General features: G+C 39.2%; 55 protein-coding genes, 4 tRNA genes and 2 riboswitches (1 of these 61 running past the window's edge). Of the genes, 48 read left to right on the top strand and 11 right to left on the bottom strand.

The features are described 5' to 3' along the window. The 4 genes from recF to dnaA all read right to left on the bottom strand — a co-directional run. Positions 1 to 971 carry the 5' portion of a DNA replication/repair protein RecF gene (recF, locus tag ACFQ4X_RS16520; RefSeq protein WP_379836968.1) on the bottom strand. 151 nt of this gene lie to the left of the window's left edge, so the window shows 971 of its 1,122 coding nt (coding positions 1–971); it begins with the start codon at positions 969 to 971; the stop codon falls past the left edge of the window. A gap of 11 nt (positions 972 to 982) precedes the next feature. Continuing rightward, on the bottom strand, positions 983 to 1,198 hold the full coding sequence (gene yaaA / locus ACFQ4X_RS16515; protein WP_077361026.1) for a S4 domain-containing protein YaaA: 216 nt from the start codon (positions 1,196 to 1,198) through the stop codon (positions 983 to 985). Between the two features lie 319 nt (positions 1,199 to 1,517). Beyond that, positions 1,518 to 2,660: a DNA polymerase III subunit beta gene (dnaN, locus tag ACFQ4X_RS16510; protein WP_379836966.1), complete on the bottom strand. Its 1,143-nt coding sequence runs from the start codon at positions 2,658 to 2,660 to the stop codon at positions 1,518 to 1,520. 171 nt (positions 2,661 to 2,831) lie between these two features. Continuing rightward, positions 2,832 to 4,187, bottom strand: coding sequence for a chromosomal replication initiator protein DnaA (gene dnaA / locus ACFQ4X_RS16505; protein ID WP_379836964.1), 1,356 nt, complete (start codon positions 4,185 to 4,187; stop codon positions 2,832 to 2,834). 614 nt (positions 4,188 to 4,801) lie between these two features. Between dnaA and rpmH the strand changes: the two genes are divergently transcribed. From rpmH to ACFQ4X_RS16440, 13 genes are all read left to right on the top strand, one after another. Further along, entirely contained in the window at positions 4,802 to 4,936 is a 135-nt protein-coding gene (rpmH, locus tag ACFQ4X_RS16500; protein ID WP_007201576.1) for a 50S ribosomal protein L34, read from the top strand. A gap of 187 nt (positions 4,937 to 5,123) precedes the next feature. Then, positions 5,124 to 5,471 carry a ribonuclease P protein component gene (gene rnpA / locus ACFQ4X_RS16495; RefSeq protein WP_379836962.1) on the top strand — a complete coding sequence of 116 codons (348 nt, stop codon included), beginning with the start codon at positions 5,124 to 5,126 and terminating at the stop codon, positions 5,469 to 5,471. A 3-nt stretch (positions 5,472 to 5,474) separates the two neighbouring features. Continuing rightward, a complete protein-coding gene (yidD, locus tag ACFQ4X_RS16490) occupies positions 5,475 to 5,702 on the top strand; it encodes a membrane protein insertion efficiency factor YidD (protein WP_379836960.1) in 228 nt (75 codons plus the stop codon). Between the two features lie 37 nt (positions 5,703 to 5,739). Continuing rightward, on the top strand, positions 5,740 to 6,510 hold the full coding sequence (spoIIIJ, locus tag ACFQ4X_RS16485; RefSeq protein WP_066294438.1) for a YidC family membrane integrase SpoIIIJ: 771 nt from the start codon (positions 5,740 to 5,742) through the stop codon (positions 6,508 to 6,510). Beyond that, positions 6,507 to 7,139, top strand: a complete 633-nt coding sequence (gene jag / locus ACFQ4X_RS16480; RefSeq protein WP_379836958.1) for an RNA-binding cell elongation regulator Jag/EloR — start codon at positions 6,507 to 6,509, stop codon at positions 7,137 to 7,139. The genes spoIIIJ and jag overlap by 4 nt, the downstream gene beginning before the upstream one ends. A gap of 182 nt (positions 7,140 to 7,321) precedes the next feature. Continuing rightward, on the top strand, positions 7,322 to 8,698 hold the full coding sequence (mnmE, locus tag ACFQ4X_RS16475) for a tRNA uridine-5-carboxymethylaminomethyl(34) synthesis GTPase MnmE (protein ID WP_379836956.1): 1,377 nt from the start codon (positions 7,322 to 7,324) through the stop codon (positions 8,696 to 8,698). Positions 8,699 to 8,719: 21 nt separating this feature from the next. Further along, positions 8,720 to 10,606, top strand: coding sequence for a tRNA uridine-5-carboxymethylaminomethyl(34) synthesis enzyme MnmG (gene mnmG / locus ACFQ4X_RS16470; protein WP_379836954.1), 1,887 nt, complete (start codon positions 8,720 to 8,722; stop codon positions 10,604 to 10,606). 236 nt (positions 10,607 to 10,842) lie between these two features. Then, a complete protein-coding gene (rsmG, locus tag ACFQ4X_RS16465; RefSeq protein WP_379836952.1) occupies positions 10,843 to 11,559 on the top strand; it encodes a 16S rRNA (guanine(527)-N(7))-methyltransferase RsmG in 717 nt (238 codons plus the stop codon). 128 nt (positions 11,560 to 11,687) lie between these two features. Next, positions 11,688 to 12,551, top strand: coding sequence for a nucleoid occlusion protein (gene noc / locus ACFQ4X_RS16460; protein WP_379836950.1), 864 nt, complete (start codon positions 11,688 to 11,690; stop codon positions 12,549 to 12,551). 428 nt (positions 12,552 to 12,979) lie between these two features. After that, positions 12,980 to 13,753 carry a ParA family protein gene (locus tag ACFQ4X_RS16455; protein WP_130292699.1) on the top strand — a complete coding sequence of 258 codons (774 nt, stop codon included), beginning with the start codon at positions 12,980 to 12,982 and terminating at the stop codon, positions 13,751 to 13,753. Then, on the top strand, positions 13,734 to 14,564 hold the full coding sequence (locus ACFQ4X_RS16450; RefSeq protein WP_379836948.1) for a ParB/RepB/Spo0J family partition protein: 831 nt from the start codon (positions 13,734 to 13,736) through the stop codon (positions 14,562 to 14,564). Before ACFQ4X_RS16455 ends, ACFQ4X_RS16450 begins: the two co-directional genes overlap by 20 nt. A gap of 86 nt (positions 14,565 to 14,650) precedes the next feature. After that, positions 14,651 to 15,802 carry an aminotransferase class V-fold PLP-dependent enzyme gene (locus ACFQ4X_RS16445; protein WP_379836946.1) on the top strand — a complete coding sequence of 384 codons (1,152 nt, stop codon included), beginning with the start codon at positions 14,651 to 14,653 and terminating at the stop codon, positions 15,800 to 15,802. A gap of 12 nt (positions 15,803 to 15,814) precedes the next feature. Continuing rightward, on the top strand, positions 15,815 to 16,549 hold the full coding sequence (locus ACFQ4X_RS16440; RefSeq protein ID WP_379836944.1) for a DUF554 domain-containing protein: 735 nt from the start codon (positions 15,815 to 15,817) through the stop codon (positions 16,547 to 16,549). A gap of 41 nt (positions 16,550 to 16,590) precedes the next feature. Here the strand turns inward: ACFQ4X_RS16440 and yyaC are convergent, their stop codons facing one another. Then, positions 16,591 to 17,223 (bottom strand): spore protease YyaC, encoded by a 633-nt coding sequence (gene yyaC, locus ACFQ4X_RS16435; RefSeq protein WP_379836942.1) that lies wholly within the window; start codon positions 17,221 to 17,223, stop codon positions 16,591 to 16,593. A 221-nt stretch (positions 17,224 to 17,444) separates the two neighbouring features. On the opposite strand from yyaC, the gene ACFQ4X_RS16430 reads away from it, so the two are divergent. From ACFQ4X_RS16430 to dnaB, 10 genes are all read left to right on the top strand, one after another. Continuing rightward, positions 17,445 to 18,341 (top strand): mechanosensitive ion channel family protein, encoded by an 897-nt coding sequence (locus ACFQ4X_RS16430; protein WP_379836940.1) that lies wholly within the window; start codon positions 17,445 to 17,447, stop codon positions 18,339 to 18,341. Between the two features lie 2 nt (positions 18,342 to 18,343). Beyond that, a complete protein-coding gene (locus ACFQ4X_RS16425; RefSeq protein WP_379836938.1) occupies positions 18,344 to 18,544 on the top strand; it encodes a DUF951 domain-containing protein in 201 nt (66 codons plus the stop codon). A 384-nt stretch (positions 18,545 to 18,928) separates the two neighbouring features. Next, positions 18,929 to 20,026, top strand: coding sequence for a redox-regulated ATPase YchF (gene ychF, locus ACFQ4X_RS16420; protein WP_379837202.1), 1,098 nt, complete (start codon positions 18,929 to 18,931; stop codon positions 20,024 to 20,026). 405 nt (positions 20,027 to 20,431) lie between these two features. Then, positions 20,432 to 20,722, top strand: a complete 291-nt coding sequence (gene rpsF / locus ACFQ4X_RS16415) for a 30S ribosomal protein S6 (RefSeq protein WP_310260412.1) — start codon at positions 20,432 to 20,434, stop codon at positions 20,720 to 20,722. A 21-nt stretch (positions 20,723 to 20,743) separates the two neighbouring features. Further along, positions 20,744 to 21,289: a single-stranded DNA-binding protein gene (gene ssb / locus ACFQ4X_RS16410; protein ID WP_379836936.1), complete on the top strand. Its 546-nt coding sequence runs from the start codon at positions 20,744 to 20,746 to the stop codon at positions 21,287 to 21,289. A 63-nt stretch (positions 21,290 to 21,352) separates the two neighbouring features. After that, positions 21,353 to 21,586 (top strand): 30S ribosomal protein S18, encoded by a 234-nt coding sequence (gene rpsR / locus ACFQ4X_RS16405; protein ID WP_066294401.1) that lies wholly within the window; start codon positions 21,353 to 21,355, stop codon positions 21,584 to 21,586. Between the two features lie 540 nt (positions 21,587 to 22,126). Beyond that, positions 22,127 to 23,071 carry a YybS family protein gene (locus ACFQ4X_RS16400; RefSeq protein ID WP_379836934.1) on the top strand — a complete coding sequence of 315 codons (945 nt, stop codon included), beginning with the start codon at positions 22,127 to 22,129 and terminating at the stop codon, positions 23,069 to 23,071. An 11-nt stretch (positions 23,072 to 23,082) separates the two neighbouring features. Next, positions 23,083 to 25,056: a DHH family phosphoesterase gene (locus tag ACFQ4X_RS16395; protein ID WP_379836932.1), complete on the top strand. Its 1,974-nt coding sequence runs from the start codon at positions 23,083 to 23,085 to the stop codon at positions 25,054 to 25,056. Next, on the top strand, positions 25,053 to 25,496 hold the full coding sequence (rplI, locus tag ACFQ4X_RS16390; protein ID WP_379836930.1) for a 50S ribosomal protein L9: 444 nt from the start codon (positions 25,053 to 25,055) through the stop codon (positions 25,494 to 25,496). Before ACFQ4X_RS16395 ends, rplI begins: the two co-directional genes overlap by 4 nt. 290 nt (positions 25,497 to 25,786) lie before the next feature. Continuing rightward, on the top strand, positions 25,787 to 27,151 hold the full coding sequence (gene dnaB, locus ACFQ4X_RS16385; protein ID WP_066294385.1) for a replicative DNA helicase: 1,365 nt from the start codon (positions 25,787 to 25,789) through the stop codon (positions 27,149 to 27,151). A 16-nt stretch (positions 27,152 to 27,167) separates the two neighbouring features. Here the strand turns inward: dnaB and ACFQ4X_RS16380 are convergent, their stop codons facing one another. Then, complete coding sequence (locus ACFQ4X_RS16380) at positions 27,168 to 27,572, bottom strand: UPF0158 family protein (protein ID WP_379836928.1); 405 nt, start codon at positions 27,570 to 27,572, stop codon at positions 27,168 to 27,170. Between the two features lie 218 nt (positions 27,573 to 27,790). On the opposite strand from ACFQ4X_RS16380, the gene ACFQ4X_RS16375 reads away from it, so the two are divergent. From ACFQ4X_RS16375 to ACFQ4X_RS16300, 16 genes are all read left to right on the top strand, one after another. Continuing rightward, on the top strand, positions 27,791 to 29,077 hold the full coding sequence (locus ACFQ4X_RS16375) for an adenylosuccinate synthase (protein ID WP_379836926.1): 1,287 nt from the start codon (positions 27,791 to 27,793) through the stop codon (positions 29,075 to 29,077). Between the two features lie 337 nt (positions 29,078 to 29,414). Continuing rightward, positions 29,415 to 29,490: transfer RNA gene (locus ACFQ4X_RS16370), tRNA-Lys, on the top strand. A gap of 16 nt (positions 29,491 to 29,506) precedes the next feature. Next, positions 29,507 to 29,581: transfer RNA gene (locus ACFQ4X_RS16365), tRNA-Glu, on the top strand. A 31-nt stretch (positions 29,582 to 29,612) separates the two neighbouring features. Beyond that, positions 29,613 to 29,688: transfer RNA gene (locus tag ACFQ4X_RS16360), tRNA-Asp, on the top strand. A 267-nt stretch (positions 29,689 to 29,955) separates the two neighbouring features. Then, positions 29,956 to 30,031 (top strand) — tRNA-Phe (locus ACFQ4X_RS16355). Between the two features lie 177 nt (positions 30,032 to 30,208). Continuing rightward, on the top strand, positions 30,209 to 30,796 hold the full coding sequence (locus ACFQ4X_RS16350) for a glycerol-3-phosphate acyltransferase (protein ID WP_379836924.1): 588 nt from the start codon (positions 30,209 to 30,211) through the stop codon (positions 30,794 to 30,796). A gap of 237 nt (positions 30,797 to 31,033) precedes the next feature. Next, entirely contained in the window at positions 31,034 to 32,485 is a 1,452-nt protein-coding gene (locus ACFQ4X_RS16345) for a peptidoglycan DD-metalloendopeptidase family protein (RefSeq protein ID WP_379836922.1), read from the top strand. A 196-nt stretch (positions 32,486 to 32,681) separates the two neighbouring features. Further along, on the top strand, positions 32,682 to 33,386 hold the full coding sequence (gene yycF / locus ACFQ4X_RS16340; protein WP_077360970.1) for a response regulator YycF: 705 nt from the start codon (positions 32,682 to 32,684) through the stop codon (positions 33,384 to 33,386). Between the two features lie 5 nt (positions 33,387 to 33,391). Continuing rightward, positions 33,392 to 35,227, top strand: a complete 1,836-nt coding sequence (walK, locus tag ACFQ4X_RS16335) for a cell wall metabolism sensor histidine kinase WalK (RefSeq protein WP_379836920.1) — start codon at positions 33,392 to 33,394, stop codon at positions 35,225 to 35,227. After that, positions 35,224 to 36,633 (top strand): YycH family regulatory protein, encoded by a 1,410-nt coding sequence (locus ACFQ4X_RS16330; RefSeq protein WP_379836918.1) that lies wholly within the window; start codon positions 35,224 to 35,226, stop codon positions 36,631 to 36,633. The genes walK and ACFQ4X_RS16330 overlap by 4 nt, the downstream gene beginning before the upstream one ends. After that, entirely contained in the window at positions 36,634 to 37,479 is an 846-nt protein-coding gene (locus ACFQ4X_RS16325; RefSeq protein ID WP_379836916.1) for a two-component system regulatory protein YycI, read from the top strand. A 16-nt stretch (positions 37,480 to 37,495) separates the two neighbouring features. Then, the gene (locus tag ACFQ4X_RS16320) at positions 37,496 to 38,293 is read left to right on the top strand and encodes an MBL fold metallo-hydrolase (protein WP_379836914.1); all 798 of its coding nucleotides are present in this window, start codon (positions 37,496 to 37,498) and stop codon (positions 38,291 to 38,293) included. A 157-nt stretch (positions 38,294 to 38,450) separates the two neighbouring features. Beyond that, entirely contained in the window at positions 38,451 to 39,650 is a 1,200-nt protein-coding gene (locus ACFQ4X_RS16315) for a S1C family serine protease (protein ID WP_379836912.1), read from the top strand. A gap of 143 nt (positions 39,651 to 39,793) precedes the next feature. Next, a complete protein-coding gene (locus ACFQ4X_RS16310; RefSeq protein WP_130292740.1) occupies positions 39,794 to 39,958 on the top strand; it encodes a CxxH/CxxC protein in 165 nt (54 codons plus the stop codon). 81 nt (positions 39,959 to 40,039) lie between these two features. Beyond that, entirely contained in the window at positions 40,040 to 40,519 is a 480-nt protein-coding gene (rlmH, locus tag ACFQ4X_RS16305) for a 23S rRNA (pseudouridine(1915)-N(3))-methyltransferase RlmH (protein ID WP_379836910.1), read from the top strand. A gap of 77 nt (positions 40,520 to 40,596) precedes the next feature. Beyond that, the gene (locus tag ACFQ4X_RS16300; protein ID WP_379836908.1) at positions 40,597 to 42,612 is read left to right on the top strand and encodes a hypothetical protein; all 2,016 of its coding nucleotides are present in this window, start codon (positions 40,597 to 40,599) and stop codon (positions 42,610 to 42,612) included. A 785-nt stretch (positions 42,613 to 43,397) separates the two neighbouring features. Here ACFQ4X_RS16300 and ACFQ4X_RS16295 read toward each other — a convergent pair. Continuing rightward, a complete protein-coding gene (locus ACFQ4X_RS16295) occupies positions 43,398 to 44,306 on the bottom strand; it encodes a Gfo/Idh/MocA family protein (RefSeq protein ID WP_379836906.1) in 909 nt (302 codons plus the stop codon). 170 nt (positions 44,307 to 44,476) lie between these two features. On the opposite strand from ACFQ4X_RS16295, the gene ACFQ4X_RS16290 reads away from it, so the two are divergent. Both ACFQ4X_RS16290 and ACFQ4X_RS16285 read left to right on the top strand, forming a co-directional pair. Then, positions 44,477 to 45,043, top strand: a complete 567-nt coding sequence (locus ACFQ4X_RS16290; RefSeq protein ID WP_379836904.1) for a cysteine dioxygenase — start codon at positions 44,477 to 44,479, stop codon at positions 45,041 to 45,043. A 117-nt stretch (positions 45,044 to 45,160) separates the two neighbouring features. Beyond that, the gene (locus ACFQ4X_RS16285) at positions 45,161 to 45,496 is read left to right on the top strand and encodes a zinc ribbon domain-containing protein YjdM (RefSeq protein ID WP_379836902.1); all 336 of its coding nucleotides are present in this window, start codon (positions 45,161 to 45,163) and stop codon (positions 45,494 to 45,496) included. 47 nt (positions 45,497 to 45,543) lie between these two features. Here ACFQ4X_RS16285 and ACFQ4X_RS16280 read toward each other — a convergent pair whose 3' ends face one another. Further along, complete coding sequence (locus ACFQ4X_RS16280; RefSeq protein WP_379836900.1) at positions 45,544 to 46,425, bottom strand: LysR family transcriptional regulator; 882 nt, start codon at positions 46,423 to 46,425, stop codon at positions 45,544 to 45,546. Between the two features lie 166 nt (positions 46,426 to 46,591). Between ACFQ4X_RS16280 and ACFQ4X_RS16275 the strand changes: the two genes are divergently transcribed. Together ACFQ4X_RS16275 and ACFQ4X_RS16270 are read left to right on the top strand one after the other, a co-directional pair. Continuing rightward, positions 46,592 to 47,878: a GntP family permease gene (locus ACFQ4X_RS16275; RefSeq protein ID WP_379836898.1), complete on the top strand. Its 1,287-nt coding sequence runs from the start codon at positions 46,592 to 46,594 to the stop codon at positions 47,876 to 47,878. Between the two features lie 20 nt (positions 47,879 to 47,898). Further along, a complete protein-coding gene (locus ACFQ4X_RS16270; protein WP_379836896.1) occupies positions 47,899 to 48,675 on the top strand; it encodes a 3-hydroxybutyrate dehydrogenase in 777 nt (258 codons plus the stop codon). A 178-nt stretch (positions 48,676 to 48,853) separates the two neighbouring features. Here ACFQ4X_RS16270 and ACFQ4X_RS16265 read toward each other — a convergent pair whose 3' ends face one another. Further along, the gene (locus ACFQ4X_RS16265) at positions 48,854 to 50,029 is read right to left on the bottom strand and encodes an acyl-CoA dehydrogenase family protein (RefSeq protein WP_379836894.1); all 1,176 of its coding nucleotides are present in this window, start codon (positions 50,027 to 50,029) and stop codon (positions 48,854 to 48,856) included. 88 nt (positions 50,030 to 50,117) lie between these two features. Continuing rightward, positions 50,118 to 50,236, bottom strand: a riboswitch (SAM riboswitch). Positions 50,237 to 50,396: 160 nt separating this feature from the next. Next, positions 50,397 to 50,500, top strand: a riboswitch (SAM riboswitch). 121 nt (positions 50,501 to 50,621) lie between these two features. Between ACFQ4X_RS16265 and ACFQ4X_RS16260 the strand changes: the two genes are divergently transcribed. The 3 genes from ACFQ4X_RS16260 (at position 50,622) to ACFQ4X_RS16250 (ending at position 53,355) form a co-directional block, all read left to right on the top strand. Continuing rightward, a complete protein-coding gene (locus tag ACFQ4X_RS16260; RefSeq protein ID WP_379836892.1) occupies positions 50,622 to 52,016 on the top strand; it encodes an LLM class flavin-dependent oxidoreductase in 1,395 nt (464 codons plus the stop codon). Positions 52,017 to 52,035: 19 nt separating this feature from the next. Beyond that, on the top strand, positions 52,036 to 52,860 hold the full coding sequence (locus tag ACFQ4X_RS16255; protein WP_379836890.1) for a MetQ/NlpA family ABC transporter substrate-binding protein: 825 nt from the start codon (positions 52,036 to 52,038) through the stop codon (positions 52,858 to 52,860). A 306-nt stretch (positions 52,861 to 53,166) separates the two neighbouring features. After that, positions 53,167 to 53,355, top strand: coding sequence for a hypothetical protein (locus ACFQ4X_RS16250; RefSeq protein ID WP_379836888.1), 189 nt, complete (start codon positions 53,167 to 53,169; stop codon positions 53,353 to 53,355). A 246-nt stretch (positions 53,356 to 53,601) separates the two neighbouring features. On the opposite strand, the gene ACFQ4X_RS16245 is transcribed toward ACFQ4X_RS16250, so the two are convergent. Next, a complete protein-coding gene (locus ACFQ4X_RS16245; RefSeq protein ID WP_379836886.1) occupies positions 53,602 to 54,093 on the bottom strand; it encodes a GNAT family N-acetyltransferase in 492 nt (163 codons plus the stop codon). Between the two features lie 507 nt (positions 54,094 to 54,600). Here ACFQ4X_RS16245 and ACFQ4X_RS16240 point away from each other — a divergent pair. Both ACFQ4X_RS16240 and ACFQ4X_RS16235 read left to right on the top strand, forming a co-directional pair. Continuing rightward, entirely contained in the window at positions 54,601 to 55,548 is a 948-nt protein-coding gene (locus ACFQ4X_RS16240; protein WP_379836884.1) for an AraC family transcriptional regulator, read from the top strand. Positions 55,549 to 55,564: 16 nt separating this feature from the next. Continuing rightward, positions 55,565 to 55,942: a DUF1761 domain-containing protein gene (locus tag ACFQ4X_RS16235; protein ID WP_379836882.1), complete on the top strand. Its 378-nt coding sequence runs from the start codon at positions 55,565 to 55,567 to the stop codon at positions 55,940 to 55,942. Between the two features lie 103 nt (positions 55,943 to 56,045). Here the strand turns inward: ACFQ4X_RS16235 and ACFQ4X_RS16230 are convergent, their stop codons facing one another. Continuing rightward, positions 56,046 to 57,536 (bottom strand): peptide MFS transporter, encoded by a 1,491-nt coding sequence (locus tag ACFQ4X_RS16230; RefSeq protein ID WP_379836880.1) that lies wholly within the window; start codon positions 57,534 to 57,536, stop codon positions 56,046 to 56,048. Positions 57,537 to 57,671: the final 135 nt, after the last annotated feature.

The raw sequence follows: 57,671 nt of genomic DNA, 5'->3' as shown, positions 1-57,671 counted from the left end.
TCTAATTCAGAAAGTACATCATCCAGCAACAGAACAGGATATTCTCCAACTTCTGAATGAATTAAATCGATTTCGGCGAGCTTCAGTGAAAGAGCAGTCGTCCGTTGCTGTCCTTGAGAACCAAATGTTTGTACATCTTTCCCATTTACCGAAAACAGCAGATCATCCCGATGGGGTCCAAATAAAGATGTGCCCCGCTCAATCTCTTTTTCTTTTATTTTACCAAATTTCGAATGAAACGCTTCTATCATTTTCGACAAATCGGGTTCATTGCATACCTCTACGGCAGGTTTGTAATGAATTTTTAAGCTTTCGAGCCCTCTCGATATGCCATGGTGAATCGGTTCTGCCCATCCTTGCAGCTTCTCCATGTATTTCATGCGTTTCAATGTAATTCTTGCCGCTTTATCTATAAGCTGTTCTGTTAATATCTCAAGCATCGTCATATTTTCGGTGCTTTTATTTCGATACATGTCTCTCAAAAGAGAATTTCGCTGAGACAGGATCTTTTGATACACAGATAAATCGTTCAAATAAACAGCGTTTACCTGGCCAATTTCCATGTCAATAAAACGACGACGCACCTGCGGACTGCCTTTTACAAGATTTAAATCCTCAGGTGCAAACATGACCACATTAAAGTGTCCGACGTAATCTGTTAAGCGTCGCTGTTCAATGCGGCTGATTTTCGCTTTTTTTCCTTTTTGTGATATGACGAGGCTCAAATCAAAAGAACTGTTTTTCTTTTTGATGCTACCCTCTATTTTAGCATATTCTTCGTCCCAAGTTATTAACTCTTTATCTTTTGACGTCCGATAAGACCTCGCCATGGCCAAAACATAGATCGATTCCATGACATTCGTTTTACCCTGGGCATTTTCGCCAAGGAAAACATTGACCTTATTTTCAAAGCTTAAAGACTGGTCTTTATAGTTGCGGTAGTTCCTCAGATAAAGCTCTTCAATATGCAAAGGGATACCCCCTATTCCGTTGTTACCTTGAACTCTCCTATATCTGGAATGGACACGACATCACCCGCATATAGTTTTTTCCCTCGGCGTGTTTCATGTTCTCCGTTCACAAGAACTTCATGTTCTGCTAAATACCATTTTACCATGCCTCCCGATTGGATGACATCGGTTGTTTTCAGCAGCTGTTGAAGCGTTATAAATTCTGTATTGATCTTTACGTTTTCCATTTCAAAAACCTCCTGGTTTCGTAATCTATGTTGCTCTTGAAAGTGGTTGATTTCCGTTCCAGGTGCTCGCTTTCCGCGGGGCGTGCGGTGAGCCTCCCTATGGCTTCGCGCTGACGGGGTCTCACCTGTCCCGCTGATCCCGCAGGAGTCTCGCACCTTGCACTCCAATCAACTTGTCAACGAAGTGTATTCACAAAAGAATCATAAGCAACAATCTTTTAGAAAAGAGCCAATCAATTAAATAATATATAGTATCTCCAAAAATAGAGTCTCTTAGAAAAAGAAAAGAAAGCCACCGGTCATCCGGCAGCTTCATATTTTAGTAAGTTCTTACCGGCAGGATTAACTGGCGGATCGTGTCATCTGAGACAGGCTGGATAAGGAACGGACGCATAGCACCTGTGAAAAGAATGCTGATTTCAGAACAGTCCATAACCTTAAGCGCCTCCATCACATACTTTGCATTAAAAGAAATTTTCAGTTCTTCCCCATCAATGTCTTCAGCAATCATATGTTCAAAGACTTTACCGATCTCAGGCGAGTTCGATGATAGTTCGATCGTTTTGTTGTCCAGTGTTGCTAGTTTAACAACATTGTTTCTTCCTTCTCTTGCTAATAAAGAAGCTCTGTCGATCGCTTGCAAAAACTCTTTTGTTTTTAAAACAAATGTAGTTTTGCTTTCAGATGGAATCAGCTTTGAAGTGTCTGGGTAGTTTCCATCCAATAAACGGGAGAACAATAAAATGTTCTTTGCTTTAAATAAAATCTGATTGTTCGTAACAACAATTTGTACTTTCTCTGCAGATTCATCAAGAATCTTAGAAAGTTCGTTCAAGCTCTTTCCTGGAATAACTACATTTTGGAAAGATAACTCTTCTGCTTGTGAATCAATTGGCATTTTACGCTCTGCTAATCTGTGGCTGTCTGTTGCAATACAGTTAAGCAACCCATCAGATAATGTCCAGTTGACACCAGTTAATATCGGGCGTGTTTCTGAGGTGGACACCGCAAAGACAGTTTGGCGGATCATTGTTTTAAGCAGATCGCTTTGAATTTCAAAAACAAGATTCTCTTCAATCTGCGGCAAACGCGGATATTCTTCAGGATCGAGTCCCAATAAACTGAATTCAGATGCACCTGAGCGAAGAGTTGTTTCGAAACGCTCTCCAACTTCGATCTCTACTGAATCATTTGGCAGCTTTTTAACGATTTCTGAGAAATAGCGTGCTGGAAGAACAACACTTCCTTCTTGCTTTACCTCAATATGTACAAGATCTCCTTCTTCAGTCGGTATCAATCTTTCAATGGAAATATCAGAATCACTACCAGTTAAATGCACACCTTCATAAGTCACTTCCATTTTTATTCCTGTTAAAATCGGAATTGTTGTTCGTGATGAGACGGCTTTCATGACATCCTGAACTGCTTCAATCAATTGGTTTAATTGAATCTTAACTTTCATTGTTTTACCCCCCTGATATTAATTAAAATCTTTTAAAAAAATAGTAGTAATAGTACTAGGCGCTGTGAATGTGTGGATAACCCGTTCAAAACAAGATAGAACAGCCTATCCACATGTGGACAGACTGTGTATAAAGTAACAGTAGTTATTCACAGTATTCAAGGTTGCTATTTAGATCGATTTTAACTGATCATGAATTTCTTGTACTTTTCTTTGCAGCACTTGATCTGTAATAAGCAATGTTGAAATCTTTTCATGTGCATGAAGAACCGTTGTATGATCACGGCCTCCAAACTCTTCCCCGATTTTAGGAAGTGAGTTATCAGTTAGCTCACGTGAAAGATACATAGCGATCTGTCTTGGAAAAGCAACTGATTTTGTTCTTTTTTTCGCCGTGAAATCTTCGAGCTTAACGTTATAATGTTTGCCGACTACTTCTTGTATATGATGAATGGTAAGAGTTCTTGGTTTTGCTGACGGTATAATATCACGCAGTGCTTCTGCAGCCAAATCTGCGTTCATGTCTTGATTAATTAAAGAAGAATAAGCTACAACACGTATAAGTGCACCTTCAAGTTCACGAATGTTTGTATCGATTTGATTTGCGATATAAAGCATAACTTCATTTGGAATGTCCAGGCCTTCAGCTTTCGCCTTTTTTCGCAGAATAGCAATCCTTGTTTCCAGATCTGGCGGTGTAATATCCGTGATCAATCCCCATTCAAAGCGTGAACGGAGTCTGTCCTCTAATGTAGGAATCTCCTTTGGAGGCCGGTCACTTGAGATTACAATCTGTTTGCTTTCTTCATGTAGTGCATTGAATGTATGGAAAAATTCCTCTTGAGTCTGTTCTTTTCCCGCAAGGAATTGAATATCATCTATAAGAAGCACGTCCACACTGCGGAACTTATTGCGAAATTCAACGGTTTTATTATCTCGAATAGAATTTATGAATTCATTTGTAAATTTTTCTGATGACAAATAAACAACTTTTGCACCTGGATTATGTTCCAGTACATAATGTCCGATCGCATGCATCAAATGCGTTTTCCCTAACCCGACTCCACCATAAATAAATAGCGGATTGTAAGCTTTCGCCGGTGCTTCTGCTACAGCTAGTGATGCAGCATGCGCAAAGCGGTTTCCAGAACCGATTACAAACCGGTCGAACGTGTACTTTGGATTTAGCATACTTTGAGAAACTTCTTCGTGAGGTTCATTTGGCGCTTTTGGTGCTTTTTTCATCGCCAGCTCCAAATCTAAATCTAATTCTGACTGATTTTGTGGAATGATGAACTTTACATCCAATGCCGCACCAGTAACGTCCAGCAAGGTTTCTGAAATAATGCCAGCATACCTTGATTCCAGCCAATCACGCGCAAATTCATTAGGTGCTGTGATAACAAGCGTATCATTTTGCAATGCATGGGCTGTTGTTGATTTTAACCAGGTTTCAAAGCTGGGCTTACTAACTTTTGTTTCTATAGCCGCAAGTGCTTTGGACCATAGGTCATTAATGTTTTCCAACCAATTTACCCCCCTTATCTCTTCTAAGTCATCCTATTTCAGCAGTCGTTTTCCCTGTTGTTTAAGGTTTGTACATGCAATGAATACCTATGCATAAAAATAAAAGTCCACATGATATGTGAATGATAATTAATATAGTAGATAATAGGATTATAAACAGCCATACAGTGTTTGTGGACAACCTTTTTAACAGTGAATTTAAACTGTCCACAACTTTATCCACAGCATGTGAATAACTTTGTACGGCTGAGATGTTATTAACGAGTTAAAACACAACAAGCATATCAAAAAAAAGTAAGCTTGGCAACGGATTATTGTTACTTATCCACAACGCCCATACCTTGTGTAAAGAAGTTGTCCACAACACAAGATTTTGTGTAAAAGATGTCGATAATTGGTGTGGATAATGAAAAACGTGTCGAAAAAGATGTCCACAGGAAAACAGAAGATGAAAAATGCGGTTTGGATAAAATGTTGTAGAATAGAGAAAAGATCGGAGAAGAACGCCTAACATTTATTAAAAGTAAAAACCACCTTGACAAATTAAGAGGTGAGTCATTATACTTTATTAGACTGTCTTTTATAAGAGATATCCTCAGGGAGGTGTAATATACATGAAACCTACATTTCAACCGAACAACCGTAAGCGTAAGAAGGTACATGGTTTCCGTGCACGTATGGCTACTAAGAACGGTCGTAAAGTTCTAGCTCGCCGTCGTCAAAAGGGAAGAAAAGTGTTATCCGCATAGGCCACTGACATCAGTGGTCTTTTTTTACTTTTATAGACCTATCCGCTCACTCCGTTTCGTATTTTTTAGTACAGAATAATTCAGATTTTGTCTAAAACATGTTTTACAAAACTAAATTAAACCGATACTGGAAGAGATCGCAGGACAATGGAATGAGATTGCTTAAATTGATGGAGTGTTAAATGGAATGAAGAAAGAGCAGCGCATCAAAAAAAATGAGGAATTTCAAGAAGTCTTCAAAAAAGGAAAATCAACGGCTAATCGCCAATTTGTTATATACAGCTTAAAAAAAGAAGACCAAGAGGTTTTCCGTATTGGTCTGTCTGTCAGTAAAAAGGTAGGAAAAGCTGTTACGCGAAATCGCATCAAGCGCTCGGTTAAAGAGATTTTTCATAAATACAGCGAACAATTGCTGCCAGGCAGGGATTACGTTGTTATTGCGAGAATACCGACAGCGAATATGGATTTTCATGAAATTGAAAAAAGTTTACTTCACGTATTAAATCGAGCGAACGTTTTTAAAAAGAGGGTGTAAGAAGTGAAATCCTTATTTATAGGGATTATACGTTTTTACCAGCGGTGGATCTCTCCGATGACTCCGCCTTCATGCCGCTTTTATCCGACTTGTTCGCATTACGGTATAGAAGCTTTCAGGCAGCATGGTGCCATAAAAGGACTTTGGCTGACGGTTATCAGAATTCTGAAGTGCCATCCTTTTCATCCCGGGGGCGTTGACCTCGTGCCTGAAAAAAGAGAAAATAAATAATTGAGATGAGATTTATGATTTTAAGGAGGATAAGAGTGTGCGCAAGAAAATAGGTTTAATAATTGCCCTTTTCGCACTCATGGCTGTCCTATCAGGATGTGGAACGATGGATCCTGTTACAGAAGACAGCACGGGAATTTGGGACACGTATTTTGTTTATCCATTATCATGGCTGATCACATATTTTGCAGATCTGACTGGTGAAAATTATGGACTAGCTATCATTATTGTTACTTTATTGATTAGAACGGCTTTGCTTCCTTTAATGATAAAGCAAACTAAAAGTTCTAAAGCGATGCAGGAAATTCAGCCTGAAATTCAAAAACTTCGTGAAAAATACAAATCAAAAGATGCAAACACACAGCAAAAACTGCAGCAGGAAACAATGGCATTATTTCAAAAGAATGGTGTAAATCCGCTTGCAGGCTGTTTACCGTTACTTATTCAGATGCCTATTCTATTAGGTTTCTATCATGCAATTATGCGTACAGAAGAAATTGCTAATCACAATTTCCTTTGGTTCGATCTAGGAGATCCAGATCCTTATTTTATTTTGCCGATAGTTGCAGGTCTTACAACATTCTTGCAGCAAAAAATCATGATGGGCGGAATGGATAACCCAAATCCGCAAATGAAGATGCTTTTATACATCATGCCAGTCATGATCGTTGTATTTGCGATTAATTTCCCAGCTGCATTATCTTTATATTGGGTGATCGGTAACATCTTCATGATTGCACAAACATATTTCATTACGACCCCAATGAAAAAGAAAGAAAATCAAGTTGATGGGGGAGCTAAAAAGTGAAAAAGGTACAGGTAACAGGGAAAACGGTTGAAGAAGCAGTAGCAGCAGCACTAGAACAACTTCAGACTTCAAAAGAACAAGTAGATGTGAAAATTCTTGAGGATTCCAAAAAAGGTTTTTTTGGACTCGGCGGTAAGCCGGCAGTTGTTGAAGTAACAGTGAAAGCTGATCCTGTTAAAACCGCGATCGAATACCTTCAGGATGTAACATCCAAGATGGGGGTGCCCGTTACCATTTCTCAGCGGCAGGAAAACGATCATCTAGTGCTTGATTTAACCGGTGAAAAAATTGCGATCTTAATTGGAAAACGCGGACAAACGCTTAATGCGCTTCAGCTTTTAACGAATATGGTTGCAAACTCAGATCCAGAAGCTAAGCATGTGAAAATTGTTCTTGATGCTGAAAATTATCGTACCAGACGGCAGGAATCGCTGGAACGGCTCGCTGAGCATTCCGCTCAAAAAGTGTTCATTACAAAAAAAAGCTTCGCGCTTGAACCGATGCCTGCAAATGAACGAAAAGTGATTCACTTAGCACTCAAAGAAAACCGGGATGTTGAAACAACTTCTGAAGGGGTTGAGCCATTTCGAAAAGTGGTTATCCGTCCCAAGAATATAATTAAAAGATAATGAAGCTTCAGAGGGTATTCCTCTGGGGCTTTTTATTTACTGCGGGCACATAATACGGTACACTATTTTTTATTGTGGATATTTATGTCCTTTTTTAACTACCAATTATCACAGCAGCCATTATAGGTCATACTAAATGATAAATAGATAGAGCGTTTTATAGGGAAGTTGAGGTGAAATTAATGGAATACGATACAATTACAGCTATTTCAACCCCGATGGGTGAAGGAGCTATTGCAATCGTTCGTCTTAGCGGTCCGGAAGCGGTGTCGATCGCTGACCGTGTTTATAAAGGTTCTAAAATGCTTGAAGAAGCCGACACTCACACGATTCATTACGGTAAACTGGTTGATCCGAAAACGAACCAGGCTGTAGAGGAAGTCATGGTAAGTTTAATGAGAGCTCCGCGAACTTTTACGCGTGAGGATGTTGTGGAGATCAACTGTCACGGCGGATTAGTTTCTGTTAACCGGGTGCTTCAGCTCATTCTGCAGCAGGGAGCACGTCTGGCAGAACCAGGAGAGTTTACGAAGCGTGCTTTTTTGAACGGACGAATAGATTTGTCACAAGCGGAAGCAGTTATGGACTTGATCAGAGCGAAAACAGACCGGGCCATGAATGTTGCTCTTAATCAGATGGAAGGCCGCCTTTCATCTTTAGTCAGCAGACTAAGACAAACACTATTAGAAACCATTGCCCACGTTGAAGTAAATATTGATTATCCAGAATACGATGCTGAAGAAATGACGCATTCTTTATTAAACAACAATCTTTTAACGGTAAAAAAAGAGGTAGAATCCATTTTACAGACGGCTCAGCAAGGGAAGATTCTTCGTGAAGGTTTATCTACGGCTATTATTGGACGGCCGAACGTAGGGAAATCTTCGTTAATGAACGCGTTAGTTCATGAAAACAAAGCCATTGTTACAGATATAGCCGGGACTACAAGGGACGTTATAGAAGAGTATGTCAATGTAAGAGGTGTCCCTTTAAGGCTTGTAGATACAGCAGGCATCCGCGAAACAGAAGATATTGTTGAAAAAATTGGTGTTGAAAAGTCACGAAAAGTATTAAAAGAAGCAGATTTAATACTGCTCGTTTTAAACGGAAATGAACCGCTGTCCAATGAGGATGAAAATTTATTCCGTGCAGCCGCGGGGCTAGATAAGATTGTAATCATAAACAAAACAGATTTAGAAACAAACCTGGATATTGATCAAGTTAAAGTTTTAGCGGAAGGTTCACCTGTTATTGCCACATCATTAGTTAAAGAAGAGGGAATAGATGAACTAGAACAAGCGATAGCGAATCTATTTTTTGCAGGCGGAATCGAAGCACAAGATCTTACTTACGTATCAAACTCAAGACACATTGCATTGCTGCAGCAGACGATTCATCATATTGACGAAGCATTAGGCGGCATTGAAGCTGATCTTCCAATTGATATGGTTCAGATTGATATTACAAGAGCGTGGGAGATACTTGGTGAAATTGTAGGAGATACTGTTTCAGAAAGCTTGATCGACCAGCTTTTCTCTCAATTTTGTCTCGGAAAATAAAGAAGAAGGAGGTAAGAACACATGGGATATAAAGCAGACATTTTTGACGTTATTGTCGTTGGCGCTGGCCATGCAGGTGTTGAGGCGGCTCTCGCCTCAGCTCGTATGGGTGCAAAAACACTTTGTCTGACGTTAAATTTAGATACCGTAGCCTACATGCCCTGCAATCCGTCTGTCGGAGGACCGGCAAAAGGGATTGTTGTGCGTGAGGTGGATGCACTTGGCGGCGAAATGGCTCGGAATATTGATAAGACGCATATTCAAATGCGGATGCTGAATACGGGTAAAGGTCCTGCAGTACGTGCACTGCGTGCTCAGGCAGATAAATATCTTTATCAGCATGAAATGAAGAAAACAATGGAGAATACTGAAAATCTTACATTGCGTCAAGGGATGGTAGAACGTCTCATTATGGAAGACGGCATTTGTAAGGGTGTTATTACAAAAACAGGGGCAGAATACGAGGCAAAAGCTGTTGTATTAACAACGGGTACTTATTTAAGAGGAAAGATCATCATAGGTGAACTCGCTTATGAGAGTGGACCAAACAATATGGCGCCTTCTATTAACTTGTCGTATCATCTGCAGGAACTTGGATTTGATATGGTTCGTTTCAAAACAGGTACTCCGCCGCGTGTAAACAGCAAAACCATTGATTATTCCAAGGCGGAAATACAGCCTGGAGACGATGTTCCCAGAGCTTTTTCATATGAAACAACCGAATACATTACAGATCAGCTTCCTTGCTGGCTGACTTACACGGGGGATGAAACACATCAGCTGATCAACGGCAACCTTCACCGTTCACCAATGTATTCTGGAATGATCGAAGGAACAGGTCCTAGATATTGTCCGTCAATTGAAGATAAAATTGTACGTTTCAATGACAAGCCGCGGCATCAGATTTTCTTAGAGCCAGAGGGAAGAAACACTGAGGAAGTATATGTGCAAGGCTTATCTACTAGTTTGCCTGAAGATGTTCAGAAGAAAATTCTTGCTACTATTCCTGGTCTTGAAAAAGCTGAGCTTATGCGTGCAGGCTATGCAATTGAATATGATGCAATTGTTCCAACTCAGCTTTGGCCATCTCTTGAAACAAAGAACGTGAGCGGCTTGTTTACTGCAGGGCAGCTGAATGGTACAAGCGGCTATGAAGAAGCAGCCGGACAAGGGCTTATGGCGGGTATTAATGCTGCGTTAAAGGTAAAGGGTAAAGAACCCCTGATTCTTGATCGTTCTGAAGCTTATATTGGTGTGCTAATCGATGATCTAATTACAAAAGGTACGAACGAACCATATAGACTTTTAACATCGAGAGCTGAATACCGTCTTTTATTAAGACACGACAACGCTGATCTGCGATTAACGAAAAAAGGTTTTGAAATCGGACTGATACCGCAAGAACGGTACGAACGCTTTGAGGAGAAAAAAGCACAGATCGCGAAGGAAATTGAGCGTTTAGAACATGTTTCAATTAAACCATCAGATGAGGTTCAGCAAGTTCTTGCAGAGGCTCAGTCTTCAGCGCTTAAAGAACCGATGACTGCTGCAAACCTGCTTAAACGTCCAGAAGTGACTTATCCTGTGATTCAAAGGTTAGCACCTGCAGAAGGACCTCTAAGCGAAACTGTTTCAGAACAGGTCGAAATTCAAGTGAAGTATGCTGGTTATATTGATAAACAGCTCGCACAGGTAGAAAGAATGCGCAAGATGGAAAACAAAAAACTGCCTGTTGACCTTGATTATATGGCGATAAACGGATTAGCAACGGAAGCTAAGCAAAAGCTGCACGAAGTACGTCCGCTTTCGGTTGGACAGGCATCACGAGTATCCGGGGTAAACCCTGCAGACATCTCTATTCTGTTGATTTACCTTGAACAGGGCAAACTGGCTAAGATTGCCCGTTAGAAGTAGTTGATTTTCGCTCACACGTGCTCGCTTTCCGTGGGGCGTGCGGTGAGACTTGGTTAGAATGGGGGACAAGGAAGTATTTGTGCTCCTGCGTCTACAAGACAATTCTTCCGAAGAGGGCTTCCTCGTCGCATGCCCTTCGAGAAGTTTACTCAGGTGGTAGGCACGCACCTTGCACTCCAATCAACTTTCTTGTCAACGAAGGGTCTTCAAAAAAGGGGGACGCAACAAAAATGAATATCGAGATGTTTCAAACTTCCCTAAAGGAAAAGGGAATTGAGTTATCAGAAAAGCAGCTGTCACAATTCGAAAAATATTTTCATTTGCTTGTTGAATGGAATGAAAAAATGAATTTAACGGCAATTACAGAAAAAGAAGAAGTGTATTTAAAGCATTTTTATGATTCTATTACAGCCGCGTTTTATTTTAATTTTAATCAGGACATTACTGTATGTGATGTTGGAGCAGGTGCTGGTTTTCCTGCTATTCCGCTTAAAATTTGTTTTCCTGAGATCAAGTTAACTGTTGTAGACTCTTTGAATAAACGAATCGGGTTCTTAGAGCATGTTGTAAAAGAACTTGGATTAGAGAATGTTTCAATGTACCATGATCGTGCCGAGACATTTGCTCACAGACCAGAATTCAGGCAGCAGTTTGATCTTGTTATGGCAAGAGCAGTTGCCAGACTTTCTGTTTTATCTGAGCTTTGTCTGCCGCTTGTAAAAAAAGGCGGACATTTTTTAGGGATGAAAGGTGCAAACCTTCCTGAAGAGGTAAAAGACGGCGAAAAAGCGGTTAAACTTTTGGGAGGAAAGATTGAAGATGTTCATTCTTTCTTGCTTCCGATCGAAGAAAGCGAACGAAACATTGTCATTATCGAAAAAGTTAATGAGACACCTAAGAAGTTTCCGCGCAAACCAGGAACTCCTAACAAGTCACCGATACAATAAAAAATTTACTGTGTTTCACGTGAAACACAGGCGTTACATAAAAGAAAGATTTTTACAGACTTGCAGGATTTTAGGACTAGTGGGACGAAATAGATTAACAGGCAGATTACAAAAGGTGGTGTATTCGCATGAAGCATCCTTTTTCACGTTTATTCGGCATCGGCGAAAAGAGCCAGCAGACATTAGATCCAGAACCAGCTGAAAAAAACGACAACGAAGAAGTACTTCAAATTCCGGTTCAGTATATTATTCCAAACCGGTTTCAGCCCAGAACGGTTTTTATAGATGAACGAATTGAAGAATTATCACAAACCATCGAAGCTCACGGCATCATTCAGCCTATTGTTGTTCGCAGCATTGGAGAAGACCAATATGAACTGATTGCGGGAGAACGCAGATGGAGAGCTGTCCAAAAACTAGGCTGGGAGAAGATACCGGCTATTGTAAAGGAAATGGATGATTCACAAACAGCATCCGTAGCTCTTATTGAAAACCTTCAGCGGGAAGAATTGACGGCTATTGAAGAAGCAATGGCCTACGCGAAGCTGCTGGAATTACATGGACTTACACAAGAAGGACTGGCACAAAAGCTAGGCAAAGGCCAGTCAACGATTGCAAATAAGCTTAGATTATTAAAGCTTCCACAATCCATTCAAGATGCTCTCTTGCAAAAGAAGATTACAGAACGTCACGCAAGGGCTTTAATTGTCTTAAAGACGCCAGAAAAAATGGAACTGGTTCTAGCGGAAATTCTTGAAAAGCAATTAAATGTTAAACAGACGGAAGACCGAGTGAAAAGAATGATAGAGGCTGAAACTGCAGAGAAAAAACCTCAGGCACGCCGCAAATCTTACAGCAAAGATATGCGCCTTGCCATCAATACGGTAAGACAATCAGTAGATATGGTCGTTCAAAGCGGACTTTCTATTGATACGGAAGAAGAAGAGCACGAAGAATTCTATCAGTTTACCATTCGAATTCCTAAAAATTAAGAGTTAAAACCATCAGCTATTCATAAGCTGGTGGTTTTTTTGCAGTATTCCTCAAAAATAACACTTAATTCTAAATACTCTTATCTAAAACATTGTTGTATTTTTCTTTTGCCCATTATCTTCAGTGACAGCTTGATTGGAGTGGAAGGTGCGAGACTCCTGGGGGATCAGTGGGTGAGACTCCTGAAAGTGCAAAGCGCTTAGGAGGCTCACCGCACACCCCCCGGAAAGCGAGCAACCTGGAGCGGAAATCAACTACTTGCAAGAGCGGCACTGTTTAAGCAAACAGCCTTACTAAAAGATTTTTACTTTTAAATACGATACATCAGAAAAAAACTCTATTTTTCATTATTTCAATAAGTTATTTTAAAATCTTCATGATAGAATAATAGATAATTGATTGTTCATAAAGTGAGGTAGGTGACAACGTGGCGAAGATCATTGCAGTAGCCAACCAGAAAGGCGGAGTCGGAAAAACGACTACGTCAGTCAACCTTGGTGCATGCTTAGCATATTTCGGAAAAAAAGTATTGTTAGTAGATATAGATCCTCAAGGCAATGCGACAAGCGGTGTAGGAGTAGACAAAGGAGATATTGATCAATGTATCTACAATGTCTTAGTTGAGGATGTGGAAGTTAAAGATGTTATAGTTGAAACGATCTGTGAAGGATTACATATTCTCCCTTCTACTATTCAGCTGGCAGGAGCGGAGATCGAACTTGTACCGACCATTTCAAGGGAAGTACGGCTAAAAAGAGCACTCGATCAGGTAAGCTCAAACTATGATTTTATTATTATCGATTGTCCTCCATCTCTGGGGCTGCTTACGATCAACTCTTTAACAGCATCAGATTCAGTCATAATACCGGTGCAATGTGAATATTACGCACTTGAAGGGCTTAGCCAGCTTTTAAACACGGTACGGCTTGTGCAAAAGCATTTAAATACTGATCTTATGATTGACGGTGTATTGCTTACAATGCTTGATGCACGAACGAATTTAGGCATTCAAGTAATCGAAGAAGTAAAAAAGTATTTTCAAGATAAAGTGTATGAAACAATCATACCAAGAAATGTTAGACTATCAGAAGCGCCAAGTCATGGAAAACCGATTATTATTTATGATCCGAAATCCCGGGGTGCAGATGTTTATTTAGATTTTGCGAAGGAAGTGATTGGCATTGGCGAAAGGGTTAGGTAAAGGGCTTGGAGCGTTATTACAAAATGAAGAAGAACAAGTCCAAGAAGTCAGTGTAAAAGAGCTTAGGCCGAATCCATATCAGCCCCGAAAAGTTTTCGACCAAAAAGCGATTGACGAGCTGAAGGAATCGATTCAGGAACATGGAATACTGCAGCCGATTTTGGCTCGAAAAAGCATAAAGGGATATGAGATCATCCTTGGAGAACGAAGGTTCCGAGCTGCATCAGAAGCAGGTCTTAAGACTGTTCCTGTTATCATAAAAGATTATACAGAAGAAAAAATGATGGAAGTAGCGCTGATCGAGAATCTTCAGCGGGAAGACTTAAATCCTGTGGAAGAGGCTCAGGCTTACCAGAAGCTAATAGACCATCTTAAACTTACACAAGAAGAACTGGCTTCTAGAGTCGGGAAAAGCCGTCCGCATATTGCGAACCATATCCGCCTCTTGCAGCTGCCGAAACCCGTTTTAGAGCTTTTATCCAATGGCATGATTACGATGGGACACGGCCGTGCATTACTCGGCCTTAAGAAGAAATCAAAAATGCAGCAGGTTGTTCAGCGCATTACAGATGATGGTTTAAATGTAAGACAGCTTGAGAAACTCATTCAAGACATCAATATGAATGTTTCACGTGGAACAAAAAAGAAAACTGCACAAACGAACGTGTTTTTTAAAGAGAAAGAATCATCATTACGAGATCGTTTTGGTACAAGCGTTTCTATCAAAAAGTCAAAACGCAAAGGGAAAATTGAAATAGAGTTCTTTTCACAAGATGATTTAGAACGAATTTTAGATCTTTTAGAAAAGTAGTATGAAACCATCGATGAGGTGGTTTCTTTTTTACACTATGGGTTATCTGAAAAGTAGTTTTCTAAACATGCAAGGGGGAAGAATATTTGTCTATCATCTATTTTGATCATGCAGCAACCTCATATCCAAAACCCCAAGAAGTCATCGAAGCTGTTGGACAAGCTGTTAACTTAGGAAATCCTGGCCGCGGCGGCCATTTCTTGTCTAAAGAAGCCTCGAGAGTTGTTACTGATGCAAGATATGAGTTCGCTTCCTTCTTTGGCTGTGAGTCTGCTGAATCTGTCATTTTTACGAAGAGTGCTACTGAAGCAGTTAATCTTGTATTAAAAGGGTATCACTGGCAAAAAGGGGATCATATTATTGCTTCTGGCTTTGAGCATAACGCTGTCTATCGGACTCTTCATTATCTTGAAAAAACAATAGGTATCAGCGTCACTTATTTACAAGACAGTGAAGCACTTCATAAAGAAAACATCATCTCCAACATCACAGAGAGCACCAGGTTATTGATATGCACCCACGGATCAAATGTGGATGGAACACTTTTGCCAGCAGATATATGGGGGGACATTTCAAGAGAATATGAATTAAAATTACTCGTGGATGCTGCTCAGTCAGCTGGTATTCATCCTATACATATGACAAACCAAAATATTGATTATTTAGCGGTACCTGGCCATAAAGGGTTATTAGGCCCGCAAGGCATAGGGATACTGCTTTTAAACAATAAAGATACGTTGCTTTCTCCATTGATTTATGGTGGAACAGGAACATTTTCTGAAGAACCTGAACAACCTGCAGAAATTCCTCACAGGCTGGAGAGCGGGACATTGAATGTTTCAGGAATAGCAGGACTTCACGCAGGTGTTAAAGAGGTTTTACATAGGGGCTTAAAGAATATTCAAAACCATGAAGAAGAAATGCTTTATGATTTTTTGCAGAAAATCGAATCTATGCCTGAAGTAAGCATAACCCAGCCTGCTTCATTTCCAGCCCGGCTTCCAGTTGTCTCGTTAAGAGTCAAAGGACTGGATGTTCATGAAATCGCGGTAATTTTAGATGAACATTACAATATTGCCGTAAGAGCTGGACTGCATTGTGCACCTCTTGCTCACAGCCGGGCAGGAACAAACAATATAGGAACTTTGCGGATCAGCTTCGGTTATAACAATACAAAAGATGAAGTAAACACTTTGATCAGGGCTTTAAGGGAAATCATCGATGGTCTACTTGGATAGGAGATAAATGATATGTCACTTTTAGGAACATTGGTTAACGGTATCGCAATCATCTCTGGAAGCTTTTTAGGTCTATTTTGGACAGCTATACCCGATCGAATAAAAGATACCATTCTTCAGGCGATGGCACTAGCAGTTACCATTTTAGGAATAGGCATGGGGCTTAAGAGCGAACAATTTCTTATCGTAATTGCCAGCCTGGCTGTTGGAGGAGCGTTAGGCGAGTGGTGGAATCTTGAAGAAAAACTGAACTCAGTTGGAAAATGGCTTGAGACAAAAGTAGGCAAACAGGATAAAGGATCTGTTGCAACAGGGTTTGTTACAGCTACACTCGTTTTTGTAGTTGGTGCTATGTCTATTGTCGGTGCTTTAGACAGTGGATTGAGACAAGAGCATGATGTCCTTTACACAAAGGCATTGATTGACGGATTCTGTGCCATTTTATTTACTTCAGCACTTGGAATTGGTGTAATGTTCTCTGCGATTCCGGTTGTCTTATATCAGGGTGCCATAACGTTATTAGCCACACAAATCGACCGGTTTGTGCCGCAAGAGCTTATGGATGCTCTTATTGTAGAAATTACTGGCACAGGTGGAATTATGATTGTCGCAATAGGTCTGAACTTGCTCGGAGTAGCTAAAATCAGGGTTGCTAACCTGCTTCCTGGACTTTTAATCGCAGGGATGCTTGTTTTTATTGTAGAAAAATGGGATAGCATTTTAGCTTTTTCACAGGGAATTCTATAAGAAAAGCCGCTTGTATCAATTGATATGAGCGGCTTTGTTATTTATTGAATTTTGTAAATATCTTGTGAGCGAGATTCTGTTTGGTGCATCATGTTTTTTTGCTGAATCTTTTTTCTCAGGCAAGCCATGTGAAGCGAATCTGCAATTAAATCGGCCATTTTCATTACAATGCTGAGTCTGGTATTCTGCAGAACGAAATATTCCATAAAACCGCTCACGTTTACAATTCCGGTTATATGCATATCTCCGACAGGCGGAAGCTGTTTGTTCACTCCTGCTCCGGGTTTGACAGGACCTTCATTAATGGAAACCATCCCAACATGATTTAACCGTCCCAGACAAGCATCAATTCCAATGATAAACGCTCCTGGATGTTCAGCTTCAATCATTTTTAGTTTTTCTTCGAGATTCACCGCATGAACGGGGTCATCAAGTGTTCCGTATACATGAAACGGAAAAGTATCTTTATTGTGAAGCTTAGTGCCAACGAGGGGGCCAAGTGCGTCGCCGGTTGATCTGTCTGTACCAATGCATACGATAACGACTGGCTGGTGGCTTGATTCCGGAAGCATAGGTAAAATTTGTTCTGTAATTCTTAGTGTGGCTTCCTTTTCTTCGTGGTGCAATTTATATTGAATGGGTTTCCCTAGTCCTAGCTTCCGTTTGAGGAACATGACATCCTCTCCTTTATTATGGTACTACTTAGTATACGGAAGAATTCCTTTTCCTATACATGGTAGAATAGAATAATCAGACTTTTGTTTAAGGACTATACCCGTTTAAGCTATGCTCGTAACCGAATAAATTTTTCATACCGCTTTTCTATGAATGACATTGTAATTCTATGTAAAAGCTGATTAAATAATTTCATAATCAATGAGAGGATGGGACTTCATTGGCAGGTACAGATTTACCTAAAACAGCAGAACAAGCCGTTACTATATTTTCAGATAAAGATTGGTGGGCTGAGATTGGTGCTACCGGACTAAAAATTGTAGCAATCATCGTTATTGCAGTCATCTTTAAATACATCATTAAAGCTGCAATCGCTAATATTTTTAAGGTGAGATTAAAATCACCTTTACGGCTTAGTGAAAAAAGAGAAAACACATTATTCAGGCTCTTAAATAACGTAGCTACTTATGTGATTTATTTTATAGCCATCTTAGCCATATTAAGTGAATTCATGGATGTTAGAGGCATACTGGCAGGAGCAGGAGTCTTAGGGCTGGCAATCGGTTTTGGTGCTCAAAACCTCGTAAGAGATATCATTACAGGGTTTTTCATCATTTTTGAAGATCAGTTTTCTGTTGGGGATACGGTACGGATTGCTAGTTTTGAAGGGACGGTTGAAGAAATCGGCCTTCGGACAACAAAAATTAAAAGCTGGACAGGAGAATTGCATATCCTGCCGAATTCGTCTATCACAGAAGTGACGAACTTTTCCGTTCATAACAGCATTGCAGTAGTCGATTTAAGCATTGCGTATGAAGAAGATATCGATAAAGCACAAAGAATCATTGAAGATGTCGTTAAAAGAGTAAAACCTGATTATCCTGAAATGGTGAAAGATCCTGAAGTACTTGGCGTTCAAATGCTCGGGGCTTCTGAAGTGGTCATTCGTGTAACGTCTGAAGTGCTTCCGATGACTCATTTTAAGATAGCAAGAGAGCTTAGAAAAACATTGAAACTCGAACTTGAAAAAGCGGGTATCGAAATTCCATATCCGAAAATGGTCACGTATCATAAAGAGGCAAATTCAAAAGAAAATAAGAACAAAATGGAGGGCTGACAATGCAGCAAAAAGAATTTCACCTTCATGATGAAGTGGAAATGAAGAAACAGCACCCATGTGGAACGAATCGCTGGAAGGTTATTCGCATGGGTGCAGATATCCGGATTAAGTGTATGGGTTGTCAGCACAGTGTAATGCTGCCTAGATCCGAATTTGCAAAGAAAATAAAGAAAGTGCTAGCATCCCCAGGGGATCAATAAAACCATTTTTGAAAACGGCTGGAAGGAATCATCGTTTTAAAGAGTATTTCACCTATGACTTTCAAGATCTTGATTCACTTTGTGAAGGTGACAGCAACAGATGTTTCACGTGAAACAATGCTAAGATCAGCCGTTGCATTTTTTAATCCCACATCAACTTTTCCTGGACATGGGATGCAAAGGTATAAAAATGGCGAGTGGAAACACGTTCCATTTAATCGATGCTCAGCTGCAGCGATTCAGGAAGGATTTATAGAACCGGGTATTGCAACCCGGTTCTTCTTGTTTTTTAAAGTGATAAAACCTATAATTGGGAAGGATATTTTTTTAACTGAAAAGTCTCGGCTTCCCGAGCTTCATATAAAACAGAGGAGTGAAATAACAGTGGCTCTTACAACTGGAATCGTTGGTTTGCCGAACGTTGGTAAATCAACATTGTTTAACGCTATTACTCAGGCAGGTGCGGAATCTGCCAACTATCCATTCTGTACGATCGACCCTAACGTAGGGATCGTAGAAGTACCGGATCACAGACTTCAAAAGCTAACGGAACTTGTACAGCCTAAAAAAGTTGTTCCGACAACTTTTGAATTTACCGATATCGCAGGTATCGTAAAAGGGGCAAGTAAAGGGGAAGGACTTGGAAACAAATTCTTATCCCATATCCGCCAAACAGATGCAATTTTACAGGTTGTTCGCTGTTTTGATGATGAAAACATCACACACGTTCACGGAAAAGTAAATCCGATCGATGATATTGAAGTAATCAACCTTGAGTTAATCTTTGCTGATTTAGAGTCTATCGATAAGCGCATTGCACGTGTTGAGAAATTAGCAAAATCGAAGGACAAAGAAGCGGTAGCTGAATTTGCTGTTCTTTCAAAAATTAAAGAATCACTAATGCAAGAGCTTCCTGCAAGAAGTGTGGACTTAACACCTGAAGAGAAAAAGATTGTTCATGCGATGCACTTGCTGACAATGAAGCCGATCCTATATGTCGCAAACGTTAGTGAAGATGAGCTTCTTGAAGGAACAAATGAGCACGTTGAAGCGGTAAAAGAATATGCTGGTCGTGAAAATGCGGAAGTTATTGTAATCTGTGCAAAAGTTGAAGAAGAGATCGCTGAGCTTGATGGGGATGAAAAGATGGCATTCCTAGGTGAGCTTGGTATTGAAGAAGCGGGTCTTGATAAGCTGATTCGAGCTTCTTATTCACTATTAGGATTAGCAACTTACTTTACAGCGGGTGTACAGGAAGTACGTGCCTGGACGTTCCGTAAAGGAATGAAAGCTCCTGCATGTGCAGGAATCATCCATACCGACTTTGAAAGAGGATTTATCCGTGCAGAGGTTGTAGCTTATGACGACCTTATAGCTGCAGGTAACATGGCTGCTGCTAAAGAAAAAGGAAAAGTCCGCCTAGAAGGTAAAGAATACGAAATGAAAGATGGAGATGTTGTTCATTTCCGTTTTAATGTTTAATAAAAAAAATTTCTGTAAGCTTTGTTGCCATTTAAAGTGTTGATTTCCGCTCCAGGTGCTCGCTTTCCGCGGGGTGTGCGGTGAGCCTCCTAGCGCTTTGCGCTGTTAGGAGTCTCACCTGTCCCACTCATCCCGCTGGAGTCTCGCACCTTGCGCTCCAACCAACTTGTCAACGAAGCTTCTTTTATAAAAGCAATTCAAAAGCACAAAAAAGTGAAAAACGGAGGAAAAGCAGACGCTTTTTCTCTTTTTTATGCTTAATTTCAAAGTAAGCTTGTTTTATGCAACATGTTTTGATATAATTCTTTATTGTGAGTTAATTGTCAACAAATATTGTTTTTGATGATTTTCTCCTTGCCCGGAATGAATGTTTTGGGCCGCTTAGACCAAAAGGAGGTGAACGGAATGAAAAAGTACGAAATCATGTACATCGTCCGTCCGAATATTGAAGAGGAAGCTCTTAAAGCAACGAAAGAGCGTGCGAAAAGCATCCTTACTGATAACGGTGCGGAAATCGCGAACGAAAAGGAAATGGGTAAAAAGCGTTTAGCTTACGAAATCAATGACTTCCGCGATGGATATTACACGCTATTGGATGTTAACGCTCCAAACGAAGCGATTAATGAATTCGACCGTCTTATGAAAATCAACGAAGATGTTCTTCGTTTCATGACAATCGTAGACGAAAGAAATTAATCCTTTAAGGAGTGGTTCTGAATGCTAAATCGTGTAGTACTGGTGGGACGTTTAACGAAAGACCCAGAATTAAAGTACACTCCAAACGGTGTGGCAGTAGCTAATTTCACACTTGCTGTAAATCGACCTTTTTCGAATCAGCAGGGTGAGCGTGAAGCAGATTTTATTAACTGTGTCGTTTGGCGAAAGCCCGCTGAAAACGTGGCGAATTTCCTTAAAAAAGGTTCTCTTGCCGGAGTGGATGGACGTTTGCAGACTCGTTCTTACGAGAACCAGCAGGGTCAAAGAGTGTATGTTACTGAAGTTATGGCAGAAAGCGTTCAGTTCCTTGAACCGAAAAATGCTAATGCTGGCGGTCAGCAATATCAAGGCGGCAACAACTTTGGTGGACCATCAAATGACCGCGGATTTGGGCAGCAAAATCAGAACCGCAGCTATGGAAGTGACAACGGATTTGGAGGACAGCAGCAACAGCAGCAGAACCCAAAACGTAATAACTTCAACGATGACCCGTTTGCAAATGATGGCACGCCGATCGACATTTCTGATGACGATCTGCCATTCTAAACAACTAACGTAAACTATGAATCGGAATATATAAAAAATAAAAATTAAAGGAGGGGACCATCAATGGCTGGACGTCGTGGTGGACGCCAAAAGCGTCGTAAGGTTTGTTTCTTCACTGTAAACAAGATCACTTACATCGACTACAAGGACACTGATCTTTTGAAGCGTTTCATTTCTGAACGCGGTAAGATTCTTCCTCGTCGTGTAACTGGTACATCTGCTAAATATCAACGTCAATTGACTCGTGCGATCAAACGCTCGCGTTACATGGCTTTGTTACCATATGTATCTGAATAAGATCATATAAAAGCGCAGTAAGGATTATCCTTGCTGCGTTTTTTTGTGCGAATTTTTAAAAGCTGTTCGGCCTGTGAATCGCTATCCCAAGTCTCTTAAGAAGACAGAAGTGAAGGCGGAAATTGTCGAAAATTGCAGACTCGCGGATATATAGTCAAAACTCGCGGGAATCATGCATGAATTTCAGGGATTAATGATGAAACTCGCGGGAATATAGCCAAAACTTCAGGGATTATGGTCTTAGTTTCTTCATAAGAGAAGCGTAGAGGACTCGAATCTGCCTGATTGGGCTCGATTTGGCAGCGGATCTACTCTTTTTCGTTCGTTTTTTATAAAAAGCATAGATAAAAGAACTAGTAAACGAAATTTAATGGCAGATAAAAAAGGATCTGAGCTGTTTTTTGCTTCTATATACTAGTACAATGTCACTTTTTGTTTACATCTAACAAAGAAGGTCTATGCTAGAATTATCGTTAAAGTTGAATTACTGCGGTTATGTTACTACAATTAAAGCATATGAAGAATTTTATGAGGTGAATCATGCGCAATACTAAAGTATTGGTAGAAGGTGCTGTCGTTTCTGGCATTTACACTCTTCTTTTTTTAATGAGTATGTACATACCGTTTTTTAGTCTTTTCTCTTTATTTATTCTGCCCTTGCCGTTTATTATCTATCTATACCGGCATAACCTGAAAGCCGGGTTGCTTCTTTGGGCAGTAACGTTTGGTGTATCCCTTGCGTTTGGCGGGATCAACGGTATTATTGTAACCCTCTTTTCTGGATTGACCGGAATTGTGATGGGGGAACTTTACAGAAGAAAAAAATCTGCTTTTGCCGTTCTGCTTGGTGCCAGTTTAGCGAACCTTTTAAACATGCTTGGTACAATTGTAATTGCACAAGTAGTGATGGGCATTAATTTTGTTAAAGAGCTAGAAACTCAGTTTCAAACTGCCATAGGGACTGCAGAAGAGTTCTATAGATCGAGCGGACAAGATTCTTCACAAATTGAAAAGTTTAAAGAGCAAGCGGAATTGATTCCGATGATGCTGCCTACTTATATTATAGGGGGAGCAGTCATTCTTGCCTTTTTAACACATCTCGCCGCAAGAATGCTGATGAAAAGGCTTCGATATGATATCCCTTCGTTTCCTCCATTTCGGGAATGGAACCTGCCGAAATCATTTTTGTGGTATTATATTGTAGCGATTGTTTTAACATTCAGTACGCCTGACAAAGGTACTGCTTTATATATTGTAACGATAAATTTGTATATGATATTATCGTTTGTACTAATATTACAAGGTTTTACAGTCATTTTTTATTATGCCTGGATAAAGAATTGGAAGAGAAAAAGAATCATATTGTTGATTATACTATTATTTTTGCTGAATTCTTTCCTGCCAATTCCTCTGGAAGTCGTGAAATTCTTAGGTATAATTGATTTAGGTTTTATGATAAAAAAACGGTTGAAACCAAAACAGTAGGAGCTGAAAATATGCCAAAGTTTTTGTTAAAACGGTGGCATGGTTATCCCGTCATCGCCTTATTTGTTACTTCTGTTGTGCTGGTTAGCATCATCACTTATTTTCAATGGATGATCGGAATGGCAGGCTTCGTGCTATTAGGCGGCTTATTTTATTATGCCATGAGAGCTGAAGCAAGTTTTCAGGAGGAACTAGGTGACTATATTTCTACGCTTTCGCATCGCTTAAAGAAAGTGGGCGAAGAAGCGCTGATGGAAATGCCGATCGGGATTATTTTGTATGATGAGGATTTCAAGATTGAGTGGGCGAACCCATACATGGGGGCACTGATTGAAGAGGAATCCTTTATCGGGCATTCTCTAAACCATGTTTCAGAAGAACTTATTCCTTATTTAAAAAGTGATGCTAAGGAAGAAGTTATTAAGATTAATACACATAAATTCCAAGTGAATTTCAAGAAGGAAGACCGGCTCCTGTACTTTTTTGACGTAACCGAGCAACTTGATCTTGAGCGTTTATATGATGAAGAGCAAACGGTTATGGCGATTATCTATCTAGATAACTATGATGAAGTCACACAAGGGCTGGACGATCAATTCCGTTCGACGATCAACTCAAAAGTAACATCTGTTTTGAATGCATGGGCGAACGAACATGGCATCTTCCTTAAACGAACGTCTTCAGAGCGTTTTTTAGCTGTTTTTAACCAGCGTATTTTATATGAATTAGAAAAGAATAAGTTCAGTGTTCTAGATGAGGTAAGAGAATCAACGGCAAAGCAGAATGTTTCTCTTACGTTAAGTATCGGTGTCGCAGCAGGAACATCTTCGCTTCCTGAACTGGGTCAGCTTTCCCAATCGAGTCTTGATCTTGCTCTTGGACGCGGAGGCGACCAGGTTGCAATCAAGCAGACGAACGGAAAAGTGCGCTTCTACGGAGGCAAAACGAATCCTGTGGAAAAACGGACTCGTGTACGTGCTAGGGTTATTTCACATGCGCTGAGCGAACTAGTAGCTGACAGCGATAAAGTGATGATCATGGGGCATAAGAACCCGGATATGGATTCTATCGGATCTGCTATCGGTATTTTAAAAGTGGCTCAAGTCAACGGGAAAGACGGTTATGTTGTTCTGGATCAGTCAGATATCGACATTGGTGTTCAGCGCCTGATGGATGAGATCAAAGAAACGGAATCCGTCTGGAAGTTCTTTATCACGCCTGAAGAGGCACTAGATATTGCTTCACGAGATACGCTACTTGTTGTAGTCGATACACACAAACCATCGATGGTTATTGAAGAAAAACTCTTAACCAAGCTTGATCATGTTGTTGTTATCGACCATCACCGCCGCGGTGAAGAGTTCATTAAAGACCCTGTGCTCGTTTATATGGAGCCTTATGCTTCCTCAACGGCTGAGCTTGTCACAGAGCTTTTAGAATATCAGCCTAAGAGGCTGAAAATGCGTATGCTTGAGGCGACAGCCCTTCTTGCAGGGATTATTGTAGATACGAAGAGTTTTACGCTTAGAACCGGTTCTCGTACGTTTGATGCTGCTTCTTATTTAAGGGCGCACGGAGCCGATACGATTCTCGTACAAAAGTTTTTAAAAGAAGATTTAAATACGTACACAAGACGCTCTAAGCTCATTGAGAGCGCTGAAGTTTATAAAAAAGGTATTGTTATCGCAAAAAGCACACCTGAGGATGCTTATAATCAGGTAGTTATCGCTCAAGCAGCCGATATTTTATTATCGATGAACGGTATTCAGGCGTCCTTTGTTATTTCAAACCGCATTGATGGGAAAGTAAGCATCAGTGCACGCTCACTTGGGGATATCAACGTGCAGATGATCATGGAACGATTAGAAGGCGGAGGGCATCTGACAAATGCCGCATGCCAGATCGAAAACAGCACGATTGATGAAGCTGAAAGACATTTAAAACAGATCATTGACGAGTATATTGAAGGGGGAGAAGAGGAATGAAAGTAATTTTTCTTCAAGATGTAAAAGGCAAAGGTAAAAAAGGGGAAGTAAAGAACGTTTCTGAGGGGTACGCACGCAACTTTCTTTTTCCTAAAAACTTAGCTTCAGAAGCAACGTCCGGTGCGATGGCAGCACTTCAAGGACAGCAGAAGAGTGAAGAGAAAAAGCAGCAGGCGCAACTCGAAGAGGCTGAAGCACTTAAAGCTAAGCTAGCTGAAATGACCATCACCATTAAAACAAAAACAGGTGAAGGCGGCCGAGTATTTGGTTCTGTCACAAGCAAACAGATTGCTGATGGATTAAAGGAACAAGGCATTAAAATCGATAAGCGTAAAATCGAGCTTGCTGACCCGATTAAATCACTAGGCTACACGAATGTACCTATTAAAATTCATTCGCAAGTAACAGGAACAGTTAAAGTGCACGTAACGGAAGAATAAAAAAGCCGGGCTTCCCCGGTTTTTTCGGTGTTATAGAAAAGCTGTTTTCGCAAGCTTCGTTGTTTTTGAAAGTGGTTGATTTCCGCTCCAGGTACTCGCTTTCCGAGGGGTGTGCGGTGAGCCTCCTCTGCGCTTTGCGCCGCTAGGAGTCTCACCTGTCCCACTGATCCCTCAGGAGTCTCGCACCTTGCGCTTCAATCAACTTGCCAAATGAAGAGAATGAAAAAACAACCTAAAAGTAACAATCTTTTATAGATGAGCCATAAAACAGAGGAGAGGAGGAAAAAAGAATGAGTGATTTATTTGCCGATCGCATACCGCCGCAGAATATAGAAGCGGAACAAGCGGTGCTGGGTGCTATCTTTCTAGAGCCCGAAGCTTTGATTACCGCTTCAGAAATTTTGCTTCCAGAAGATTTCTATCGAGCCACACATCAAAGAATATATCGTGTCATGCTGGACTTAAACGCAAAAGGAGAACCAGTTGACCTTATCACAGTAACTTCTGAGCTTTCCGATAATAATCAGCTGGATGAAGTAGGGGGCTTATCCTTTTTAACAGAACTTGCCGACAGTGCTCCAACTGCGGCAAACATTGAATACTACAGCAAAATTGTAGAAGAGAAGTCTCTGCTGCGCCGTTTGATTCGAACTGCTACTGATATAACAGCAAACAGTTATGCCCGTGAAGAAGAAGTAGAAGCTATTTTGAATGAAGCGGAGAAATCCATTCTAGAGGTTGCGAACCGAAAAAATACGAGCGCATTTACTCAGATTAAGGATGTTTTAGTACATGCTTATGACAACATTGAAGCTCTTCATAACCGTAAAGGGGATATCACTGGGGTTCCGACAGGCTTTAATGATTTGGACAGGATGACTGCTGGTTTCCAGAGAAACGATCTGATTATCGTAGCCGCACGTCCTTCAGTTGGTAAAACCGCTTTCGCCTTGAACATTGCTCAAAACGTTGCTACCAAAACGGAAGAAAACGTTGCGATATTCAGTCTTGAGATGGGTGCTGAGCAGCTTGTCATGCGTATGCTTTGTGCGGAAGGAAATATCGATGCACAGCGTCTGCGTACAGGTGCATTGATTCCGGAGGACTGGCAGAAGCTTACGATGGCGATGGGAAGTCTTTCAGCTGCTGGTATCTATATCGACGATACACCGGGGATCAGAATCAATGACATTCGTGCAAAATGCCGCCGCTTGAAGCAGGAAAAAGGCTTAGGGATGATTCTTATCGATTACTTGCAGCTTATTATGGGAAGCGGGAAATCCGGTGAGAACCGTCAGCAGGAAGTTTCTGAAATCTCCCGTTCACTAAAAGCACTTGCGCGTGAGCTGGAAGTGCCTGTTATTGCCTTGTCTCAGCTATCACGTGGTGTTGAATCCCGTCAGGATAAGCGTCCGATGATGTCTGATATTCGTGAATCAGGTTCCATCGAGCAGGATGCCGATATCGTAGCCTTCCTTTATCGTGATGATTATTATGATAAAGAATCAGAGAGCAAGAACATCATCGAAATCATTATTGCGAAGCAGCGTAATGGTCCAACTGGAACCGTAGAGCTAGCATTCGTAAAAGAATATAATAAATTCGTTAACCTGGACCGGCGGCACGATGAAAGTGCCATTCCGCCAGGCGCATAAAGAAAGCAGCTGGATTTTAGTCCAGCTGCTTTTCCATTTCTGTAATCTGTTTTTCAGATAACCAATTTTCGATGCGGCTTTTCACTTTTTCTTTTTGAAAGGCATGCCATTTTTCCGTTAAGCTAAGCTGTTCGATCGTTTCATTAAATCGTTCAAACGGATTATTTTCATTAAGTGCATGCAATAATTCATTATGCTGATTTTGACTTTCAAATTCGACCATCCAGCTAAAAGACTCAACGTTCATCACTTTTGGAATCTCAATAAACCGTTCTGGTTCATCAGCATCTAAAAACTCTAAATTAGGCAATCCTCCTGGTTCAATCGCATCAAGAAGAATTACTTGTTCATTTTTATCTAAATAATATATATGGTTAGCTGCGTTATCCATATAAGCAACCATTAATTTTTCAATAAACAAAGAATCATACCTCCTGCACAAGGTGAATACTACAGAATACGTTAGAGTTTTTAATCTTTTGACTATGGGAATGTAAAAATTTTACGAACAAATATATTAATTTTTGATTTAATGTTCGTGTTTTTCGTTGACTTTCGCGAAAGTTATTGCTAAACTAAGCATGGTTTTCAAGATTAGGTGATAATATCGCCGGTCGTTAATTTGATGGAGGTGCAACCATGTCATCAGTAGTAGTAGTGGGAACACAATGGGGAGATGAAGGAAAAGGTAAGATTACCGATTATCTCTCAGAAAAAGCAGAAGTAGTAGCAAGATATCAAGGCGGAAACAACGCTGGTCATACAATTGTATTTGAAGGAAAAAAATATAAGCTTCACTTAATCCCATCTGGAATCTTTTATAAGGATAAAATTTGTGTTATCGGAAACGGTATGGTTGTTGATCCTAAAGCTGTTCTTGAAGAGCTTGCATATCTTCACAGCCATGGGGTAAGTACAGATAACCTTCGTATCTCAAACCGTGCTCATGTAATTCTTCCTTATCATCTTCGCCAGGATATTTTAGAAGAAGAAAGCAAGGGTGCTAACAAGATCGGTACAACGAAAAAGGGTATCGGCCCAGCATATATGGATAAAGCAGCGCGCATCGGCATTCGAATCGCGGATTTGTTAGACCGTGAAGTATTTGAAGAAAAGCTTGAGCGCAACTTAGCTGAAAAGAACCGCTTGTTTGAGCGTATTTATGAATCAGAAGGCTTTACTAAAGAAGAAATCCTGGACGAGTATTTTGAGTACGGCCAGCAAATCGAAAAGTATGTTGTGGATACATCTGTCGTGTTAAATGATGCTCTAGATGATGGCCGCCGTGTTCTTTTTGAAGGAGCTCAAGGCGTTATGCTTGATATCGACCAAGGAACATATCCTTTCGTAACATCTTCAAATCCGATCGCAGGCGGAGTTACAATCGGTTCTGGTGTTGGTCCATCTAAGATCAACCACGTTGTAGGTGTTTCAAAAGCTTACACAACACGTGTCGGTGATGGCCCGTTCCCAACCGAACTTCATGATGAAATCGGAAATCAAATCCGTGAAGTTGGACGTGAGTACGGTACGACAACTGGACGTCCGCGCCGTGTTGGCTGGTTTGACGCTGTTGTAGTACGTCATGCTCGCCGTGTTTCTGGGATTACAGATCTTTCTCTAAACTCAATCGACGTTTTAACAGGTATTGAAACATTGAAAATCTGTGTTGCTTACAAGTACAAAGGGGAATTAACATATGAGTTCCCGGCTAGCCTTAAAGTACTTGCAGAATGTGAGCCTGTATTTGAAGAATTGCCAGGCTGGACGGAAGACATTACAGGCGTAAAAGATCTTGGAGAACTTCCTGAAAATGCACGTCATTATGTAGAACGCATCTCACAAGTAACAGGTATTCCGCTATCCATCTTCTCAGTTGGACCTGACCGTGCACAAACAAACATGGTTAGAGGCGTGTTTGCTTAAAAATAATAAAATCGAGGCTCCTTGTTTGCAAGGAGCTTCTTTTTCTGTTTTATAGACTTTTTCTCTTGTTAGTGTTTGTGTGAAGAAGACAAATCGAGCGAATGATTATATGGGAAGTACATAGAAAATTAATTCCACGTTATTTTCAATAAACAAAATTTTCGACATTATTTGTCAAATACACATTTAATGGTAAATCCCCTCCAGCTGTTTTTATATAAAAACAGCAACCTTGAAAGTTTTTAAAAAAATAAAACAAAAACATATTGTCAAACCCTCAATATCGTGATAAAGTAACACTTGTCGTGAAAAAACGACATCGTTCTTTTTTTAGCAAGAGCCATTAGCTCAGTCGGTAGAGCATCTGACTTTTAATCAGAGGGTCGAAGGTTCGAGTCCTTCATGGCTCACCACTTTTTTTCAAAAAGTGGCCCGTTGGTCAAGCGGTTAAGACACCGCCCTTTCACGGCGGTAACACGGGTTCGAATCCCGTACGGGTCACCATTTTTTATATTAATAATTTTCAGCTTCAAATGGACTCGTGGTGTAGTGGTTAACATGCCTGCCTGTCACGCAGGAGATCGCCGGTTCGACCCCGGTCGGGTCCGCCATTTTTTCTCAGTAAATTTTTGGCTCGGTAGCTACGAGCGTTACAGCACGATTAAGCTGCGAGTTGTCTCGACGGATACACATTAGATAACAGCGTGTAGAGGAAGAGACACAATTAAATAGAAACCAAAATTTCTAATTTTGGCTCGATAGCTCAGTCACGAGCAACACATCGTGATAAAACTACGAGTTGTCTCGACGGATACACCTTAACACTTCGCTTTTAGAGGAAGAGACAGGGTACCAACCAACGGACAGTTTAACAACTTGGCTCGATAGCTCAGTCGGTAGAGCAGAGGACTGAAAATCCTCGTGTCGGCGGTTCGATTCCGTCTCGAGCCACCATTTTACTTTTACTTTATATCCTAAATCATGCGGCATGCCTTTAGAGGCATGCTTTTTTTATATACTAAAGCTTGTTTTAAAAGCATACAAATGAAAGCAGGACTTTTTCTTTTACCAACAGGGTTATACACGTGCTGCTTCGAATATATTGTTATCAAACTGGGATGAGGAAGGCAGATGATTATACAAATGGAATTTCAATGGGTGTTGTATTTAATCGCAAGTTATCTTGTCGGTGGTTTGATGACAGGATTCCTTGTAGCGAAAGTGTTAAGGGGCCACGATCTAAGAGTGATGGGCAGCGGTAACATAGGTGCAAGAAATGCTGGGCGTGTTCTTGGACCAGCTGGATTCGTACTAACATTAGCCGGTGACATTCTTAAAGCAGCTGCGGTAGTTTGGGCAGGAATGGAATTAGCTTTTCCACCCTATATTCAGTTGCTTGGATTTTTAGCAGTAATTATAGGACACCTTTATCCAATATTCCTTAGGTTTAAAGGAGGAAAAGGAGTAGCTTCGTTTATAGGGGGATTGCTGGTTTTTAATTGGCTGTCTGCCGTACTGGTGGGAGCTGCGTTCCTGCTGTTCTATTCCATTAAAAGAAGTCTTACAGTAGCTGGTCTTTTTGCATTTGCACTTGCCCCATTTTTTTATTGGCTGTTAGAAAAGCAATGGCTTGAAACTATTATCCTCATTCCAATCAGTTTGCTAGTTGTATATGTACAAAAGGATGATATTAAAGAACGGCTCATGTTAAGGGAATAAAATAGTTAAGAGCAATAGGAGAAAATCACTATTGCTCTTTTTTTTGGAGAAAATTAAATACCCGATCTTTTTGTTACTTAAACATCCGGTTTTTTACAGTTGCATTACAAAATCCGAGAAAATCTGACAAATGGAATTTTAATATGATAGGATACAAAAGGGATTAAAGAGAATTTTGTCATAGGACAATAGACTTAGCTGAGATATAGCAGAGGATCTTTAGGGGGAACTAGAAGGGTGCAAAATCGAAAAACCACTGAAAGATTTATAAAAAAGCCAGTGCCATTTCTTGTGGCGGTTATCTTATTACTAACAACTTTTACGATGAATTCATCGGTAACATATGCACACCATGATGATAACCAATTAATCAAGACAGTCTTTCATGTCTATGTAGATGGGAAGAAAATCGGGACAGTTCGTGAAAAAAGCGTCGTCGATCGCGCTGTAGAACAATATATTCAAAATGCAAAAGGCAAAAAAGGGGATTTTGCTTTTACATTAAATGAATCTATTGAACTTAAGCCAGAAAAGATGTTTAGACCACAGTTTGATAATGAAGCTGTAAGAGAAGCGTTATCGAAAACGCTGTCAGTTTCATTAGAAGCTTACCGTCTCGTAATAGATGGACAAACTGTAGCTTATGTATCCAGTGAGAAAGAAGCGGAAGATATCCTGTTAAAAATGAAGTTGGAGCATGTTTCAAAAGAGGAACTTGATGCGATTGAAAAAAACAAGGCTGAAAATAAGGACGTTGAAATTCCTGAATTACAGCCAGGTGAAAGTAAAGTAGTAGACATAGACTTTTCATCGCCTATTTTAATTAGAAAAGCTCAAACTTCTTTAAGTGAATTGGTTTCAGTTGATGAAGCGATTACTCGCATCAAGGAAGGTACGCTTCAAAAGAAGGAACACACCATACAAGAAGGTGAAACGGTAGAATCCATTACGGAAAAGTATCATCTGACAATGGATCAATTTTTTACGTTAAATCCGCGTTTTGTATTAGCTCCTGTTATCCGTATTGGAGAGAATGTAACGGTTACAGAGAAGAAACCTTTTACAGAAGTTCTCGTTTATGAAGCAAGCAGGACTCAAAATGAGATACCTTTTAAAATTGAAAAACAAAATGATAATACGCTTGAAAAAGGCGAAATCAAAACCGTTCAAAAAGGTCAAAAAGGATTAGAGGATATTACGTATACCGTTAGAAAAACGAACGGAAAAACGATCCAAAAAGATATTTTGAACCAAGAACAAGTGAAAGCGCCTGTAACAGAGATTCAGAAGATCGGAACGAAAGTAATCCCTTCTAAAGGGACAGGCAGCCTAACGTGGCCAGCTGTTGGGGGTTACATCTCCAGTCATATGGGCTCACGCTGGGGACGCCAGCATAAAGGAATGGATATTGCCCGTCCATCGAATCGTTCTATCCTTGCAGCAGATAATGGAACCGTTGCGTTTGCAGGATGGGATGGGGATTACGGCAACAAAATTATCATCAACCATAATAATGGGATGAGAACGATCTATGCACATTTAAGCTCACTTTCTGTATCAACCGGGGATGTTGTGCAAAAAGGTTCTAAAATCGGTGTTATGGGATCAACAGGCCAGTCAACAGGTGTTCATCTGCACTTTGAGGTTTACAAAAATGGAGTGTTGCAAAATCCTGAAGACTATTTGTAAAATGAAGCGCATTGCCTCCTGGGAAAGATTTTTTCCTGGGAGGTTTTTCTTATTTGAATTAAAAGGTTTTCCCGGTATTATGGAGAAAGTTTCACTTATGATAAAATAGTAGAGATACAGCAATTTTTACAATACTAAAATTCAAAATTCATTCAGCTATACATTAAAATAGAGTTTCCGAAAAAGGAGCGTTCCCATGGATAAGAAAATTCTCGTTGTGGATGATGAAAAACCGATTGCAGATATTCTGCAGTTTAATCTTGAAAAAGAAGGCTTCACGGTTATGTGTGCATACGATGGCATCAATGCGCTGGAAAAGGTTGAAAAAGAGAAGCCAGACATGATTCTGCTCGATATCATGCTTCCATTAAAGGATGGTATGGAAGTATGCCGTGAGATACGCAAAAAATACGATATGCCGATCATTATGCTGACTGCAAAAGATTCGGAAATAGATAAAGTACTTGGTCTGGAGCTTGGTGCAGACGATTACGTGACAAAGCCATTCAGTACACGCGAGCTGATCGCGCGTGTTAAAGCCAATCTGCGCCGCCACCAGCAGGAATCTGAGCGCGAGGTAGATGAGAACAACGAAATTACCATTGGTTCTCTTACGATTCATCCTGACGCTTATATTGTTACAAAGCGCGGAGAAACGATAGAACTGACACACCGGGAGTTTGAACTGCTTCATTATTTAGCTAAACATATCGGACAAGTAATGACACGTGAACACTTGCTGCAGACAGTATGGGGTTACGATTATTTCGGTGATGTCCGTACTGTCGACGTTACGGTTCGACGTTTGCGTGAAAAAGTGGAAGATAATCCGAGTCACCCTTTATGGATCATTACTAGACGCGGAGTGGGGTATTACCTAAGAAATCCTGACCAGGAGTAATCATCATGGATAAAGTCAATTTTTTTAAATCAATACATGTGAAATTTGTATTGATTTATGTTTTGCTCATATTAATAGCCATGCAGGTGATCAGCGTCTATTTTATTAACAATTTAGAGACTGACCTGCGGCAGAACTTCACAAAATCACTTTATGACAGAGTGAATTTGCTGGAGTTTAATATTGAGCAGAAAATGAAGGACGAAAAGAGCTACAAAGAGAAAAAAACTGAGGATGGAGAAACATCTGAAAAAACGCTTGAAGCTGATATTCAAGCGTTAATTGACGAGGAATTTGAAGAGAAAGAAGTTCAGGTTCTTAATAAAGAAGGTACTGTACTGGCAAGCAGCAATCCTAGATTACTAGGACAGGTCAGCTTCAATCCTAAAATCAAACTGGCACTTGAAGGGACAGTGGATGACGAGGTCATGCTGACTCCTGAAGGCGAGCGGGTTATGGTTCTTGCTAAGCCGATAAAAATAGATAATAACGGACCAACCATCGGTGCGATCTATTTGGAGGCATCAATTGAAAGCATTTTTAAACAAATACAAAGAATCAATAACATTTTAGTTACCGGTACTGTAATAGCCCTTATTATTACAGGACTTCTCGGTGTCTTTTTGGCGCGCACGATTACGCGTCCGATGGCAGACATGAGAAAACAGGCTCTCGTTATGGCAAGAGGCGACTTTTCCCGTAAAGTACAGCTCTACGGAGATGATGAGATCGGTCAGCTTGCGATGACGTTTAATAACCTGACGAAAAAGCTTCAGGAAGCGACAGCTATAACAGAGAGTGAAAGAAGAAAACTTCGTTCGGTCTTAACCTATATGACAGATGGAGTAATCGCAACCGACCGGGATGGAGCAATCATTCTAATGAATGACCGTGCGGAAGAAATGCTGAACATATCGAGACAGAATGCCCTTGGGACATCGCTAATGGAGTTATTGCGATTAAATACAAATTACACGTGGGAAGAGCTCTATAACGAATATGAATCCATGCTGCTGGATTTCAGTACAGATGATCTTCATTATGTCGTCCGAGCAAACTTTTCAACGATTCAAAAAGACGATGGGCCGATTAATGGTCTGATTTGTGTATTGCATGATGTTACGGAACAAGAACAGATTGATAATGAACGAAGAGAGTTCGTTTTTAACGTATCTCATGAATTAAGAACACCGCTTACTACGATGAGAAGCTATCTGGAAGCTCTTGCGGATGGGGCATGGCAGGATGACAACATCGCGCCACGCTTTTTAGAAGTGACCCAAAACGAAACAGAGCGTATGATCCGTCTTGTTACAGACTTGCTTCAGTTATCAAAAATGGACAGCAAAGACTATCGTTTTAATTTCCGTGAAATTGATTTAGTAGATTTCCTCGATGGTATTATTGAACGGTTTGAGATGCTTGAGAAGGAGAACATTGAACTCTCCCGTTCTCTCCCTGACGGGGTGATACCTGTTCAGTTAGATACAGATAAAATGACTCAGGTGCTAGATAATATTATTTCTAATGCCATGAAATACTCTCCTGAAGGCGGTACGATAACCGTTGCTGTTTCAATCACAGGAAGAAAAGTAAAAGTAAGTATTTCTGATCAAGGTGTAGGGATTCCAAAAAACAATGTGTCTAAAATTTTCGATCGATTTTTCCGTGTCGACCGTGCTCGTTCCAGAGACCTTGGCGGTACAGGACTTGGTCTTGCGATCGCAAAAGAAATTGTTCTTGCACATGGCGGGGATATTTGGGCAGAAAGTGAATGGGGACAAGGAACGACGATACATTTTACTCTTCCTTTAAGAAAAGTTAGGGAGGGGCAGCGATGAATTGGTTAAAATGGATTACAAATACCAGAAAAATAATTACTCTTTTCCGTGAGAACTATGAACTTATCAAATCGGTTACACTAACTGCGCTTATTTTATTAAGCCTTGTACTAACTTGGAGTCTATGGACGTTTAAACCAAGCTACCCATTTTTAGAAGACGCGCGGACCGTAAAAAAACAAGAAGTAGATGATCCGGCGGAGATTCAAGACGTAGTCAATCCAACGCAAGTTATCTATCATAACGGGAGCAAGTTATATGGGGCAGAGGCTAATAATGTAATAGAAAAATTTCACAACACATTAAAAGAAACTAAGTTTATTATTGATCCCGGTACAAGAACTCTGCCGTTTGACCCTGAAGACAAATTGATAAAAGAAACTGATCACCAATACATTGAAGTTATCTATCCTGTAGAAATGACACAAGAAATCTATAAAGAAGTATTCTTTTTTGATTCGGAAATTACGGCAAGCAAACCGCAATACGTAGACAGGATCTTTCTTTACAAAAGTGATTCTTCAGGCAGTATAGAAGGATATTTAGTATCCTATCAGTCAAAGAAGATGCAAAAGATTAAAGCTTCTAATAATGCGCTGCTTCCATTAATAAATGACATGGATGAAATGGTTGCCAATAGCAGTCTGGTTCCTTATCTTTCTTATGATATTGAACAGCGGAATGACGATGGCCAGAATGAAATTCAGCAAAGGTTCTACTTCCCGAAAAACAAGCTGGAACTTAACAAATATAACTATATTTCTAGAGCGACAAACGAAGACACGTATGAATTGTATAAGAAAGCCCTCTTTAAAGATCCACAAGCTGTAAAGAGTGCAACAAGCGATAATGAAATAACGTATGCGGATGGAACAGCAGCAATGGTCGTTAAAATCCTGCAAAATCGTTTTACGTATACAAATTTTGCTGGATCCGCAAATCCGAATACAACCCAAATCTCACCGCTCTTTCAATCGATAGACTATATTAATACTCATGCGGGCTGGGGAAATCCATATATTTTATCGAATATAGGTACCTATACAACTGACTTTTGGCTGTTTGTTGAAAACCTCCCTGTACTCGATCCAGACATACAAATGAGTTTAACTTGGTACGAAAACGAATTGCAGGAATATGAACGATCTTTAGTTCAGCTGGATTTAAGCGAGACGTCCATTCCTTCTTCATTAACAGAAGAAGTTACGATACAATCTGGAGACTCAGTTATAAATAAACTGAAAGAATCTGATTATAACACCAACTATATTAAGGACATTCGCATCGGATATAGCATGAAAAAGCGTGAACCTCATATCTATATGCTTGAACCGCAGTGGTTTATTAATTATGACATAAAAGGCTGGGAGCCATTATTTAAAGAAGACAGAGAGGAAGGGTTTTAATTGGATTGGAAGAAAACAAAAAGCATCTTTATCCTTACCTTTCTTGTCTTGAACTTGTTTCTTGGTTACCAGCTCTACCAAAAGAACGATATAAACAATATTGCCTACCTTTCGGAGCAGCCTTTAGAAGAAAGGTTAGCGATCAATAAAATTTCATATCAGGATAAACTTCCAAAATACAAAGCTGAGCAGACCTTAATTAGTGCACAGCGCTATAAATTTACGGAAGAAGAGCAAGAACTAAGTTCAAAAAACATTTCACTTGATGAGGATGCCAGCACTGACATTACCCTTCACTATAAGCTGGAAGAACCTATTGATCTTCCTGAAAAGGATACAAAAGATCTAATTGATGAGTTAGGGAAATTCTTAGAAGAAAATGTTACTCGCGGCAAAGAATATAGATATTATGAATGGGACAAGGAAGAAAAGATCATCTGGTTTAACCAAGTTTACTTAGAAAAGCCGATTTTTTATAATGCTGCTAATTTTGAAACCCCAAAAGGTTCAGAACTAGATTATGAAGCACCAAATGGCATGATTAAATTCAAGCTCGACGATAAGGGGAATTTAACGGATTTTACACAAACGTATTTAGGAATAATGCGTCAAGGTGCCTTCCAAGAAATCATTACTCCCAAAAAAGCATTAGGACGTTTATTAGATACTAGCCACTTGAAAAAAGGCCATAAAATTGAAAATATCAAACTAGGATACTACAGTCTTGTAGGTGTTGGGGATCTTCAGGTGTATGCACCAACCTGGCTGATTGAAACAGAGAACGGACAATATTTAGTCAATGCAACTGACAGTTCCATTCAAGTTTTATCTGAAAAAGAGGAGTAGAAAGGAACATGCGGTTATGAGTTTAAAATTCAGTGTTCTCGCCAGCGGGAGCTCGGGAAATGCAATTTACGTAGAAACAGAGAAAACAAGGCTGCTTGTTGATGCAGGACTCAGCGCTAAGCAGATACAAATTCTTTTTGAAAAAGCCGCTTGTGGAGAAGTGGGAGATATCGACGGCATTTTAGTCACTCATGAACACAGCGACCATATAAAAGGGCTGGGTGTCCTGGCCCGAAAATTTAAGCTTCCAATCTATGCAAATAAAAATACGTGGAACGCGATGAACGGATTAATTGGGGAAGTGAATACGGAACAGAAGTTTGAGTTTGAGATGGAAACGGTCAAAACGTTTAATGACCTTGAGGTAGAGTCATTTGGCGTGTCTCATGACGCCGCTGAGCCGATGTTCTATGTATTTCATCATAACGGAAGGAAACTCGCTCTAATGACCGATACAGGCTATGTGAGCGACCGTATGAAAGGCATCATCCGCGACAGTCACTCTCTTGTTATCGAATCCAATCACGATATTAACATGCTGATGATGGGGAGATACCCATGGAACATTAAGCGCCGTATTCTAGGAGACCATGGACATATCTCTAACGAAGATTGCGGACATGCTCTTGCTGATGTAATTGGTGACGGCACTAAACATATATATTTAGCTCATCTAAGCAAAGATAATAACATGAAAGACATCGCACGACTTGCAGTTGAGCAAACATTGAAAACCCATGATATCTCGACTGGAGATCAAGTTATTTTACATGATACAGATGCCAGTCAGCCAACAAAGCTGGCAGTCGTTTAAATAACTTACTTGTTTAAAGTAAACCGTTTCAGGAAATAACAATAAGTGTGGGAAATTATGAAAAATAACCCAAAATGTCCATAATTTAAGGACTTATTACTTATAATGGGTTATGAATTCGAACACTTCATTGTTGAAAGGAACGGTGATGACTTACATGGGTTATTATGATGGAGATCATGAATCCTCATCGCGACAAAAAGGAAACCGTGGAGGAAAGTTTCTACCAGCTTTGCTAGGAGCGATTCTGGGCGGTTTGCTTGTATTATTTACAGTGCCAGCATTGGGGGGCGCCGGTTTGCTTCCGGATAACCTGTATCCTTCAAATGAAGAGGAAAACGGTCTTGGTGCTGATGAAAACGCGATTGAGAGAAACGTGGATGTTGATCTTACTACAAACGTAACCGATGCGGTAGACAAAGCATCTGATGCAGTGGTAGAAGTGGTGAACATTCAGCAAACCGATTTTTGGAGCCAGCAGCCAGCCGGTACTGGATCAGGAGTTATTTATAAAAAAGAAGGCAATAAAGCATACGTTGTAACGAACGACCATGTGGTAGCTGATGCAAGCCAGATCGAAATCACTTTAAGCAATGGAACAAAGCTTAAAGGGACACTTCGGGGTACAGATCCTTTAATGGACTTAGCGGTTGTAGAAATCGATGGAAGCAAGATCGAGGATGTAGCTGAGTTTGGTTCATCTGGAGATTTAAAACGCGGGGAACCGGCAATTGCAATCGGAAACCCTCTAGGTAACTTTCCTGGTTCAGTCACTCAAGGAATTGTCTCAAGTGCTGACCGTTCTATTCCAGTTGACCTAGATCAAGACGGCAACCCTGACTGGCAGGCAGAAGTTATTCAGACTGATGCAGCGATTAACCCTGGAAACAGTGGTGGAGCGCTTATCAACATAGCTGGACAGGTAATTGGGATTAATTCCTCAAAAATTGCTCAGCAGGAAGTAGAAGGAATAGGTTTTGCGATTCCGTCTGATGTAGCAAGACCTATTATTGAAGATCTTGAAAAGTATGGAGAAGTACGAAGACCATTCTTAGGGGTAAATATCATTCCTCTATCACAGGTAAATACTTACCATCGTGAACAGACATTAAAGATTCCAGACAGTGTAAAAGGCGGCATCGTCGTCATGGAGATCACGCCAACATCTCCAGCTGCGCGAGCTGGCATTAAAGAAATGGATGTTATTGTTGAAATGGGCGGCGAAAAGATCAATGATCCTATCGCACTTCGTAAATTCCTTTATACAAAGACTAAAATCGGCGAAGAAGTCGAAGTCGTTTTCTATCGCGACGGTAAAAAACAATCAGCTAAAGTTGAATTAGGTAAGCAAACATAAAAACAGGGGGAACTACCCCCTGTTTTTATTTTGAATACAAAACGCTATATGTGGACAACTTTTTACATGTATGTCGTTTACAGAAGACGAAGAATTCAGTAGTGTAAGAAAGAGAATTGTGGATAAGTAAGGAGAATAGTGAAATGAAGATTATTTGCTGCAAAGAGCATGCTGAGCTTGCGATTGACATCATTGTGGACGAGTTTGAAACAGCACCAGTGGTGGAGTTACTAACAGGAAAAGATGAGTTATCAACAACATGTGAATACTGTAATGAACCAGGTGTATATAAAGTATCGAACATATGAACGCCTACAATATATGGGCTTAATTGTGCATATGTGGATAAGTTCTGGGGATAACTTATTGCGAAAAGGAGTTTTCAACAAGTGAATATATCAATTGTTTCCGTAGGGAAGCTAAAAGAAAAATACTTAAAACAAGGGATAGACGAATACTTAAAAAGGCTTGGACCATACGCGAAGATAGATATTATAGAAGTTCCCGATGAAAAAGCACCTGAAACGTTAAGTGACCAGGAAATGATTATGGTGAAAAATGCAGAAGGTGAACGGATCTTATCAAAAATTGGACAAGATGTTCATGTAATTGCAATGGCAATTGAGGGAAAAGCAGTTTCATCAGAAGATCTTGCAGAAAACCTAGATAAGCTTGCGACGTACGGAAAGAGTAAAATAGCATTTGTTATCGGAGGCTCGTTAGGTTTAAGTGAAGCAGTAATGAAGCGGGCTAATGAGAAAATTTCATTCGGTAAAATTACGTATCCGCACCAGCTTATGAAGCTCGTTTTAGTAGAACAGATTTATAGAGCATTTCGGATAAATAGGAATGAACCATATCATAAGTAAATGAGGTTTTTTGACAAAGAATTTTTTTGCTAATAGGAACAGAGTAATGACGTAAAAAGAACCCTCCAGGTTCGGCCTTGGAAAACAAAAGAGAAGGCAACATAGGAGTTTGTAGAAGAATATTAATATTAAAGAAAGAAGAGGGAAGCATGGTAAAAGAAAGATATAGAGGTGTGGAGTACTACAAAGGGCCAGATATGGCAAAAGGATATATGCTAGATAAGGCTAAAGAAGTTTATGAGGAGTTGGCGATAGGTCATGCAATAGAGAATATCAATGAAGCTTTAGAATTATATAATATAATCAAGTATGTGAAGGACGATACGTTTCTATTATATCTTGGTGAAGATAAAGAGGAATGGCTTAAGGGAAAAAATGGTATAGCTAAATCGTTAGTAGGTAAATATATCAATCAGCATTCAGACATATTAGCCGAATATGAAGAGGTAGATTTCAGATATAAGGAATCATTTTGGGAAGTAATAGAAAAAAGAAAGTTGAGTGATATTACAGAAAGCAGATTTAAGATGTTTCTTGATAAACTTGATGTATTTGCATGGCAAATATTTAAGCAATATAAACTTGTGATGAAATATGACGTGGAATTAAGAGAATACATGCTTATTTATCCAGAAGGAAGTACAAATTTACTTTTGGATAAATATTTGTTAAAGCATAGGAGCGAACGAGAGGAATCTTATTTGCCACAATCATTAACTATAGAAGATAAAGAGCAGATTATTAGCACCTATATAGATTTAGACAAGCCTAATTTAAATTACACCAGGCTTCTTAGTAATGTACAGAATACGAAAGAGTTTGCTTTGGATACTAGAGTTAAACTGAAAGCAAAAAGAGTAAGCGAAAGACTTGAGAGAGAACTCTTTAAAGATGGTAGTGGGCATGGAACGGATATAGTAGTCGAGTTCAAAGAAAATGTAGAGGGTACTGTAAAGCAACATTTCACATTAAGTAAAGTAGGAACAGAAGTTGATAAAGAATGGTTAGAATCAAATCTGGATAACCCAACATTATTGAACAACTTTATATACATATTCGAGTTCGTAAATAATCATATGGTCTCTAAATTCCCATATAATGAAATATATGCAAGTGTTTTTGAAAGATTTGGTTTTACTCATGAAAAAGAATACAAGACCTGTACAGCTTTCTCAATAAGAGAATCTTTAGCCTTAGCACAAATGCATGTTTATTGTTCATTTTTAAAGAGTAAAAACAAAGATTTAGAAGCAATAATAGAATGGTTCTTTAATGTTTATCTAAAAGAGGAATTCTATATTGAGGACTTCAACATTAAGCTACCGCCTTTAGATAATCCGAATTTTGAAAAGTGTAAATCTATATTCCCAACTATTGAAAGCATAATCAAGAAGTATAGGTTTTATTTAGAGGATGGTTACATTGATGAAGAGCTTGTACAAATGGAAAGCAAGCCTTTGCCATTTTCTGAATGCCCAAGCATGACAAATGACAGATACGTGTATATAGCGCCAAATAATGATGAGGCTAGAATATTGAGAAGTATTATGTTTTCTGACCAAAGTAATATTACTTATTTCCCGAATTATGGTGAAATTCAATATAATACGCTCATTGAAAGGTTGGAAACTGATACGCTGTATTTAACTGACATAGAGGATTATCAAAAATCGTCTTTAGATTGGCTTGTTGAAAATGATTATGTAACTGTAAACGACGATAATGAAGTAGTGTTGGTCAATAGGAATCGAACACTTATATATTATTATATCCATATAAACGGTGTAGTTGTAACTAGTAAGCTATCTAATGCTCTAAAGCAAGAAGTTGATAAGTTATTAAATGAAAGAGCTTTAGTTTCTGAAAATACATTATTAACAAGGCAAGAATCCGATTATATAGATTACTATCTGAATAAAAGAAATTTTATCAATGGATATGACTTGAGGAACAAGTATTTACATGGTACATCTTCTGGCTATGAGAATGAAAATGAGCATTATGTGAACTATCTGCATGCTCTTAGATTATTAATAACAATTATGATAAAGATAAATGATGATCTTTGCACAGCGAAGGTTGAGGGTGATTAAGATGAAAACAAAGAAACGAACCAGGCCTTTGGCAGGAGTGAAAAATTGTAAGCCTCAAGTTAAACTGGGTCTTTTCAATATTAGTTGATAATTCTTTCTAGGGATGATCAGGGATCTATAATCAAGAAAAAGAGGAAGAAGTGGATAACATGAATTAATTGATTCAGCTTCTCAATCAGCATTTGGAATACGATTCTCATGAATTAACGAATCATTCTGTAACGATTCATCTATCGTCAAACCGTCATGAAGTTTCCTTCCCCTATTGTGGGGTGTGTTCGTCCAGAGTCTAGTCTACCTATCCAAAAAGCTTTCAAGATTTGCCCCATGCAGGGAAGCAAGGTCATGATTCAGTTGAACAATCGAAAATTATTTTGTAAGAATCCAACTTGTAGCCACAAAACTTTCTTAGAACGTTTTGTGTGTATCTAAGACAACGCCAAGAGAACGAAACGATTGGAAAAAGAAATTCTAGTTGTAGCCATGTACTGCAGTTCTGTGACGGCTTCGAAAGTCTTGAGCAGAAGCACTTCCGATTACAATAAAAGTATCCTATTAAACAAAAATCAATTTTAAAAAAATCCTTACTTAGATAAGTCACGGAGAACCGTATCATAAGTAACCAGTTTTTCAGAGCACTTTAAAAAAGATAGGTTAAGAACAGAGAGCAGCGAAAAGCTGCTCTCTTTCTATTCTGTCCAATTAGCTTTCATATCTATAAAATAGGTTCAAAGCCCCTATACCCAGCACTTAGGATAGTTGTAAAGTACTCTCTGGCTTTATTTTTATACATCTGAATCTATGGATTTTACGATTCTTTCGCATATTTCATGCGTAAGTAATGAATCTTGGATGGATGGCTCAGGTATCCTATCATTTTGTACACAATCAATAAAATGATCTGTGATTTGATAGAATCCGCGTTTATACAGAGTTGGCTCCCAGTCGCCAAATTTAGATATACTGATTTCTTTATCATGAAAATGAGTCGTTTCAACGAGACTGTTGACTACATATTTATGCTGGTCAGTGTTATATTCGATAGTTTCTTCTGTAACTCCACCATTTCTGTTCATAACACCTATAGCGATACAGCCGTCTCCAATTAACTGAATAACCAATTGATCAAGCATTTCACCATTTCTAAGGAACACCACTTTAAGATTCTTAACAGGAGAATCCATCAAGAATCTAAGAGTATCTACCACATGAATAAAATCCTCTACAACAAATCTTCTAGTATAGTCAGGTGAAGCAAATCGATTTTTCTGCATGATAATCAAGCTGGCTTTACCGTGTTCCTTCAGTTCTTTTACTCTTGGGATAAATCTTCTGTTGAAACCGACCATTGCTATTTTACCTGTCTCTTTTGAGAGCTGTTCAATTTTTTCGGTTTCATGAAAATTTAAGGATATTGGTTTATCTATGTAAACATGTATACCGCTTTTGAGTAATTTTTCTGCTATTTTAAAATGTGCTTCTGTAGCGGTACTAATAAACGCCGCATTGATATTTTTGCTTATCAGCTCGTCAACAGTTTGAGCATTTTCTTTTATTCTGTACTTTTTTGATAATTGGTTTAAAGTATTCGTATTTCTTGTACAAAGCACAAGTTCTAGGCCATCTTTTTCAGAAAGCACAGGCAAGTAAGCCTTTTTTGCGATATCACCTAATCCAATGATTCCAACTTTCATTTTGTCACCCCACTCATTTTATGAAGCATACATATAATTAATAATTAGAGTAACATGCCAAATATCCGTTACTCTAATTATAAGTTTTTACTCATAAGAGTCCTCCTTAGCCATAACTATATTAAGAAGCTTTACTATTCGACCGGAGCGATTCGGAAGGGAGAGACCTCATGAAGCTAAGTCAAAAGAGTTTAGAAGTGTTAGAGTCATTAGAACAACCAACAAAACAAGAGTTGAAAGAAGCACTAATAAACTTAGATTTTAAGCGTAAAGACGTGGATCCCATGTTAAGATCACCTGAAGGAAAACCATACTTCCGAAAGCTTATTTATCAAAATGATGAAGTGGAATTACTCGTAATGAACTGGTCTCAACTAGAGTGTGCCCCACACGATCATGGGGAATCACAGGGATGGATTCAAGTACTGACAGGAACTTCTTTAAATACGGTTTATGAGATAAACGAAAATGGTTTACCTTCCGAATTATTCGAAGAGTTTCATCACAAAGGTACATTTTTTTATGCACCAAAAAGCGGAGTCCATAAAATGAAGGCTGGGGAAGAAAAGGAGTTAGTGACGCTTCATCTTTATTCGCCTCCTATTACCGGAATGAAAGTGTATGACTTAGAAAAATGTGCGGTTTGTGTAGTGTCTGATGATTGTGGTGCATGGTGGCCGGATGAATTGAAGAAAAAAATAGAAGAGATTAAACTAGAGAAAGATTTTTTAGTATAAGAAATATAATAAATAGACAAAAAGACGAGAGGATGATATCTCGTCTTTTTTCTTTATGAATAGGAATGGTGGTACAATTGACTGGTTCTAATAACAATGTGAAAGGCGGATAAAATTATGTCAACTTTGCCTAATTGCCCAAAATGTACTTCAGAATATACCTACGAAGATGGAAGTCTTTTTGTTTGCCCGGAATGTGCGCATGAATGGACTTTAGATACAATTCCTAATGAAGATGAAAAGGTAATAAAAGATTCAAACGGAAATGTCTTAAATGATGGTGATACGGTAACTGTAATCAAAGACCTTAAAGTTAAAGGAACTTCATCTGTAATAAAAATCGGTACGAAAGTTAAAGGTATCCGTTTGGTTGATGGCGATCATGATATAGATTGCAAAATCGATGGGTTCGGAGCTATGAAATTAAAGTCCGAATTTGTTAAAAAGGTATAAAAGGGTAATGAATTAAAAACTCCAGGGCTTTTGCTCTGGAGTTTTTTCTATTCGCTAAATTCACGCAGCATTTTTATTAATTCTTTTGTCGCGTACGTTGCATACTTGTCTTTCTTTTTTATAATTCCAAGTTCATATGGAAGAGATGGATTCGTAATAGGAATCGCCTTCACTTTATCCTTGTCTACCTTATTTGCAATAGACTCTGGGAATATAGATACACCTAGATTTTCTCCGATCATACCGCTTATAAAGTCCCACTGGGAGCTTTCATAGGCAATTTCCGGCCTAAAACCCGCGTCTAAACACTCCTGAATGACTCTGTCGTGCAGAGTAAATCCTTCTTTAAACAGAATAAAAGGTTCATCATGCAACTCCTTCATTTCGATGCTTTTTCGTTTAGCAAAAGGATGTGACGAATGAACGAAAAGCATAAGCTGCTCTGTTAAAAAAGAGACGATTTCATATTTCTCTTCATTTATTGGCAAAACAACCACAGCGAGATCCAGCAGGCCATCACTTACCTCTTGCTGCACTTTATTTGCACCGTGCTCTACCATTCTGATTTGAATGTCCGGATAGAGTGTTTTGAATTTCTTGATAATTTTTGGGAAAAATAAGAAGCCGATAAGTGGCGGAATTCCAATTGTGATTTTTCCTTTTTTTAAGTTCATCAGATCGTAGAGGTTGGATGAAAGGTTATCGAGAGATTCTAAGATCATCTTGCTTTGTTCGAAAACAATTTCACCGGCTTCAGTAAGTTCGATCTGTCTGGAGGAACGGTCTATTAGTTCCATTTCAAGTTCGTCCTCTAGGTTCTTAACCATTTTGCTCAGGCTGGGCTGAGATATATGCAAAACTGTAGAAGCTTTGGTGAAGCTTTTGTATTTTGCAACTTCGTAGAAATAAGTCAGCTGGCGAATATCCATTTTATGAACTCCGATCTATAACTTTTGTGCATATTATCTATAGTTAAAATTCATTTTACTAATTAAATGCACAAGAGTAAAATGTCCTTCGTGCAATGAAACCATTTTAAAAGAAGTGCCAAATGATGAAAGCGCACTCTTTTCATATACAAAAGGAGGAAAGATTTTGATAAGTATCATAATAGGCCTTGCCCTGCTTATGTTCTTTGCCTACCTCGGATGGTCAATCATTTGGGTTGCTCCAATCGTAGCAGGTATTGTCGCTTTAATGAGCGGATTAGACCTTATGGACGCATATACAAACACGTATATGACAGGCTTTGTGAATTTTGCAAAGCAATGGTTTCCGATCTTTTTATTAGGAGCGGTACTAGGAAAATTAATGGAAGATACCGGTGCTGCAAAATCGGTTGCCATTCAGTTTACAAAGTTTATAGGGGAAAAACGTGCAATTCTAGGAGTATTGGTTGCATCTGCTGTTTTGACATATGGCGGTGTAAGTTTATTCGTAGTCGTTTTCGCAATTTACCCGATAGCCCTTGCTTTATTTAAGAAAGCAGATATTTCCAGAACGTTAATCGCACCAACGATTGTCCTGGGTGCATTCACATTTACGATGACAGCTGTACCAGGAACCCCTCAGATCCAGAATTTAATCCCGATGAATACGTTTAAAACGACGCCTATGGCGGGTACTATCATCGGTATCGTGGCAACACTGATCATGGCAGTAGGCGGTTACTTTTGGCTGAAATTCAGAGAGAAAAGAATGACTGCAGCAGGGGTAAGGTATACAGAACCTGATAAATCGAAAGAGAAAGACGACGAAAACGAAGAGAATCTTCCAAACTGGATTCTTTCTTTAATCCCTTTATTAGTCGTTGTTATTTTACTTAATTTCTTAAAAATAGCTCCAATCCCATCTTTATTAGCAGGAATTCTAGCGATTTTACTTATTAGTTTGAAGCAATACAAAACGTTCATTTCATCTATGAATGAAGGAGCAAAAGGTTCAGTTATGGCCATTATCAACACAAGCGCAGCGGTTGGATTTGGTGCAGTGGTAACAAGCGTGCCAGATTTCGATCGCATAACAGATATGCTATTAGGCATTTCAAGCAACCCGCTCGTATCAGAATCACTTGTTGTACAGCTTCTGGCAATGATTACGGGCTCTGCATCAGGTGGTATGGGAATTGCTTTAGAAGCGCTTGGAGGAACGTATTATGATTTGTCTCAATCAACTGGGATGAGTCCTGAAGCGTTTCACAGAATGGCATCCATAGCATCTGGTGCATCTATTCTTCCTCATAACGGAGCATTGTTGACCCTTCTTGCGGTAACACAGTTAACGCACAAGGAAACTTATAAAGATGTATTTGTTGTTGCTTTGATCATCCCTACAATCGCTGTAATTGTCGGAATCATTATGGCAAGTATGGGTATTATCTAAATAAATAAGGAGTGAGTATTGTGGTAGAAAATAAAGTAGTTGTTATCACTGGTTCTGCAAGCGGTATTGGTTTTGAAATCGGAAAGACATTTGCTGAAAGTGGAAGCAAAGTAGTTTTAACAGATTTAAACGATGAAGGTGTAAAGAAAGCAGCTGAAGAACTTAAAGGTCTTGGGTATGAAGCAATTGGATTAAAAGCTGATGTAACGAGTGAAGAAGATATCAAGAACATGATCGAGACTGCTCATAAAGAATATGGACGTGTGGATGTTTTGATCAACAATGCAGGTCTTCAGCATGTATCACCAATTGAAGAGTTTCCTACAGATAAATTCGAATTGATGATCAAGATCATGCTTACAGCACCATTTATTGCAACGAAACACGTCATGCCGATCATGAAAAAACAAGGATTTGGACGTATCATCAACATTTCGTCCATCAATGGTTTGATTGGATTTGCTGGAAAAGCGGCTTATAACAGTGCAAAACATGGTGTTATTGGTCTTACAAAGGTTGCAGCACTTGAGTCAGCAACAGAGGGTGTTACAGTTAACGCACTTTGCCCTGGTTATGTAGATACTCCCCTTGTTCGCGGTCAATTAGAAGACTTGGCGAAAACAAGAAATGTATCTTTAGATAAAGTGCTCGAAGAAGTAATTTATCCGTTGGTTCCGCAAAAACGTCTTATGGAAGTAAGCGAAATTGCTGACTATGCGATGTTCTTATCAAGTGATAAAGCGAAGAGTGTAACAGGACAAGCCATTGTTATCGATGGTGGCTATACAGCTCAATAAGTAATAAATGATAAAAACCTTAGCTTATAAAAGCTAAGGTTTTTTTGTCTTGTTTTATTAATAAATGTTCCACATGAAACAATTAAAATTAGAATGTGATTTTTTCACCTTCTATATTAATCCTTTAACGATTAATCATATTTAACCACAGGCTATTTTTCTTTTCTAAGGGGATTCATCAGCTTGGACTTATTAGTGCTGCATCTGCCAATGTGTAGACTATTGCATCATCTGTCGGAGGATTGTGAAGTCCTGCACGCACATCACGAAAATGTCTTTGCAGCGGGTTGGAAGCAGAAAGACTTCTAGCCCCGACGATCCTCATCGCTAAATCAACTACTTTGTTCGCACTGTTAGTCGCAATATGCTTAACAGCAGCAAGCTCTGAAGCCATATTTATTCGCTGCTCTGGCTGTTCGACCCATTTCCTTGCAACAGCATATAACACCTGACGTGCATTAAAAAGTTCCAGTTCAATCTTTCCAATTTTCCTTCTTACTTCTGGGACATCTTTTATTGGACCTGGTAAGGTGCTCGGACTGTATTCTGAAGCGAATTTTATCGCATAATCCTTTGCAGCGGTGGCAATCCCAATATAAACGGCAGGTACTTGAAGATACCATCCTCTTGTTGTGGCTGAACGACCATCTTCTACAAATAAGAGGTCTTCTTCATCAACAAGTACATCTTCTAGTACAAGGTCATCACTTTTGGTCCCTTTCATAGATATGCTGTCCCACGTTTCTTTTACAGAGACACCTTCTCGTTTATGATCAACTAAAATAAAACCTTTTTTACCGGTGTGATTAAGGTCTGCTGTAATGATGGAATAATCGAGAGCTTCAGCCATAGAAGTAAATGCTTTATTTCCGTTCAATCGCCAGCCGTTTTCTTCTTTTATGGCAGTTGTGCCAGGAGTTCCGCCTCTTGAAGGACTTCCTGTAGCTCGTTCTGTCTGAGCTAAATTGAAGAGTAATTTTTCCTGAACAATTAACGAGCTGACTTTTTCAAAAGCTGAACCTTGCCAATGCCTGTTTTCAGCAGCTTCAAGCATCACACCTAAGTGCCATCCCAAAGATAGAGCAGTAGGGGCATCGCCTTGAGCTATAATTTCTTGGACTTGTAAATATTCAAGAAGGTTGAGGCCTTTGCCGCCATACTCTTTTGGTATGGTTAGGGATAGGAAGTTCATTTTTTTTAGATCCGCAAAATTTTCATAAGGAAATATCCCTTCTGAATCAATTGCACCGGCTCTTGTGCTGAAAATTTCTTTTAGTTCTTCAGCTTGTTTTAAAATCTCTTCAATGTTTGTTTGTTTCTTATCATGCTCTGCTTCAACATAAGTTTTTGTCACGAATTTTCCCCCCTGCAATTATTTTTTCAGAGGACATAAAAAAATCCTCCTTTCAAAATGACGAAAGAGGACATTGTTAAAGAACTCTTTCTCATCTCTCAGACACTAGCAGCATGTCTGCTGGAATTAGCACCTTTCCTATCTAGTAAAGATAAGCGGTTGCTGCAGGATCTTAGGACCAGTTCCTCCCCTGACTCGTGATAAGAATAATTGATTTTAAATTTTAATAGTCATCACTATAAGTTATCAGAGAGCCAATTGTCAACCGAAAACTGAAAACTTTAAATTTTTTTATTATTTTACTAATGTGCGTTGACAGACTATTTTTATTCCTGTATATTCTGTTGATAAATTGAATACTATCGATTTCTTATCGAGAGAGGTGGAGGGACTGGCCCTTTGAAGCCTCGGCAACAACTATTTTTAGAACTGTGCCAATTCCAGCAAGCTTACAAGCTTGATAGATAAGGAGAGATCAAATGCGTTTTTTACATTTCACGTATTTTATTAACCTCTTCTTATTCATGAAGAGGTTTTTATTTTTTCTCTTGGGAGCGGTACAAATAATTCAAACGTTACGGAGGAAATCATTTTGAGCAAAGAAATTTTGTTAAACGCATTTGAGATGACAAGTGCCATGCATAACTCTCATGGATTTTGGAAACACCCGGAAAATAAACGGCATAAGCGTTATAAAGACTTAGATTATTGGATTAATTATGCCAAGCTGCTGGAGAAAGGGAAGTTCGATGCCATATTTTTTGCAGATGTTCTGGGTGTCTATGACGTTTATCAAAGGAGTAAAGCCCCTTCTATCAGGGATGGACTTCAGGTTCCGTTAAATGATCCTGCTCTGCTTATCTCAGCGATGGCAAGTGTAACCGAAAACTTATCGTTTGCGGTTACGGTCAGTACCACATATGAACAGCCTTTTGGAAATGCACGCCGTTTTTCTACACTCGATCATTTAACGAAAGGAAGGATTGCCTGGAATGTCGTAACTTCCTATCTTCCTAATGCAGCCAGAAATTTTGGCCTGGAGGATATGATTAAACACGATGAGCGTTATAACATCGCTGATGAGTATCTGGAAGTATCTTATAAGCTCTGGGAAAACAGCTGGGAAGATGGTGCAGTTGTTGAAGATATCGGGACGGACACTCTCGTAGATCCTGAAAAAGTACATGAGATCAACCACGAAGGACAGTATTTTAAAGTGGAGGGACCCCATTTAAGCGAGCCGTCCCTGCAAAGAACACCTGTTATTTATCAGGCAGGCACCTCAGAAAGAGGACGTGATTTTGCCGCCAAACATGCTGAGTGTATTTTTGTGGGAGGTCCGACAGCAAAAAGAATTCGCTTCTATGCAGATGATATTAGAGAGCGAGCAAAAAAACATGGACGGAACCCTGAGAATATTAAAATCTTTTCTTTCCTAAACGTTGTTGTTGGAGAAACCACAGAGGAAGCAGAGCGGAAGTTTGAGGAATATTCAAAGGTTTGGAGCTCTGATGCAGCAAAAGCACAGTATGGGGCAAGCGGATATGATATCGCTGAATACGAAGAACTTGATCCAGACCTTCCGTTTGAATATACAAAGTCTACCGAAGGGGGCCATTACAAAGCTGCCACACTTACAAAGGATGCACCTAAAAAACTTACTGTAGGAGAAGTGTTGAACCGGTTTGAGTCACCTGACAGGGGAAGCTATATTGTTGGCAGCCCAGAACAAGTAGCAGACGGGATTCAAGCTCAGTTTGAGGAGTCTGGTGTTGATGGATTTAACTTAAATCACCTTGTAACACCAGGTGATCTGGAAGCTTTTGTGGAATTGGTGGTACCGGTTCTTCAAGAAAGAGGACTGTATAAAAAAGAGTACAGCAAAGGAACGTTGAGGGAAAAATTATTTCCGCATGGAGAGAGTTTGTTGCCAAGTGACCATCCAGCAGCAAAGTATCGAAGAGTTCTAGCGGAAACTAAACAATAGAAACGGAGTGGAGAGAGGAATGAAAAAAATAACTCGTTTAATCATAGGGATCACAGTCATCATTGCTTTAGCTGGATGCGGAGCTTCAAGAGAAGGTGAAAAGAAAGATATTACACTCGGAGCGACCGTTCCATATAGCGATATGCTTGAAAAAGGCGTTAAGCCATATTTAGAGAAAAAGGGATACAAAGTCGAGGTTAAGGAATTCAATGACTATGTACAGCCGAATATATCACTTAAGAGCGGTTCGCTGGATGCAAATCTGTTTCAGCATAAGGTGTATATGGACGCTTTTTCAAAAGAGAATAATATGAAATTATCAAGTGTAGTGACTGTTCCAACAGCACCGATCGGCATATACTCCAACAAATTTAAATCGCTCGAAGAAATCAAGCCTGGGAGCACGGTCGCATTAGCAAATGACCCAACAAATCTAGCTCGCGGTTTAACGGTTTTAAGAGATAACGGATTAATTGAGATTGATGATAAAGCAAATCCGTTGCGTGTATCAGAAAAAGACGTTACAAAAAATCCGAAGAAACTTAAATTTCAGCCAGTAGAGGCGGCTCAAACTCCCCGAACATTGGAATCTGTTGATTTAGCAGCGGTCAATGGAAACTTTGCGATCTCATCAGGTTTAAACTTAGAGGACGCAATTGTGAAGGACAAGCTTCCAGAAGAAATCATTAATCGAATCGTTGTTTTAGAAGAAGATAAGAATTCAAAGTTGGCTAAAGATCTTAAAGCAGCTGTTGAATCTGAAGAATTTAAAAAAGTTATCAATAGTGAGTTTGAACAATTCCATAAACCTGAATGGATGAATAAGAAAACTGCTGCAAAATAATTTTTTAGGCTCAATTTAAAAGATTGGTGCTTTTTGAAGACCCTTCGTTAGCAAGTTGGTTGGAGCGCAAGGTGCGAGACTCCTGCGGGATTAGCGGGACAGGTGAGACCAATCAATGTCGCAAAGCGACGAGTGGGCTCACCGCACGCCCCGCGGAAAGCGAGCATCCTGGAGCGGAAATCAACCGCTTAAACCCTAAAAGTTTGCGAAAACATCCATTTTTATTAATGTATCTAGCAATAGCCGTTTCCTTTTTTATACGGTTTCATAGTATATGTTATGTTGGAAAATAGGGGGTGATGGATATTGAGTAATTGCCCGCACTGTGGTTTGTTTCGATACGATTTAAGCGGATGTATCTGTTCGGATCAGGAGTATAACAATGATTGGAACAGAAGAGCTATAGATGAGATTTTCAGCAGTGAAAATAAGTTTCTAAGAGCTCCGAAGAAATTAAAAAGACCAAAGAACCTGCAAAACCCAACAGATTTGTAGGACAAACAGTCTCATATATATTTTTAAAAACAGACAAGCTGGCTCAACATAACGAGCCAGCTTTTAAAATTAAGCTTTTCTAATAGATTATTCTTTTAAATTGTTTTGTGAAGCTTCTTCATTTACGAGTTGATTGGAGCACCTGGAGTGGAAATCAACCATTACTAATAGGAAAAAAGTTACGAATTCAACATCACATAAAAAAGCAGATCCAATGCTCAACATGGATCTGCTAATTTAATAAAATTACATGGTTAAGCCTAGTGACGGTGGTGTACTTAGTTTCCTTACATTAGAAGAACGAACACGATTTTGCTGATTTGAACCAGTAAGATTTTTTTGGATGACGATACTTGAGCCGATCTGCCCTTGTACTTCAAAGCCCCATTGTTTAAAAACTCTAAGCGCATCAGTGTTTTCCTCATCTACAGTGCCATAAACCACTTGAATGCCTTGTTTTAATAGATGGTTTTCGAAAACTGGAAGAAAAGAGCTAGCTATCCCTTTTCCTTGATGCTTTGTATCCAGCACCACGTAATCTACAAAAATCATATTGCCTAATCGAAAGCGGTAACTAACAAAGCCCGCGATTCTGTCGCTGCTGTCACATACAACCATGACCTCGTTAGCCATTCTTAAAATAAGCTGGATTACTTCTCTTTTTACTTGGAAATTGTTAACTACCATATCAACTAAAATAGGATTGTCTTTACCAGGAATCCATTTACGAATATACAAAGATATTCCCCCTTATATTACTCTGTAAAGGGAAAAAGGATTAATAAAAAATAGATGCATATACTGTTGAGCTCAACTATTTTTTTTATTAAATTCCCCCTTGCTTGTACTATATGTGGTTGTCCAAAAATGGTTTGGATAGAATCCCAGTTCCTTATGAAAAGGGCTTTTTCATTTAGGTAAATGACAAAAAACCGGGGGTGGCCCGGTTTTCTAAGTGACTATTCGTTAAAAAAATTAAGCTTATGCAGGTCTCTTCTTGCAAGCTTTCTTTCTTTTTTTTAATGGGAATAAGATTGGTAGCACAATAGACACCCCCTTCTATATGTGAACCTAGGAAAAGGACAATGACTGTACCTTCTTCCATAATCTATCTTACGCAAGCTTGTCTGAAATGTTTGGACAAACATTTAGTATTATAAAAATGGATGCATACAAAATGTCGTTACTAGCCGATAGGGAAAATAGAATATAATTTACTCACAGCTTGAATGAGAAGAGGAAATCATGATGATTTATGAAAGAGAGAAACAAAAGCATATCTTTAGAGTCCTGGATTATATTGATCAGCATTTAGAAGAATCACTTACGCTGGAAAAGCTGGCAAGCGTATCAACGTATTCTCCTTTTCATTTTCAAAGAATGTTTAAAGGGATAGTTGGTGAAACTCCTTCTGCTTACGTAAAACGCAATCGTTTAGAAAATGCGGCACACCTTTTAATTTATGACCACCATAAGCCGATCACTCAGATTGCGTTACTATGCGGTTTTTCTTCTTTGTCTTATTTTACATATTCGTTTCAATCCTATTTTAATACAAGTCCTAAGAAATGGAGAGAAGGCGCTTATTTAGAACGATTTCCGCGTGAATATGACGATGATAGCAAGATATCTAAACAAGTGAGCAGAATGCTGAAAGATAAAAGTGAATCACCGTCTTATAATGAATTTAAATGGCTGGATTTAGCAAAGGTAGAGACAAGGGTGCTGCCAAGTTGCCATACAATAAAAAGTCAGCACATTGGTCCATATACGAAGGGAATTCCAAAGACGTGGGAAGAGGTTTACCGCTGGAGTAAATCAAGAGAACTTCTTAATGAGGATTTATTATTTTTAGGTATACCAAAAAATAATCCATACATAACACCACCTGATAAGAGCAGGTACGATTGTCATATTACAGTCAGTGAAACAGCAAGGGCAGAAACTGATGAGGATACTTATGTTTTTAAGGGTGGAAAACATGTTGTTTATGAATTCGAGGAGCCTGTAGATTATAGCCAAAGAAGTATGTTGATTGAATGTTATTCTGAGCTTTATAGCTTTTGGCTTCCAAGGAGCGGTTACAAATATTTAAGCAACCCCGTCGAACTTATAAATATTACACAGAAGAAAAATTCCTTATCTCTTGAATGTAAAATTAAAGCTATTGCTCTGGCCATTGAACCAAAATAAAAGGGGACAATAATTTATGAATCTCGGTGTTGAATTAAATGTAATATCTATTTTAATTGGCGGTCTTATGTATATGATTTATGGTGGTATTTATTATTCAGTTTTATTAGGAAAGAAAAAGGTTAATGAAAGTGAAGGTGCCTTCAAATATATCTATTCAGTAGTTGCTGCGTTCGTCAGCTCGCTATTAATGGCAATTCTCGTTCAAGCTTCTGGAGGAGATGGTCCTTTATCAGGCCTCGTAATAGGCTTAATAATTGGATTGCTTATTAGTCTTGTTTATTATAAGAATGCTTTATTTGGTCTGATGACAAAAAAATCGTGTTTAATAGCAATAGGAGATCATTTCGTTATATTCACTTTACTCGGTCTGCTGCACGGAATTCTCAATTAAATAACATGATTTTGAGCCTGCTTTTATGAGGCTCTTTTTTTTGCAATAAAAAAACACTGATATAATGGAATCCCATTACACCAGTGGCAAAAATGAATTTAGATTAACGAACACCTTTCATGAACCCTTGAATCTTAGGAGAAAGCATGAATAGGATAATACTTAGTAAAATAGCTACTCCACCAATAACTCCAAAATACATCATCTCTGTTTTATCAGTGTAGAACTTAACGATTTGTGCGTTAATTGCCTGTGCAGCTGCACTAGATAAGAACCATAAGCTCATTGTCTGTGCAGAGAAAGCAGCAGGTGCTAGCTTCGTTGTTGCAGAAAGGCCAACAGGTGATAATAATAGTTCGCCAAGTACAACGATAAAGTAACTAAGAACAAGCCATAATGGATTAACTAGTGCGTCTTCTCCACCAAAGTATGCAGGAAGAAGAATAACTAGGAACGATAATCCAGCAAATAATAAACTTAAAGCAAATTTCTTTGGTACTGTCGGTTGACGATCACCAAGCTTCACCCAAATCCAAGCGAATACAGGTGCTAGAACAATGATGAACAATGGGTTCAATGATTGGAACCAAGCTGGTGAGATCGTTAGTCCTGCAAATTCAAGATCTGTACGCTTATCTGCGTATACAGCAAGAATTGTAGAACCTTGTTCTTGAATAGCCCAGAACATTACAGATGCAATAAATAACGGGATGTACGCGATAATTCTTGAACGCTCTGTTGCAGTCGTTTTTGGACTGCGATACATTACGATAAAGTAAATTGTCGGAATTGTAATACCGAAAATACCAACAAGTGTAATGAAGATATCAAGTGTAAAAATACCAGCAGGAATTGTAATTCCTAAAATAACGGCTAATGCTACTGCTGTTATCCCAACGATTAAAGAATATTTTTTCTTTTCAGATGGAGATAATGGGTTTGGCACAAAAGTACCCGCAAGGCCAAGATTTTTTTTCTTTGTAACAACAAATACAATTAGTCCTAATAGCATACCAACGGCTGCAATCCCAAATCCTAGATGGAAGCTCGTTTTTGCAACTTCCCCTACAATTAACGGAGATAGAAATGCACCTAAGTTAATACCCATATAGAAAATACTGAATCCTGCATCTCGACGATTATCTTCTGGTGCATACATGTCACCTACAACGCTTGATACGTTAGGTTTAAGTAAGCCTGTCCCAATAACGATAAACACCATTGATACGAATAACATAGTCAGATTGCCTGGAAGTGATAAGACAATATGACCGATCATAATTAAAATACCACCATAGAATAAAGCTTTAGATGTACCAAAAACTCTGTCGGCTAACCAACCACCGATAACACCGGACATATATACGAGTGAACCATAGATAGACATGATTGCTAATGCAGTGGTTTGATCAATTCCTAAACCACCTTTTGAAACTTCGTAATACATGTAATAAATCAGTATTGCTCTCATTCCATAGTAGGAAAAGCGCTCCCAAAACTCAGTGAAGAAAAGAGTGAACAAACCTTTAGGATGTCCGAAGAAGCCTTTTTGAGGGACACTGTCCACAATTTTCTGTCTATTGATGTCTGACATAAGACAACCTCCTTTAGTTCTTTAAATATAATACTTTGAAATATTTATTATTGTCAAAAGTTTTTGGCTTATCTATTATTACAGGTTATTATTTATTCGTAAATGGAAATTACAACCTATATAGGTTAAATGGCT

This window comes from Fictibacillus halophilus (assembly GCF_042680145.1).
GTDB classification, from domain to species: domain Bacteria; phylum Bacillota; class Bacilli; order Bacillales; family Fictibacillaceae; genus Fictibacillus; species Fictibacillus halophilus_A.
This window is presented reverse-complemented; position numbering and strand designations above follow the sequence as displayed.

Excerpts from the sequence above, each read along its gene's own strand:
- rsmG (WP_379836952.1), top strand. The coding sequence starts at position 10,843 with ATGAATATCGAGATGTTTCAAACTTCCCTAAAGGAAAAGGGAATTGAG.
- ACFQ4X_RS16230 (WP_379836880.1), bottom strand. The coding sequence starts at position 57,536 with ATGTCAGACATCAATAGACAGAAAATTGTGGACAGTGTCCCTCAAAAA.
- rpsF (WP_310260412.1), top strand. The coding sequence starts at position 20,432 with ATGAAAAAGTACGAAATCATGTACATCGTCCGTCCGAATATTGAAGAG.
- rnpA (WP_379836962.1), top strand. The coding sequence starts at position 5,124 with ATGAAGAAAGAGCAGCGCATCAAAAAAAATGAGGAATTTCAAGAAGTC.
- rpsR (WP_066294401.1), top strand. The coding sequence starts at position 21,353 with ATGGCTGGACGTCGTGGTGGACGCCAAAAGCGTCGTAAGGTTTGTTTC.
- ACFQ4X_RS16240 (WP_379836884.1), top strand. The coding sequence starts at position 54,601 with ATGATGATTTATGAAAGAGAGAAACAAAAGCATATCTTTAGAGTCCTG.
- mnmE (WP_379836956.1), top strand. The coding sequence starts at position 7,322 with ATGGAATACGATACAATTACAGCTATTTCAACCCCGATGGGTGAAGGA.
- ACFQ4X_RS16255 (WP_379836890.1), top strand. The coding sequence starts at position 52,036 with ATGAAAAAAATAACTCGTTTAATCATAGGGATCACAGTCATCATTGCT.
- ACFQ4X_RS16330 (WP_379836918.1), top strand. The coding sequence starts at position 35,224 with ATGAATTGGTTAAAATGGATTACAAATACCAGAAAAATAATTACTCTT.
- rplI (WP_379836930.1), top strand. The coding sequence starts at position 25,053 with ATGAAAGTAATTTTTCTTCAAGATGTAAAAGGCAAAGGTAAAAAAGGG.
- ACFQ4X_RS16350 (WP_379836924.1), top strand. The coding sequence starts at position 30,209 with ATGATTATACAAATGGAATTTCAATGGGTGTTGTATTTAATCGCAAGT.
- ACFQ4X_RS16290 (WP_379836904.1), top strand. The coding sequence starts at position 44,477 with ATGAAGCTAAGTCAAAAGAGTTTAGAAGTGTTAGAGTCATTAGAACAA.
- ACFQ4X_RS16285 (WP_379836902.1), top strand. The coding sequence starts at position 45,161 with ATGTCAACTTTGCCTAATTGCCCAAAATGTACTTCAGAATATACCTAC.
- ACFQ4X_RS16310 (WP_130292740.1), top strand. The coding sequence starts at position 39,794 with ATGAAGATTATTTGCTGCAAAGAGCATGCTGAGCTTGCGATTGACATC.
- rpmH (WP_007201576.1), top strand. The coding sequence starts at position 4,802 with ATGAAACCTACATTTCAACCGAACAACCGTAAGCGTAAGAAGGTACAT.
- ACFQ4X_RS16320 (WP_379836914.1), top strand. The coding sequence starts at position 37,496 with ATGAGTTTAAAATTCAGTGTTCTCGCCAGCGGGAGCTCGGGAAATGCA.
- ACFQ4X_RS16425 (WP_379836938.1), top strand. The coding sequence starts at position 18,344 with ATGCAGCAAAAAGAATTTCACCTTCATGATGAAGTGGAAATGAAGAAA.
- ACFQ4X_RS16235 (WP_379836882.1), top strand. The coding sequence starts at position 55,565 with ATGAATCTCGGTGTTGAATTAAATGTAATATCTATTTTAATTGGCGGT.
- ACFQ4X_RS16295 (WP_379836906.1), bottom strand. The coding sequence starts at position 44,306 with ATGAAAGTTGGAATCATTGGATTAGGTGATATCGCAAAAAAGGCTTAC.
- ACFQ4X_RS16395 (WP_379836932.1), top strand. The coding sequence starts at position 23,083 with ATGCCAAAGTTTTTGTTAAAACGGTGGCATGGTTATCCCGTCATCGCC.
- yycF (WP_077360970.1), top strand. The coding sequence starts at position 32,682 with ATGGATAAGAAAATTCTCGTTGTGGATGATGAAAAACCGATTGCAGAT.
- walK (WP_379836920.1), top strand. The coding sequence starts at position 33,392 with ATGGATAAAGTCAATTTTTTTAAATCAATACATGTGAAATTTGTATTG.
- yyaC (WP_379836942.1), bottom strand. The coding sequence starts at position 17,223 with ATGTTCCTCAAACGGAAGCTAGGACTAGGGAAACCCATTCAATATAAA.
- yaaA (WP_077361026.1), bottom strand. The coding sequence starts at position 1,198 with ATGGAAAACGTAAAGATCAATACAGAATTTATAACGCTTCAACAGCTG.
- dnaN (WP_379836966.1), bottom strand. The coding sequence starts at position 2,660 with ATGAAAGTTAAGATTCAATTAAACCAATTGATTGAAGCAGTTCAGGAT.
- ACFQ4X_RS16280 (WP_379836900.1), bottom strand. The coding sequence starts at position 46,425 with ATGGATATTCGCCAGCTGACTTATTTCTACGAAGTTGCAAAATACAAA.
- noc (WP_379836950.1), top strand. The coding sequence starts at position 11,688 with ATGAAGCATCCTTTTTCACGTTTATTCGGCATCGGCGAAAAGAGCCAG.
- mnmG (WP_379836954.1), top strand. The coding sequence starts at position 8,720 with ATGGGATATAAAGCAGACATTTTTGACGTTATTGTCGTTGGCGCTGGC.
- ACFQ4X_RS16315 (WP_379836912.1), top strand. The coding sequence starts at position 38,451 with ATGGGTTATTATGATGGAGATCATGAATCCTCATCGCGACAAAAAGGA.
- ACFQ4X_RS16440 (WP_379836944.1), top strand. The coding sequence starts at position 15,815 with ATGTCACTTTTAGGAACATTGGTTAACGGTATCGCAATCATCTCTGGA.
- ACFQ4X_RS16400 (WP_379836934.1), top strand. The coding sequence starts at position 22,127 with ATGCGCAATACTAAAGTATTGGTAGAAGGTGCTGTCGTTTCTGGCATT.
- dnaB (WP_066294385.1), top strand. The coding sequence starts at position 25,787 with ATGAGTGATTTATTTGCCGATCGCATACCGCCGCAGAATATAGAAGCG.
- ssb (WP_379836936.1), top strand. The coding sequence starts at position 20,744 with ATGCTAAATCGTGTAGTACTGGTGGGACGTTTAACGAAAGACCCAGAA.
- ACFQ4X_RS16375 (WP_379836926.1), top strand. The coding sequence starts at position 27,791 with ATGTCATCAGTAGTAGTAGTGGGAACACAATGGGGAGATGAAGGAAAA.